At 72.0% G+C, this 55,853-nt stretch carries 50 protein-coding genes and 1 riboswitch (1 of these 51 running past the window's edge); of the genes, 28 read left to right on the forward strand and 22 right to left on the reverse strand.

What is annotated here, in order from left to right; all coding sequences use genetic code 11:
• On the reverse strand, nt 1-2,876 hold a 2,876-nt coding region (locus AB0N90_RS17570; protein ID WP_365197397.1), incomplete at its 3' end, for an amino acid adenylation domain-containing protein.
• Between the two features lie 435 nt (nt 2,877-3,311).
• Here AB0N90_RS17570 and coaD point away from each other — a divergent pair.
• The 8 genes from coaD to AB0N90_RS17610 all read left to right on the forward strand — a co-directional run bounded on the left by coaD (nt 3,312) and on the right by AB0N90_RS17610 (nt 10,923).
• A complete protein-coding gene (gene coaD, locus AB0N90_RS17575; protein ID WP_365197400.1) occupies nt 3,312-3,782 on the forward strand; it encodes a pantetheine-phosphate adenylyltransferase in 471 nt (156 codons plus the stop codon).
• Nucleotides 3,783-3,833: 51 nt separating this feature from the next.
• Nucleotides 3,834-4,760: an ornithine carbamoyltransferase gene (locus AB0N90_RS17580; RefSeq protein WP_361681522.1), complete on the forward strand. Its 927-nt coding sequence runs from the start codon at nt 3,834-3,836 to the stop codon at nt 4,758-4,760.
• Between the two features lie 94 nt (nt 4,761-4,854).
• Nucleotides 4,855-4,977: a hypothetical protein gene (locus tag AB0N90_RS17585; protein ID WP_365197403.1), complete on the forward strand. Its 123-nt coding sequence runs from the start codon at nt 4,855-4,857 to the stop codon at nt 4,975-4,977.
• Entirely contained in the window at nt 4,967-6,472 is a 1,506-nt protein-coding gene (locus tag AB0N90_RS17590; RefSeq protein WP_365197406.1) for a lyase family protein, read from the forward strand. Before AB0N90_RS17585 ends, AB0N90_RS17590 begins: the two co-directional genes overlap by 11 nt.
• Before the next feature lie 13 nt (nt 6,473-6,485).
• Nucleotides 6,486-7,403: a kinase gene (locus AB0N90_RS17595; protein WP_365197408.1), complete on the forward strand. Its 918-nt coding sequence runs from the start codon at nt 6,486-6,488 to the stop codon at nt 7,401-7,403.
• Nucleotides 7,404-7,405: 2 nt separating this feature from the next.
• Nucleotides 7,406-9,703: a pyridoxal-phosphate dependent enzyme gene (locus AB0N90_RS17600; protein ID WP_365197411.1), complete on the forward strand. Its 2,298-nt coding sequence runs from the start codon at nt 7,406-7,408 to the stop codon at nt 9,701-9,703.
• A gap of 100 nt (nt 9,704-9,803) precedes the next feature.
• Nucleotides 9,804-10,304 carry a metallophosphoesterase gene (locus AB0N90_RS17605; RefSeq protein ID WP_365197413.1) on the forward strand — a complete coding sequence of 167 codons (501 nt, stop codon included), beginning with the start codon at nt 9,804-9,806 and terminating at the stop codon, nt 10,302-10,304.
• A gap of 22 nt (nt 10,305-10,326) precedes the next feature.
• The gene (locus AB0N90_RS17610; RefSeq protein WP_365197416.1) at nt 10,327-10,923 is read left to right on the forward strand and encodes a GNAT family N-acetyltransferase; all 597 of its coding nucleotides are present in this window, start codon (nt 10,327-10,329) and stop codon (nt 10,921-10,923) included.
• A gap of 127 nt (nt 10,924-11,050) precedes the next feature.
• Here AB0N90_RS17610 and AB0N90_RS17615 read toward each other — a convergent pair whose 3' ends face one another.
• The 5 genes from AB0N90_RS17615 to AB0N90_RS17635 are packed head-to-tail and all read right to left on the reverse strand — an operon-like array spanning nt 11,051 to nt 16,891.
• Nucleotides 11,051-12,205: a VWA domain-containing protein gene (locus AB0N90_RS17615; protein ID WP_365198041.1), complete on the reverse strand. Its 1,155-nt coding sequence runs from the start codon at nt 12,203-12,205 to the stop codon at nt 11,051-11,053.
• Nucleotides 12,206-12,246: 41 nt separating this feature from the next.
• A complete protein-coding gene (locus tag AB0N90_RS17620) occupies nt 12,247-13,122 on the reverse strand; it encodes a MoxR family ATPase (protein WP_365197419.1) in 876 nt (291 codons plus the stop codon).
• A gap of 15 nt (nt 13,123-13,137) precedes the next feature.
• Complete coding sequence (locus tag AB0N90_RS17625) at nt 13,138-13,992, reverse strand: xanthine dehydrogenase family protein subunit M (RefSeq protein ID WP_365197421.1); 855 nt, start codon at nt 13,990-13,992, stop codon at nt 13,138-13,140.
• Nucleotides 13,989-16,370 carry a molybdopterin cofactor-binding domain-containing protein gene (locus AB0N90_RS17630; protein ID WP_365197424.1) on the reverse strand — a complete coding sequence of 794 codons (2,382 nt, stop codon included), beginning with the start codon at nt 16,368-16,370 and terminating at the stop codon, nt 13,989-13,991. Before AB0N90_RS17630 ends, AB0N90_RS17625 begins: the two co-directional genes overlap by 4 nt.
• Nucleotides 16,367-16,891 carry a (2Fe-2S)-binding protein gene (locus AB0N90_RS17635; RefSeq protein WP_365197427.1) on the reverse strand — a complete coding sequence of 175 codons (525 nt, stop codon included), beginning with the start codon at nt 16,889-16,891 and terminating at the stop codon, nt 16,367-16,369. The genes AB0N90_RS17630 and AB0N90_RS17635 overlap by 4 nt, the downstream gene beginning before the upstream one ends.
• A 316-nt stretch (nt 16,892-17,207) precedes the next feature.
• On the opposite strand from AB0N90_RS17635, the gene AB0N90_RS17640 reads away from it, so the two are divergent.
• Entirely contained in the window at nt 17,208-18,233 is a 1,026-nt protein-coding gene (locus AB0N90_RS17640) for an alcohol dehydrogenase catalytic domain-containing protein (RefSeq protein ID WP_365197430.1), read from the forward strand.
• 170 nt (nt 18,234-18,403) lie between these two features.
• Here AB0N90_RS17640 and AB0N90_RS17645 read toward each other — a convergent pair whose 3' ends face one another.
• Both AB0N90_RS17645 and AB0N90_RS17650 read right to left on the reverse strand, forming a co-directional pair.
• Nucleotides 18,404-19,264 carry a bifunctional 5,10-methylenetetrahydrofolate dehydrogenase/5,10-methenyltetrahydrofolate cyclohydrolase gene (locus AB0N90_RS17645; RefSeq protein ID WP_365197432.1) on the reverse strand — a complete coding sequence of 287 codons (861 nt, stop codon included), beginning with the start codon at nt 19,262-19,264 and terminating at the stop codon, nt 18,404-18,406.
• A gap of 26 nt (nt 19,265-19,290) precedes the next feature.
• Nucleotides 19,291-19,370, reverse strand: a riboswitch (ZMP/ZTP riboswitch).
• Nucleotides 19,371-19,740: 370 nt separating this feature from the next.
• On the reverse strand, nt 19,741-20,106 hold the full coding sequence (locus tag AB0N90_RS17650; RefSeq protein ID WP_365197434.1) for a nuclear transport factor 2 family protein: 366 nt from the start codon (nt 20,104-20,106) through the stop codon (nt 19,741-19,743).
• A gap of 172 nt (nt 20,107-20,278) precedes the next feature.
• Between AB0N90_RS17650 and AB0N90_RS17655 the strand changes: the two genes are divergently transcribed.
• Nucleotides 20,279-20,584: a hypothetical protein gene (locus AB0N90_RS17655; protein ID WP_361681559.1), complete on the forward strand. Its 306-nt coding sequence runs from the start codon at nt 20,279-20,281 to the stop codon at nt 20,582-20,584.
• A 9-nt stretch (nt 20,585-20,593) separates the two neighbouring features.
• On the opposite strand, the gene AB0N90_RS17660 is transcribed toward AB0N90_RS17655, so the two are convergent.
• Nucleotides 20,594-21,376 carry an acyltransferase domain-containing protein gene (locus AB0N90_RS17660; protein ID WP_365197437.1) on the reverse strand — a complete coding sequence of 261 codons (783 nt, stop codon included), beginning with the start codon at nt 21,374-21,376 and terminating at the stop codon, nt 20,594-20,596.
• A gap of 266 nt (nt 21,377-21,642) precedes the next feature.
• Here AB0N90_RS17660 and AB0N90_RS17665 point away from each other — a divergent pair, with 266 nt between their 5' ends.
• The 5 genes from AB0N90_RS17665 (at nt 21,643) to AB0N90_RS17685 (ending at nt 25,699) form a co-directional block, all read left to right on the forward strand.
• The gene (locus AB0N90_RS17665; protein WP_365197439.1) at nt 21,643-22,731 is read left to right on the forward strand and encodes an S-(hydroxymethyl)mycothiol dehydrogenase; all 1,089 of its coding nucleotides are present in this window, start codon (nt 21,643-21,645) and stop codon (nt 22,729-22,731) included.
• Nucleotides 22,731-23,360 carry an MBL fold metallo-hydrolase gene (locus tag AB0N90_RS17670; protein WP_365197442.1) on the forward strand — a complete coding sequence of 210 codons (630 nt, stop codon included), beginning with the start codon at nt 22,731-22,733 and terminating at the stop codon, nt 23,358-23,360. The genes AB0N90_RS17665 and AB0N90_RS17670 overlap by 1 nt, the downstream gene beginning before the upstream one ends.
• A gap of 28 nt (nt 23,361-23,388) precedes the next feature.
• Complete coding sequence (locus AB0N90_RS17675; protein WP_365197444.1) at nt 23,389-23,757, forward strand: DUF4180 domain-containing protein; 369 nt, start codon at nt 23,389-23,391, stop codon at nt 23,755-23,757.
• Nucleotides 23,758-23,847: 90 nt separating this feature from the next.
• Nucleotides 23,848-24,846 (forward strand): SDR family oxidoreductase, encoded by a 999-nt coding sequence (locus AB0N90_RS17680; protein ID WP_365197446.1) that lies wholly within the window; start codon nt 23,848-23,850, stop codon nt 24,844-24,846.
• 67 nt (nt 24,847-24,913) lie between these two features.
• Entirely contained in the window at nt 24,914-25,699 is a 786-nt protein-coding gene (locus tag AB0N90_RS17685) for an SDR family NAD(P)-dependent oxidoreductase (protein ID WP_361681576.1), read from the forward strand.
• Between the two features lie 29 nt (nt 25,700-25,728).
• Here AB0N90_RS17685 and AB0N90_RS17690 read toward each other — a convergent pair whose 3' ends face one another.
• Entirely contained in the window at nt 25,729-26,631 is a 903-nt protein-coding gene (locus AB0N90_RS17690) for a LysR substrate-binding domain-containing protein (RefSeq protein ID WP_365197449.1), read from the reverse strand.
• Nucleotides 26,632-26,703: 72 nt separating this feature from the next.
• On the opposite strand from AB0N90_RS17690, the gene AB0N90_RS17695 reads away from it, so the two are divergent.
• The 3 genes from AB0N90_RS17695 to AB0N90_RS17705 all read left to right on the forward strand — a co-directional run bounded on the left by AB0N90_RS17695 (nt 26,704) and on the right by AB0N90_RS17705 (nt 28,440).
• On the forward strand, nt 26,704-27,228 hold the full coding sequence (locus AB0N90_RS17695) for a maleylpyruvate isomerase family mycothiol-dependent enzyme (protein WP_365197451.1): 525 nt from the start codon (nt 26,704-26,706) through the stop codon (nt 27,226-27,228).
• 121 nt (nt 27,229-27,349) lie between these two features.
• Nucleotides 27,350-28,048 (forward strand): L,D-transpeptidase family protein, encoded by a 699-nt coding sequence (locus AB0N90_RS17700; protein WP_093680655.1) that lies wholly within the window; start codon nt 27,350-27,352, stop codon nt 28,046-28,048.
• 206 nt (nt 28,049-28,254) lie between these two features.
• A complete protein-coding gene (locus tag AB0N90_RS17705) occupies nt 28,255-28,440 on the forward strand; it encodes a hypothetical protein (RefSeq protein ID WP_085568129.1) in 186 nt (61 codons plus the stop codon).
• 55 nt (nt 28,441-28,495) lie between these two features.
• On the opposite strand, the gene AB0N90_RS17710 is transcribed toward AB0N90_RS17705, so the two are convergent.
• Nucleotides 28,496-29,326, reverse strand: a complete 831-nt coding sequence (locus tag AB0N90_RS17710; protein ID WP_361681586.1) for an SAM-dependent methyltransferase — start codon at nt 29,324-29,326, stop codon at nt 28,496-28,498.
• Nucleotides 29,327-29,655: 329 nt separating this feature from the next.
• Between AB0N90_RS17710 and AB0N90_RS17715 the strand changes: the two genes are divergently transcribed.
• Both AB0N90_RS17715 and AB0N90_RS17720 read left to right on the forward strand, forming a co-directional pair.
• The gene (locus AB0N90_RS17715) at nt 29,656-30,834 is read left to right on the forward strand and encodes a MalY/PatB family protein (protein WP_365197454.1); all 1,179 of its coding nucleotides are present in this window, start codon (nt 29,656-29,658) and stop codon (nt 30,832-30,834) included.
• Between the two features lie 103 nt (nt 30,835-30,937).
• A complete protein-coding gene (locus AB0N90_RS17720) occupies nt 30,938-31,327 on the forward strand; it encodes a PPOX class F420-dependent oxidoreductase (protein WP_365197457.1) in 390 nt (129 codons plus the stop codon).
• Nucleotides 31,328-31,358: 31 nt separating this feature from the next.
• Here AB0N90_RS17720 and AB0N90_RS17725 read toward each other — a convergent pair whose 3' ends face one another.
• From AB0N90_RS17725 to AB0N90_RS17735, 3 genes are all read right to left on the reverse strand, one after another.
• Nucleotides 31,359-34,187 carry a hypothetical protein gene (locus tag AB0N90_RS17725; protein ID WP_365197459.1) on the reverse strand — a complete coding sequence of 943 codons (2,829 nt, stop codon included), beginning with the start codon at nt 34,185-34,187 and terminating at the stop codon, nt 31,359-31,361.
• A gap of 172 nt (nt 34,188-34,359) precedes the next feature.
• On the reverse strand, nt 34,360-34,776 hold the full coding sequence (locus AB0N90_RS17730; RefSeq protein ID WP_365197462.1) for a hypothetical protein: 417 nt from the start codon (nt 34,774-34,776) through the stop codon (nt 34,360-34,362).
• 179 nt (nt 34,777-34,955) lie between these two features.
• Nucleotides 34,956-35,717: a TetR family transcriptional regulator gene (locus AB0N90_RS17735; protein WP_365197465.1), complete on the reverse strand. Its 762-nt coding sequence runs from the start codon at nt 35,715-35,717 to the stop codon at nt 34,956-34,958.
• 196 nt (nt 35,718-35,913) lie between these two features.
• Here AB0N90_RS17735 and AB0N90_RS17740 point away from each other — a divergent pair, with 196 nt between their 5' ends.
• Nucleotides 35,914-37,032 carry a substrate-binding domain-containing protein gene (locus AB0N90_RS17740; protein ID WP_365197467.1) on the forward strand — a complete coding sequence of 373 codons (1,119 nt, stop codon included), beginning with the start codon at nt 35,914-35,916 and terminating at the stop codon, nt 37,030-37,032.
• 55 nt (nt 37,033-37,087) lie between these two features.
• Here the strand turns inward: AB0N90_RS17740 and AB0N90_RS17745 are convergent, their stop codons facing one another.
• Nucleotides 37,088-38,245, reverse strand: coding sequence for a CoA transferase (locus AB0N90_RS17745; protein WP_365197470.1), 1,158 nt, complete (start codon nt 38,243-38,245; stop codon nt 37,088-37,090).
• Nucleotides 38,246-38,610: 365 nt separating this feature from the next.
• Between AB0N90_RS17745 and AB0N90_RS17750 the strand changes: the two genes are divergently transcribed.
• Nucleotides 38,611-39,453, forward strand: a complete 843-nt coding sequence (locus tag AB0N90_RS17750; RefSeq protein ID WP_365197472.1) for a hypothetical protein — start codon at nt 38,611-38,613, stop codon at nt 39,451-39,453.
• On the opposite strand, the gene AB0N90_RS17755 is transcribed toward AB0N90_RS17750, so the two are convergent.
• Nucleotides 39,440-41,863 carry a polysaccharide lyase 8 family protein gene (locus AB0N90_RS17755; RefSeq protein WP_365197475.1) on the reverse strand — a complete coding sequence of 808 codons (2,424 nt, stop codon included), beginning with the start codon at nt 41,861-41,863 and terminating at the stop codon, nt 39,440-39,442. The genes AB0N90_RS17750 and AB0N90_RS17755 overlap by 14 nt on opposite strands.
• 235 nt (nt 41,864-42,098) lie before the next feature.
• Here AB0N90_RS17755 and AB0N90_RS17760 point away from each other — a divergent pair, with 235 nt between their 5' ends.
• Nucleotides 42,099-42,584: a flavin reductase family protein gene (locus tag AB0N90_RS17760; protein ID WP_365197477.1), complete on the forward strand. Its 486-nt coding sequence runs from the start codon at nt 42,099-42,101 to the stop codon at nt 42,582-42,584.
• A gap of 91 nt (nt 42,585-42,675) precedes the next feature.
• Nucleotides 42,676-43,236, forward strand: coding sequence for an SMI1/KNR4 family protein (locus AB0N90_RS17765; RefSeq protein WP_365197480.1), 561 nt, complete (start codon nt 42,676-42,678; stop codon nt 43,234-43,236).
• A 37-nt stretch (nt 43,237-43,273) separates the two neighbouring features.
• Here AB0N90_RS17765 and AB0N90_RS17770 read toward each other — a convergent pair whose 3' ends face one another.
• The 4 genes from AB0N90_RS17770 to AB0N90_RS17785 all read right to left on the reverse strand — a co-directional run bounded on the left by AB0N90_RS17770 (nt 43,274) and on the right by AB0N90_RS17785 (nt 48,710).
• On the reverse strand, nt 43,274-45,739 hold the full coding sequence (locus tag AB0N90_RS17770) for a SpoIIE family protein phosphatase (RefSeq protein ID WP_365198043.1): 2,466 nt from the start codon (nt 45,737-45,739) through the stop codon (nt 43,274-43,276).
• A 204-nt stretch (nt 45,740-45,943) separates the two neighbouring features.
• A complete protein-coding gene (locus tag AB0N90_RS17775) occupies nt 45,944-46,312 on the reverse strand; it encodes a hypothetical protein (RefSeq protein WP_037652599.1) in 369 nt (122 codons plus the stop codon).
• 365 nt (nt 46,313-46,677) lie between these two features.
• Nucleotides 46,678-47,595, reverse strand: a complete 918-nt coding sequence (locus AB0N90_RS17780) for a MurR/RpiR family transcriptional regulator (protein ID WP_037652601.1) — start codon at nt 47,593-47,595, stop codon at nt 46,678-46,680.
• Nucleotides 47,596-48,059: 464 nt separating this feature from the next.
• Entirely contained in the window at nt 48,060-48,710 is a 651-nt protein-coding gene (locus tag AB0N90_RS17785) for a nucleoside/nucleotide kinase family protein (protein WP_365198046.1), read from the reverse strand.
• A gap of 106 nt (nt 48,711-48,816) precedes the next feature.
• Between AB0N90_RS17785 and AB0N90_RS17790 the strand changes: the two genes are divergently transcribed.
• Together AB0N90_RS17790 and AB0N90_RS17795 are read left to right on the forward strand one after the other, a co-directional pair.
• On the forward strand, nt 48,817-49,557 hold the full coding sequence (locus AB0N90_RS17790) for a beta-phosphoglucomutase family hydrolase (RefSeq protein WP_365197484.1): 741 nt from the start codon (nt 48,817-48,819) through the stop codon (nt 49,555-49,557).
• Nucleotides 49,554-51,911 carry a glycosyl hydrolase family 65 protein gene (locus AB0N90_RS17795; RefSeq protein ID WP_365197487.1) on the forward strand — a complete coding sequence of 786 codons (2,358 nt, stop codon included), beginning with the start codon at nt 49,554-49,556 and terminating at the stop codon, nt 51,909-51,911. Before AB0N90_RS17790 ends, AB0N90_RS17795 begins: the two co-directional genes overlap by 4 nt.
• Nucleotides 51,912-51,948: 37 nt before the next feature.
• On the opposite strand, the gene AB0N90_RS17800 is transcribed toward AB0N90_RS17795, so the two are convergent.
• Both AB0N90_RS17800 and AB0N90_RS17805 read right to left on the reverse strand, forming a co-directional pair.
• Nucleotides 51,949-52,839 carry a M56 family metallopeptidase gene (locus AB0N90_RS17800; RefSeq protein ID WP_365197490.1) on the reverse strand — a complete coding sequence of 297 codons (891 nt, stop codon included), beginning with the start codon at nt 52,837-52,839 and terminating at the stop codon, nt 51,949-51,951.
• An 86-nt stretch (nt 52,840-52,925) separates the two neighbouring features.
• Nucleotides 52,926-53,309, reverse strand: a complete 384-nt coding sequence (locus tag AB0N90_RS17805) for a BlaI/MecI/CopY family transcriptional regulator (protein WP_078967196.1) — start codon at nt 53,307-53,309, stop codon at nt 52,926-52,928.
• A gap of 154 nt (nt 53,310-53,463) precedes the next feature.
• On the opposite strand from AB0N90_RS17805, the gene AB0N90_RS17810 reads away from it, so the two are divergent.
• Together AB0N90_RS17810 and prcB are read left to right on the forward strand one after the other, a co-directional pair.
• A complete protein-coding gene (locus AB0N90_RS17810) occupies nt 53,464-54,984 on the forward strand; it encodes a hypothetical protein (protein WP_365197493.1) in 1,521 nt (506 codons plus the stop codon).
• 27 nt (nt 54,985-55,011) lie between these two features.
• A protein-coding gene (gene prcB, locus AB0N90_RS17815) for a proteasome subunit beta (RefSeq protein WP_365197496.1) crosses the window boundary here: on the forward strand, nt 55,012-55,853 show its 5' portion. Its footprint extends 13 nt past the window's final position; the window shows 842 of its 855 coding nt (coding positions 1-842); the start codon lies at nt 55,012-55,014; its stop codon lies off the right edge, out of view.

The raw sequence follows: 55,853 nt of genomic DNA on the forward strand, positions 1-55,853 counted from the left end.
GTCAGCGGCAGTGCGTCGAGCACCATGAGTGCCGATGGGACCATGTGTTCCGGCAGTCGCCGGGCCGTGAAGCCGCGCAGGTCGGCGGGGTCCGGTCGGCAGTCCTTCCGCGGTGTCACGTAGGCGACCAGACGTTTGTCACCCGGCCGGTCCTCGCGGACCAGTACGGTGGCCCGGCCCACTTCCGGATGCGCTGCCAGCGTGGCCTCGACCTCGCCCGGCTCGATACGGAATCCCCGCACCTTCACCTGATCGTCAGCACGACCCGCGAACACCAGCTGCCCGTCATGGTCCCACCGGACCAGATCACCGGTGCGGTACATGCGTTCCCCGTCGCCCCAGGGGTTGGCGACGAACCGTTCGGCGGTCAGTCCGGGCCGGTTGAGGTAGCCGCGGGCAAGACCCGAACCCGCCACGTACAGCTCTCCCACCACGCCGGGTGGCACCGGAAGCAGGTGTTCGTTCAGCACGAACACCTGCTTGTTCACCAATGGCCGTCCTACCGGAACGACCCCGCGCCCGACATCACGACTGGTGGCCAGGTGAGTCGTGGAAAGTCCCATGTTCTCGACAGGGCCGTAACCGTTGAGAACCTGAAGTCCTGCCGATTCCCGCAGTGCCGCGGCCACATGTGCCACTGACGCGGCCTCGCCGGCCGTCATGATGTAACGGAGCTTGTGAAGGACTTCTGGTTGATGTTCGACCAGAAGGTTGAAGAGACTGGCCGACACCTGCAGGGCGGTCACGCCATGCCTGTCGATCGCGTGGACGATGCCGGGGACGTCCAGCTTCGGTTCCGGGTAGAGCACGACCGTGGCTCCGGCGAGCAGTGGCGCGAGCAACTCCACGGCGAAACCGTCCCACGACACCGGCGAGGTCTGCAGCCACACCTGATCAGGCCCGTAGTCCACATAGTCCTGACCGATGAACGTCCCCACCAGAGCCCGGTGGGGAGTGAGCACTCCCTTGGGCCGGCCTGTCGAGCCCGACGTGAACATCACACACGCCGCGGACTCCGGATCCCCGGCCACCGCGGGGCCAAAGTCCGCCTGCTGCCTGATCCGCTCCGCTGCGGAGTCCACCCGGACAAAGCTCACACCGGGCCAGGAAGCCTGACCGGCCACCGCCGAATCGGCAATGACCACACGGGCGCCGGCATCCTCGACCACTGAAAGCAGCCGGTCGACGGGAAAGCCGGTGTCCAGCATCGTGTAGGCGCCACCGGCCTTGAGCACGGCCAGCACCGTGACCACCATCTCCACTCCGCGATTCAGGTGGACGCCGACCACGTCGTCCGTGCCTACTCCGTGGTCGATGAGGTGGTGTGCCAGGCGGTTGGCGCGGGTGTCGAGCTCTTCGTAGGAGATCTCGGTGTCTTCGAAGACCACGGCGGTGGCCGTGGGGGTGCGGCGCACCTGGGCTTCGAACAGTTCGTGGACGCGCTGCCGTGGTACCTCTACCGCGGCGCCGTTCCATTCGACGAGGGTCGTATGTCGTTCGTGGTCGGAAAGCAGGTCGATCCCGGTGATCCGGGACTGTGGTTCGGCCGCCACCCACCGCAGGACACGCATCAGGTGGTCCGCGAGCGAGTCCACAGTGGTCTGATCGAAGATGTCGGTCGCGTACTCGATCTGGCCGGTGATCCCTGCGGGCGCGCCGGTGGCGTCGAACACCTCGGTGAAGCTGACCACGAGGTCGAACTTCGCGACCTCTGTGCGGATCTGTTCCCGGGACACGGCCAGATCAGCGGACTGCGGCCAGTCGAGTGTGTCGGACTGCAGCACCAGCATCACCTGGAACAATGGCTGCCGGGCCGCCGACCGGTGCGGAGCCAGATCCTCCACCACCAGGTCGAACGGGACGTCCTGATTGCGGTACGCGCCCAGATCCGTCTCACGGACCCGACGCAGCAACTCCGCGAAGGACGGATCCCCCGACAGATCGGTCCGCAGCACCAGCGTGTTCACGAAGAACCCGACCAGGTCCTCCAGCGCCTCATCGGTCCGCCCCGCCACCGCGGTGCCGAGCACGATGTCGTCTCCCGCGCCGTGCCGCTGCAACCAGACCGCCAGCCCGGCCTGCAGCACCATGAACAGGCTGGCGCCCTGCGCTTGCCCCAGCCGCGTCAACGCCCGGTGCGACTCGGCGTCGAGGGTGAAAGAGGCCAGCCCGCCGTGGTGCGTCGGATCAGCCGGGTACGGCCTGTCGACCGGCAACGTCAACTCCGGTGGCGCCCCCGCCAGCGCCCGGCGCCAGTACTCCAGTTGTTCCGGCCCGACCTGCGCCACCAACTCCTCGTGCCACAGCGTGTAATCGCTGTACTGCACCGGCAACGGCACCCATTCCGGAGCCGTCCCCCTGCACCGCGCCTGGTACGCCTGACCCAAGTCCCGCGTCAGCGGCGCCAACGACCAGCCGTCACAGGCGATGTGATGCAGTAGCAGGACCAGCACATGCTCCTGGGGCGCCAGCCGGAACAGCCACGCCCGCGTCGGAATGTCGCACGCCAGATCAAAAGGACGCGCCGCCGCCTCGCTCATCACTCGCGGCAGCTCGTCAGCGGTCACATCACTCAGCCGCAGCTCGATGCGTGCCTGGTCCGGCCGCAGCACCTCCTGCCGCGGCACCCCGTCCCGCTCCGGGAAGATGCACCGCAGCGCTTCATGCCGCTCCACCACGTCGTTCAGCGCCGCCTGCAAGGCCGGCGGGTCCAGGTCCCCGACAAGGCGCAACCCGAACGGCACGTTGTACGTCGCCCCAGGCCCCTCCAACTGGCCAAGAAACCATAGCCGTCGCTGAGCGAAGGACAACGGGAACACAACAACCCCCCAGATAATCGGACCAGTCACGGCCACACCCGGCGTGCCCACGCACACCGTTGCGCCAGTGTCGGTTCCCAGTGAAGTCAGACGAATCGCAGTGCGTCGTGATCAGAGGTCGGCGCCTTGTCGAGGCAGAAAGAGATAGCGCCCGCAGAGAACGCCACAGAATGCCGCATACCGCCGAAGCGGTCCCCGGCCGTGCTTCGGTCAGGCCGTCGTCAGCGGGGCTCTTTGAATAACCCGGTGCCGCGGTGATCTGCCGCGCACGTGAAGAGCTGTGTGCCCACAGCAAAAATTTCGACCGCAAGCAGCAGTCGCCCCCATGACGCCCCCCGTGTGCCTCTCAGAACATAAGCAGAAGCAAGCGGGATCTTCCTATATCGAGATCGACAGTGAACGCAAGTAGGTTTCCTGTATGACGTGGGTCACTCTTGATCAAGGTAGGTTCCACGGTCCATGGGGCCGCCGCCTTTGATACGGTCCGACACCATGAAACGTGTGGTCTACCCGGGCTCATTCGACCCAGTCACAAATGGGCATATCGACATAATCGGGCGCGCCGCCGCTGTGTACGACCATGTGGTGGTGAGCGTGCTGGTCAACATCAACAAGAAATGTCGGTTTACCTCGGAAGAACGCATGGACATGCTCCGTGAAGTGACCGCGGGCCTGGGCAACGTGAGTGTGGAATCGTTTGACGGACTGCTCGTGGACTACTGCAAAAAGGAGAATTTTGCGCTGGTCGTCAGGGGGCTGCGCACGATCAGCGACTTCCAGAGCGAATTGCAGATGGCGCAGATGAATTACAGTCTTGCGAGGGTCGAAACCGCATTCTTCATGATGAACCAGAAATACAGCGTCTCATCCAGCCTGGTCAGGGAAATCCTCGAACTGGGTGGCGATGTGTCTCACCTGATCCCGCCGGCGTTGCTGGGCAGAATGAAGCACAACGTCACCTGAGAGAGGGTGAACGTGTGGCACGGCACTTCTCTAGGGGGACGAAACACCGTCATGCGCAATCTGATCTCTTTGTCCGACCTCACCCCGGACGACCTGGCGCGCATCGTTGGACGCGCTGTGCGATTCGGTCGCGAGGGTGTCCGGGAGCGGACGCTCGCCGGGCGCGCCGTCGGCATCTACTTCAGCAAGTCGTCGACCCGTACCCGAACGTCCTTCTGGTCGGGGGCGACCCGCCTTGGCGCGGACACCATCACCTACGGCCCGAGCGACCTCCAACTCGCCACCGGAGAGACCCTTGAGGACACGGCGAGGGTGCTCGGTCAGTACCTGGACGCCCTGGTCGTCCGTACCAACGGGCCGGTCGAGGAGATGCGCAGACTTGGCTCGAGCAACCGCCTCGCCGTCGTCAACGCGCTCAGCATCGAGGAGCACCCCACCCAGGCCATAGCCGACCTCGCCACGCTCACCGAGGAATTCGGCAGCCTGGACGCGCGACATGTGCTGTGCGTCGGCGAAGGGAACAGCTCCGGCTCCGCCCTCGCACTCGCCGCGGCTCTCACACCGGGGTTGCGGCTCACATTGCTGTGCCCTGCCGGGTACGAGGTGCCGGACGAGGTTCTCGCCACCGCTGACCGCCTTGCCGGCGGACGCGCCCAGGTCGAACAGATCACCAGCCCGGCGGAAGTAAAGGGACCTGTCGACGCCGTCTACACGAGCCGCTGGCAGACCATGGGGGTGGCCAAAGAGGACGCGAATTGGCTCACCGCATTCGAGGGGTTCCGCATTGACGGCGAGTTCTTGGACCGGGTCGGCGCACGGCACACCGTCTTCCTTCACGACCTGCCCGCCGTGCGCGGCCAGGAAGTCACCGACGACGTCCTCGACGGAGCGCAGAGCCGGGCATGGCGCCAGGCGCATCACAAGATGACCGCGGCCATGGCCGTACTGGAATGGTGCATGACGAGCGAAGTTCGCTGAATCCGCTCGAATGACCGTCAAGGAGTGAGCAGGGGGGCCGGTGCCGGCGGGGATGACCAGTGCGGCCCCGGGCGCTGTGCGGGCAAGGGGGGAAATGAACGCGGACGTACCCGAGACCGAGATCGTCGACATGGCGTCGAGGGACCCGGCCATCGGCCGGCTTATCGCGATCACGGCCATCGAGACCGAAAGAGGAATGGACCGCGATGCCTGTTGAAAAAGCGCGGCCGACTCGACTGAGCGGACGCGTGAGTGCCGGGCCGAGTCATTTGCTGCGCACCGAGGTGCTGAATCCGCAGTTCGACGCAGAAGTGCATAATCTGCTGCCGCACTACGTGGCGATCGAGAAAGCCCTGGTCACGGAGTACGTCCGCATGGGAATTCTCGCCGAGGGAAGTGCTCGCGAGATCGACACGCTCCTGGACTCGGTCGATCGCGACTCGATGACCGAGCGGAGCGCGGCCAGCATGAGCGACATGGCCTTCACGCTGGAACGGCAGGTCGAGGACGGCCTCAGTGAGCCGGTTCCGGCCTGGCACGTCGATCGCAGCCGCAACGACTACCAAGCGTGTGCGCAGTTGCTCTTCGGACGTTCCCGTCTGCTCGAAGCCGCCGCGACACTGCTGGAGTTCGGCCGTGCCGCGCACCGGCTCGCCGGGTGTCACACCGAACACCCGATGCCCGGCTACACGCATCTGCAGGCAGCACAGATCATCTCGCCCGGCTTCTACCTCGCCGCTTTGTCCGAACAAGCGCAACACGCGTCGCGCCGACTCCTGTTCACCTATGACAGCATCGACGCCTGCCCTCTGGGAGCGGGGGCGATGTCGGGCCAGACCTTGCCGTGGGACCGCCAACGCCTTGCGCGATCACTGGGTTTCCAGCGGGTGCAGCCGCTCGCGCTGACCTCTGTCGCGTATCGGGGCTGGACCGTCGAGATCACCGGCGAGTTCGAGATCCTCGGTGTGCAGCTGAGCCGGTTCGTCACCGACCTGATGGCCTGGGGCAGCAGTGCCTACGGGTTCCTGGATCTGCCGGACGAGCTGTCCGGAATCTCCTCCGCGATGCCGCAGAAGAAGAACTTCCCCATTCTGGAGCGCATTCGGGGACGCCTGGCACATCTGTCCTCGACACACCTCGACACGGTGCTCGGACAGCGCAACACCGCGTTCTCCAACTCCGTCGAGGTCTCCAAGGAGGCCGGCACGGAACTGCCGCGAGCCTTCGACGCGTTCGAAAGCGCGCTGCGTCTGTTCACGGTGGTGCTGGACAACGCGCGATTCGATGTCGACCGGATGGCCCGCGCATGTGAGAAGGAGTTTCTGGGCGGCTTCGCGCTGGCGAACCGCCTCACCCTCGACGAGGGTGTGCCGTGGCGCCTCGCGCAGGTGATCGCGGGACGGTACATCGTGATGGCCATGGACGCGGGCCTTGAGCCGGCACAGGCGGATCCTGGTCTTCTGACCACAGCCGCAGCCGAAAGCGGACGCCGTCTGACCGACCCGAACGCACTGCTGCGTGGCGTATTCGAGGTGGCGGGAGCTCTGGGGTCGATGAACTCAGCGGGATCGACCCATCCGCAGGCCGTCGGTGAGGTGCTCGCGGATCAAGAGCGGGAACTCGAACGACTTGCGCGTGAGTGGGGTCGTCGGAAGGCGCAAAGCCAAGGGGGAGGCAACGAAGTTGTCCAGTTCGGACACGAGGGCGAGTGAGCGGTCCACCGGTGTGGCCCAGGGCACCGGCCGGTCGTTCGGCACATTCGGAGAGCTGCTGCAAGGCACTGTCCACTCGGGACAGCACTTCATGGTGACCTGCCCCGTGGCGGCGTGGAACACCGCGTCCTTCCGGTACGCGCCCGGCTCCACGAGTGTCGACGTGCACCCCGTCCACAAGTGGAAGGCCGGCCGCCTCGCGATGTCGGCGCTGCGTTTCGCGGGCGTGGGCGGCGGCGGGCAGCTGATTCTCCACGGCGAGCTGCCGGAGGGGAAGGGGCTGGCCAGCTCATCGGCGGACCTGGTCGCCACCGCCCGCGCCGTCGCGGCCGCGGTCGGAACGCGTTTCCGCGCTGAGGACATCGAGTCGCTGATGCGGGAAATCGAACCGTCCGACGGCGTGATGTACGACGAGATCGTCGACTTCGACCATCGCAACGTGCGCGTGCGGGAAAGGCTGGGCACCCTGCCGTCCATGATCATCGTCGCGCACGACGAAGGTGGCCAGGTCGACACGGTGCAGTACAACGGGGCCGCGAGAGTCCACACCGACGAGGAACGCCGCGAGTACGCCCGCCTCCGGACGGCGCTCGGTACCGCGATACATGCCGGTGATCTGCCGGAGGTCGGGCGAGTCGCCACCCGCAGCGCCGAGCTCAACGCCCGCCTGAATCCACGCCGCTTCCTGGCCGAGCTGCGGCGACTGTCCGGGAAGATCGGCGCACTGGGCGTGGTGTGCGCACACAGCGGAACGGTGCTCGGCATTCTGATCGACCACGCCGACCCCGACGCGGCGGCCAAGACCGAAGCGGCCCTGGCCGGCTGCGCCGCACTGCCGGGTACGACCGCCGTCTACCGATCGCTCGGGCATGAGGACGACGACTGGAGTCGCCTGGGTGCTCTCCATCTGACCCATCACCAGAGGATGTGACGATGCTCTTTCAGTCCGCTCGCGACATGATCGGGCACACCCCGCTCGTGCGCCTCGCGCTCGACGTACCCGAGGGCACCGAGGTGTACGCGAAGCTGGAACTCGCCAACCCGTTCGCCATGAAGGACCGGGTGGCCAAGAGCGTGGTGGAGGAGGCACGCCGCATCGGAGCGCTCGAGCCAGGGGCGCCCATCGTGGAGAGCTCCTCCGGGACACTGGCCCTCGGTGTGGCCTTGGTGGGGCGGTCCCTGGGACATCCGGTCCACATCGTGACCGATCCCAGGATCGATCCCGTCACCCTGGCGAAACTGCGCTGCCTGGACGCGCATGTCCACATAGTGCGGTCGATGACCGGGCAAGGCTGGCAGTCCGCCAGGCTGGAGCGTCTCGCGGAGCTGATGCGGGACCTGCCAGGGGCGTTCTGGCCGCGTCAGTACACCAATCCGGACAACCCGCGCGCCTATCGGCCACTCGCGCAGGAATTGATCGACGACCTCGGGACCGTCGACGTCCTGGTGGGCGCGGTCGGCTCAGGCGGCTCCCTGTGTGGTTCGACCCGCGAGCTGCGCAAGACCTTCCCGAGCCTGCGATCCGTCGGTGTCGACTGCGTCGGGAGCGCGCTGTTCGATCAGCCGGACTCTCCCGGCCGACTGCAGAGCGGCCTGGGCAACAGTCTGTCACCGAACAATCTGGACCGCGACGTCATCGACGAGGTGCACTGGCTCAACGATCACGAGGCATTCGCCGCGACCAGGGCCCTGGTGCGGGAGCAGGGCATCTTCGCGGGCAACACGTCCGGCTCGGTGTATCGCGTGCTCACCGAGGTCGCCGCTCGCGCGACGCCGGGCAGCCGGATCGTCGGAATCTTCCCCGACCGGGGCGATCGCTACATCGACACCGTCTACAGCGACGAGTACTGGGACGAACACCGCGTGACCGACCTCCCCCTGGCCACCGAGCCCCGGCCGGTCGAATACGGCACCGCGGTGACCCAATGGTCGCGTGCCACTCTTCCGAGGGCCGGCAAGGCGGGCAAATTCCTGATCTTCATCGAGTCCAACACGACCGGCACGGGAATGGAGGCGCTGCGTACCGCGCGCGAACTGGGGCTGCGTCCGGTGCTGATCACCGGCAGACCCGAGCGGTACGCCGGACTTGAGGAGACCGGAAGCGAGATCGTCGTCTGCGACACGAACTCGCCCGCGGAACTGCGCACCGTGATCCAGGAGCGCTTTCCCCGCCAGGACATCGCCGGACTGACCACCACGAGCGACTTCTACGTGCCCACCACCGCGGAGTTGACCGAGTGGCTCGACCTGCCCGGCAATTCGGCCGACGCGGTCGCCGCCTGCCGGAACAAAGACGTGACCCGTGGGGTCCTCTGGGCGGCGGGAATCGGGCAGCCCAACTACGCCGTGGTCAAGGACGTCGACGAAGTGGCCAAGGCCGTCGCCGAGGTCGGCCTGCCCTGTGTGGTCAAGCCGTCCGACGACTCGGGCTCGAACAACGTCAGGCTCTGCATCGACGTGGACGAGGCCAGGGACATGGCTTCGCGCATCCTCGCGGTGCGCACGAACGTCCGCGGCCAACCGACCGCCCGAACCGTATTGGTGGAGGAGTTCGTCCAGGGCGACGAATACAGCGTGGAGACCTTCACCCACGACGGCGTCACCACCTGCGTCGGCGTGACCGCCAAATCCGTCACGGCCGGACCGTACTTCGTCGAGACCGGTCACGTCTTCCCCGCGCCGTTGCCTGCCGGTGCCGCGAGCGAGTTGGCCGAGACCGTGATCACCGCGCTCGGTGCGGTGGGCTGGCGTTCGGGTGCCGTCCACACCGAAGTCAAGCTCACCGCGTCCGGTCCACGCGTTCTGGAGATCAACCCCCGGCTGGCAGGCGGCATGATCCCGGAGCTGATACGGCAGGCGATCGGTTCCGATCTGCTGGAGCAGCAACTGCGCGCCGCGACGGGCCTGCCGGTGGACCTTACGGCCACGCGCCACGGTCACGCCGTGATCCGGTTCCTGCTGCCGGACCGCGCGGGCGTGCTGAGCGGTGTGGAGGGTGTCGAGGCGGCCTCGGCCACGCCTGGCGTCACCAAAGTCGCCGTGACAGTGCGCCCGGGTACCGCCGTGAAACGGGCCGAGAACGCCTACGGGCGCATCGGTTACATCATCGCCGCAGGCGATACCCCCGCGATGGTCACCCGGACGCTCGACGCCGCGCGGGACCGTATTCGCATTCGCGTCGACGACGAGTCGCCCGACGGCGAGAATCCCGGTGCGCGAACCGTGCGGTGACACCCTCACTCTGCTCGCGTACCGTGCGCCTGGTAGGCCGTAGACCGGGAGTAGGTGGACACTTCACCTGTTTTCGCGCACAACTCGTTAGGCTGAAGCCGTGCGACTCCTGCTCATGTCCGACACCCATCTGCCCCGGCGCGCCAAGCGGCTCCCGGAGGCCTTGCTGGCCGAACTCCCGCGCGCGGACGTCGTGTTCCACGCCGGGGACTGGGTGGACACCGCCACACTGGATCTGCTGGAGAGCCGCAGCCGCCGGCTGATCGGGGTGTACGGCAACAACGACGGGCCCGGACTGCGCGCCCGGCTGCCCGAGGTGGCGTACGCCGAACTCGACGGCCTGCGCTTCGCGGCGGTGCACGAGACCGGATCCGCGCAGGGCCGCGAGGCCCGTTGCGCCGCGCGCTTCCCCGACCTGGACGTGCTGGTGTTCGGGCACAGCCACATCCCCTGGGACAGCACGGCCCCCGGCGGACTCCGGCTGCTCAACCCCGGCTCGCCGACCGACCGCCGCCGCCAGCCGTACCGCACCTATATGACGGCCGAGATCGCGGGCGGGACGCTCGCCGGGGTGACCCTGCACCGGCTGCCCCAGGGGTAGTACGGCGTGCGATGATCACCGGATGATCTCCAGCGCTGGCATACCCGACGTCGTACCCGCGGGCCGCATGGCCGACGGCGGGCAGCCCGTTCTCGGCCTCGGGGAGGGCGTCGAGCTGCGGCCCTGGAGCCCGGACGACGCCGACGCGCTGCTGGCCGCCGCGCAGGATCCGGCGATCCGGCGGTGGAACCTGTTCACCGTGGCCGACCACGCCGACGCCCGGCGCCGGATCGAGCGGATGCACGAGCGGTGGCGGGCCGAGACCGGCGCCGTCTGGGCCGTCGCCAGGACCGGCGGCCCCGCGATCGGACTGATCGGGCTCAACGACATCGACCTCGCGGGCGGCGCCGCGGAACTCGTCTACTGGCTGCTGCCCGAGGCCCGCGGCGCCGGCCTCGCCCACGCCGCGACCCGGCGCCTCGCCCGCTGGTCCCTCGACGACCTGGGCCTGCACCGCCTCCGTCTGTGCCACTCCACCGCCAACCCCGCCTCCTGCCGAGTCGCCGAGAAGGCGGGCTTCACCTTCGAGGGCACGATGCGCGACGCCCTGCTGCACGCCGACGGCTGGCACGACCAGCATCTGCACGCACGGGTGGCGGGCGACCCGGAGCAGGTGTGACGGACGGCCGCTCCCCCCGGCAGACACGGCGCGGCCCGCTCGATGTCGAGCGGCGCGGGCCGGGGCCGCAGCGGCGAACTCGTGGTGCGGCTCCATGACAGGCTTCTCGGGAGCGCGGGATCGGGAATCAACGCCCGGCCCCCGCCGCCGCACCGGTGTCCGCCCCGCGCACCACCGCCGCGAGCCGTTCCAGCGCCGCCAGGCTGTGCCCCGCCACGAACACGTCCACGCTCGGCAGCGCAGCCGCCATCCCCGCCGCCGTCGGCGCGTAACCCGGCCGCGCCTTACGGGGGTTGGCCCAAACCACCCGGTGCGCCAGCGCGTGCAACCGGCGCATCTGGGCGCCGAGCAGCGCGGGATCGTCCCGCTCCCAGCCGTCGGAGAGCAGCACCACGACCGCGCCACGCGCCATGCCCCGCTGCCCCCAGCGGTTCAGGAACTCGCGCAGCAGCTCGCCCAGCCGGGTGCCGCCCCGCCAGTCGGGCACCGCCGCCGCGACCGCCGCCATCGCCAGGTCCGGGTCGCGATGGGACAGCTCGCGTGTCACGCGGGTCAGGCGCGTGCCGATCGTGAAGACCTCCGTACGGCCGCCCCGCGCCGCCGCGTGGGCGAAGCGCAGCAGCGCGTCCGCGTACGGCGCCATCGAACCGCTCACGTCCACCAGCAGCACCACCCGGCGCGGCCGGTCGACGCGCGCGTGCCGGCGCAGCCGGGCCGGTTCGCCGCCGCGCCGCAGCAGTTCGCGCACGGTACGACGGGGGTCCACCGCCCCGCGCCGCGCGGGCCGCCGCCGCGCGGACCGCCGGACCTCGCCGCGCAGCGCGAACGCGGCCAGCAGCCGGTGGAGTTGGGCGCGCTCGGCGGCGTCCAGCGCGGCGATGTCACGGTGCCGCAGCACCTCCGTTGCGCTGGCGAGCGCCGCCGTGGGCGGGCCCAGCGGATCGCGTTCGCCGGGGGTACGGCTGCCACCGGCCGCGTCCCGCGCGCGCAGCCGTGGCCGAGGCGGGGCAGGGCCGCGGACCGCCGGCAGGGGAGGGGAGCCCTCGGCGGCGCCGAAGTAGGCGGCGAACACCCGCTCATAGCGCTCCAGATCGTCCGGCCCGCCGCACAGCGTCGCCCGCCCCGCCGCGTACACGTCCGCCCGCATCCCGGGCCGCAGCACGGCCACCGCCCGCAGGAAGGCGTACATCCGCTCGGCGCTCGCATCGACACCGGCCGCCCGCAACGCCCGTACGAAGCCCAGCAGTACGGCATCCGGCCCGGCGAGCCCCGCAGCCGGCACCCCGGCCTCCCCGGTCTCCTCGCGTTCGCCGGGCACGGCGCTCACACTCCCCGCGCGGCCAGCACCGCGGCCAGGTCGAGACCCCTGGCCCGGTCCATGTCCTCCCGGTACTTCAGGACCGAACCCAGCGTGCAGACGGCGAGCTCCGCGTCCACCTCCGTGGCGCCCAGGGCATCCAGCGCCTCGGCCCAGTCGATGGTCTCCGCGACCCCCGGAGGCTTCACCAGATCCGCGCCGCGCAACGCCTGGACCAGAGCCGTGACCTGCTCGGCCAGGCGCGCCGACACCTTGGGCAACCGGCGGCGCACGATGGCCAGTTCACGGGCGAAGCCGGGATGGTCGAACCAGTGGTACAGGCACCGCCGCTTCAGCGCGTCGTGCACCTCCCGGGTCCGGTTGGAGGTGAGGACCACCACCGGCGGCACCTCGGCCCGCAGCGTGCCCAGTTCCGGGATCGTCACCGCGTACTCGGACAGCAGCTCCAGCAGGAACGCCTCGAACTCGTCGTCGGCGCGGTCGATCTCGTCCACCAGCAGCACCGACGGCTGCCTCTGGAGGGCCTGCAGCAGCGGCCGGGCGACGAGGAACCGCCGGTCGTACAGCTCGCTCTCCAGCCGGTCCGCGTCCTTGACCCCGGCCGCCTCCGCCGCGCGCAGATGCAGCAGCTGACGCGGGAAGTCCCAGTCGTACAGGGCCTGCGAGGCATCGATGCCCTCATGGCACTGCAACCGGATCAGCGGCGCGTCGAGCGCCTCGGCGAGGGCGGAGGCGAGCGCGGTCTTGCCGACGCCCGCGTCGCCCTCGCAGAACAGCGGCCGGTGCAGCCTCAGCGCCAGGTAGCAGGTGACGGCCAGCCCCTCGTCGACGAGATACCCCGTCTCCGCCAGGCGGGCCCGCACCTGTTCCGGGCCGTCCATCCGGGTGATCGGCGCTCACCCCATCCCGGCGGCGGCCAGCACCGCCCGCTTGGTCAGCACCTCGGCCAGATGCGCCCGGTAGTCGGGCGCGGCCGACGTGTCCCGCCCCGGCCGCGCGCCCTCGGCCGCCGACCGCGCGGCACGCGCCACCGCCTCCGGCCCGTCGGCACCGGCCAGCGCCGCCTCGGCCGCGGCCGCGCGCAGCGGGGTCGCGCCCATGTTGGTCAGGCCGACCCGCGCCTCGGCGATGTGCCCGTTCTCCCGGCGCACCAGCGCGGCGACCCCGACGATCGCCCAGGACTGCGCCACCCGGTGGAACTTCTCGTAGTGGAAGCCCCAGCCGGCCGCCTTCGGCAACCGCACCTCCACCAGCAACTCATCCGGGGCGAGGGCGGATTGGAGGTAGCCGACGAAGAACTCCCGTGCCGGGAGGGTGCGTCGGCCGCCGGGGCCCACGGCGACCAGTTCACCGTCCAGCGCCAATACGATCGCCGGCAGATCGCCGGCCGGGTCGGCGTGCGCCAACGCGCCGCCGAGCGTGCCCCGGTGCCGTACCGCCGGATCGGCGACGGTCGCCGTCGCCTGCGCCAGCAGACCGGCGTGCCGGCGCACCAGCGGGTCGTGGATCACCTCGTGATGCGTGGTGAGCGCGCCGATCGCCAGCATGTCGCCGTCCTCGCGGACCCCGCGCAGACCGGGGATCCGGCCCACGTCCACGACGAGTTCGGGAAAGGCGAGCCGCAACCGCAGCAGCGGCAGCAGGCTCTGCCCGCCGGCCAGCACCTTCGCCTCGTCACCCGCCTCGCCGAGCAGCCGTACGGCCTCCTCGACGCTCTCCGGTCGGGCGTACTCGAACGCCGGGGGAATCATGCCGTCGCCTCCCTCACCGCGCGCCACACCCGTTCCGGGGTGCAGGGCATCCGTACGTCGGTCACGCCCAGCGGCCGCAGCGCGTCCACGACGGCGTTGACCACGGCGGGCGTCGAGGCGATCGTCCCGGCCTCGCCGACCCCCTTGACGCCGAGCGCGTTGGACGACGCGGGGGTCTCGGTCCGGTCGGTCACGAACTCCGGCAGGTCGGCGGCGGAGGGCAGGAGGTAGTCGGCCATGCTGCCGGAGACCAGGTTGCCCTCGTCGTCGTAGACGGCCTCCTCGTACAGCGCCTGCGCGATGCCCTGCGCGAGCCCGCCGTGCACCTGCCCCTCGACGATCATCGGGTTGACCACATGGCCGACGTCGTCCACGCAGACGTACGACCTGATCCGCGTCCTCCCGGTCTCGGTGTCGACCTCGACCGCGCACAGATGGGTGCCGTGCGGGAAGGAGAAGTTCTCCGGGTCGACCACGTGCTCGGCGTTGATGGACGGCTCCACCCCGTCGGGCAGATCGTGATTGGTGAACGCCTCGAAGGCGATCTCCTGGATGGACCTGCGGGCCTCGGGGGAGCCCTTCACGGAGAAGACGCCCTCCCGGAACTCCAGGTCCTGCTCGCTCGCCTCCAGCAGATGTGCGGCCACCTTGCGGGCCTTGTCGACCACCGTGGTCGCCGCCCGGTGCACGGCCTCACCGCCCACGGCCAGCGAGCGCGAACCGTAGGTGTCCATGCCCTGCGGACAGGACCTGGTGTCGCCGTGCAGCACCTCGACGTCCTCGAACGGCACACCGAGGACGTCCGCCGCGATCTGGCTCCAGCAGGTCTCGTGGCCCTGCCCGTGCGGGCTGGTCCCGGTGACCACCTCGACCTTGCCGGTGGGCAGCATCCGGATGCTCGCCGCCTCCCAGCCGCCCGCGCCGTACCTCAGGTCGCGCAGCACCCGGCTCGGCGCCAGGCCGCACATCTCCGTGAACGTCGACACGCCGATGCCCAGGCGCACCGGGTCGCCGCGCCCGGCGCGCTCGCGCTGCTCGGCGCGGAGCCCGTCGTAGCCGAACAGGGCGAGCGCCTTCGCGGTCGCCGCCTCGTAGTCGCCGCTGTCGTAGGTCAGTCCGGCGATCGTGGTGTACGGGAACTCCTCGTGCCGGATCCAGTTGCGGCGCCGCAACTCCACCGGGTCCAGGCCCAGTTCGGCGGCCAGCTCGTCCATGATCCGCTCGATGGCGAACGTGGCCTCCGGGCGGCCGGCGCCCCGGTAGGCGTCGGTGGGGGTGCGGGTGGTGAAGACGCCGGTGCAGGTGAACTCGTAGGAGTCCATCTTGTAGATCGCCGGGTACATGAACGCGCCCAGGATCGGGATGCCCGGTGTCACCAGCATCAGATAGGCGCCCATGTCCGCGAGCAGGTCCACCTTCAGACCGAGCAGCCGGCCCTCCCGGGTGGCCGCGACCTCGATGTCCTGGATCATGCCGCGCCCGTGGTGGGTGGCCAGGTGGCCCTCGGAGCGGGACTCGGTCCACTTCACCGGCCGCCCCAGCCGCCGGGCGACCGCGAGGGCCAGCACCTCCTCGCCGTACACCTGCAGCTTGGAGCCGAAGCCGCCGCCGACGTCCGGGGCGATCACCCGCAGCTTGTGCTCGGGGATGCCGGTGACCGTCGCGAGCATGATCCGCAGGATGTGCGGGATCTGGGTGGCGGAGTACATGGTGTACTCGCCGGAGGCGGCCAGCGGGGTGACCACGACCGCGCGCGGCTCCATGGCGTCGGGGATGAGCCGCTGCTGGTGGTAGCGCCTCTTGACCGTCACCTCGGCGCGCTCGCGCACCGCCTCGAAGCTCTCGCCGGTGGCCAGCGGCCAGGTGTAGCAGCGGTTGGTGCCCTTGTCGGAGTGGACCAGCGGGGCGCCCTCGGCGAGCGCGTCCTCCAGATCGAGGACCGGGGGCAGCGGGTCGTAGTCGACCTCGATCGCCTCCAGCGCGTCGGCCGCCGCGTACCGGTCGCGGGCGACGACGACGGCCACCGGGTCGCCCGCGTAGCGGACCTCCTCCACCGCGATCGGCGGATGGTCGGGCAGCACGATGTCCTCGGTCACCGGCCACGCACAGGGCAGCGAGCCGAGGCCCTCGGCGAGATCCGCGCCGCTGAACGCCGCGAGGACACCGGGGCGTTCGAGCGCGGGGGCGACATCGACGCGGGTGATACGGGCGTGCGCCATCGGGCTGCGCAGCACGGCCAGATGCAGCATTCCGGCGACCTGGATGTTGTCGGTCCAGGTGGTCTGGCCGGTGATCAGCCGGGCGTCCTCCTTGCGCAGCCGGGACCGGCCGACCTCCCGTCCGGTGCCGGCCTCGCCCGCCACGGCCTGCTCGGTCATGCCGTGACCTCCTCGGTGACCTGCTGTCCGCAGGGGGCCTGAGCCCGCGTCCCGGAGCCGTCCTGCTGCCCGGCCGCGGCGAGCACCGCGCGGACGATGTTCTGGTAGCCCGTGCAGCGGCAGAGATTGCCCTCCAGGGCGCCGCGCACCTCCTCGGCGGTGGGGTGCGGGTTCTCCCGCAGGAGATCGCGCGCCGCCATGATCATGCCGGGCGTGCAGTAGCCGCACTGGAGTCCGTGCTGCTCGTGGAAGGCGCGCTGGAGCGGCGTCCACGCGCCGTTCTCCGCCAGGCCCTGCACGGTCGTCACCGCGCATCCGTCCGCCTGGACGGCCAGTACCGAGCAGCTCTTGGCGGTCGCGCCGTCCAGGTCGACCGTGCACGCCCCGCAGTTGGAGGTGTCGCAGCCGATCGGGGTGCCGGTCAGACCGAGGCGGTCACGCAGATAGTGGACGAGGAGCAGCCGCGGCTCCACGTCGTCCTCGTAGATCGTGCCGTCCACGTTCACCTTGATGTGCGTCATGCGCCCTCCAGACCGTGCGGGCAGGCGTCGATATCAGCCGGTCCGGCATGATATAGGTCACTCTATGACCGGGGTGTGGACCCGGCGAGCGCTGAGACGGAGTGATCCATCGGCTCGGAGTACCCGCTGAACGCGACCCCCGGGGCGGGGGCCGGGCGGCCGGGTCCGGCGAAGGGCGTTCGGCGCGCGCGATCGCACCGGAACTGGTCTGCTGAGAAGGAGTGGGCCGTCGTACCGGACCGCCCGGGAGAGCGGCGGCCGGCACCCCCGCTCGGCCGCCCCCTCACCGCTCGTACCCCCTTCTCCGGAGAGATCCATGAGCAGCTATCGAGTCGCCCAAGTGCCCGCCGCGAACGGCACGTTCGAGGTGGTCGAGCGCGAGGTGCCGCGGCCGGGGCCCGGCCATGCGCGGATCGCCGTCGAGGCGTGCGGCGTCTGCCACAGCGACGCGCTCTTCGTCAGCGCGGCGGTGCCGGGCATCACCTTCCCCGAGGTGCCCGGGCACGAGATCGCCGGGCGGATCGCGGAGCTGGGCGAGGGGGCGGGGGAGCGCGGCTGGCAGGTCGGCGACCGGGTGGCCGTGGGCTGGTTCGGCGGCAGCTGCGGCCACTGCCGGGCCTGCCGCGAGGGCGATTTCATCGTGTGCGAGAGCCTCAAGGTGCCGGGCTGGGCCTACGACGGCGGCTTCGGCGAGCAGGTGATCGCACCCGTCGACGCCCTGGCCCGGATCCCCGACGCGCTCGCCGCGAGCGACGCGGGACCGCTGGCCTGCGCGGGCGTGACCACGTTCAACGGGCTGCGGCGCAGCGCGGGACGCCCCGGCGACCTGGTCGCGGTGCTCGGCCTCGGCGGCCTCGGGCACCTCGGTGTGCAGTACGCGGTCGCGATGGGTTTCGAGACGGTCGCGATCGCCCGGGGCCCGCAGAAGGCGGAGTTCGCCGAGCAGCTCGGCGCCCACCACTACGTCGACAGCACCGCCGCCACCCCGGTCGCCGAGGCGCTGCGGTCCCTCGGCGGTGCCAAGGTCGTCCTCGGCACCGCCGGCAACTCCGAGGCCATCTCCGCGACCGTGGACGGCCTGACCCACCGCGGCGAACTGGTCGTCATCGGCGCGGACATCGCCCCCCTCGACATCAACCCCAACCAGCTCCTCATGGCCGCCCGCGTGGTCCGGGGCCACCCCTCGGGGACCTCGCAGGACGTCGAGGACACCATGGCGTTCAGCGTCCTGCACGGCATCCGCCCGATGACGGAGAAGGTTCCGCTCACGGAGGCGGACGCGGCGTACCGGAAGATGATGGCGGGCGGCGCGAGGTTCAGGATGGTGCTGACGGAGGGGTGATGCGGGGGAGCGGGAGAGCGGGGGTGTGAGTACGGCTCCGGGCGGCCGCGGCCAACTCACCTCGTGCGCGCCCGAGTTCGACCGGTACGGCCGTCCGCGCCCGCCGGTCCCGCCCCCTCTCTGTGGTCAGGCCGCCGCGAGCTTCCCCCGCGCCAGCCCCCGCTCCGCCGTCAGGCCGCCGCACGCCCCGCTGCGGCAGCCTCCGCCGCCGTCACCGTCTGCTCCAGCAGCGTGGCGATCGTCATCGGGCCGACGCCACCCGGGACCGGGGTGATCAGGGAGGCCCGCTCGACGGCCGAGTCGAAGTCGACGTCGCCCACGTTCCCGGCGTTGTAACCGGCGTCGATCACGACCGCGCCGGGCTTGATGTCCTGGCCCCGCAGCAGCCGCGGCCGGCCGACCGCGGCGACGACGATGTCCGCCTCGCGGACCGCCGCCGACAGATCCCGGGTGCGCGAGTGGCAGTACGTCACCGTCGCGTCCCTGGCCAGCAGCAGCATGCCCACCGGCTTGCCGAGGATCGCGCTGCGGCCCACCACCACGGCCCGCTTTCCGGCCGGCTCGACGCCGTACTCGTCCAGCAGCCGCAGGATGCCGCCCGGCGTGCAGGACACGAAGCCCGGCAGGCCGAAGCTCATCGTGGCGAAGGAGGCGAAGGTGACCCCGTCGACGTCCTTCTCGGGCGCGATCGCCTCGAACGCCGCCCGCTCGTCGACATGGTCGCCCACCGGGTGCTGGAGCAGGATCCCGTGCACCGTCGGATCGTCCGACAACTCGCGCAGCGTGCCCACCAGTTCGGCGGTGGACGTACTCGCGGGCAGGGCCACGTGCCGGGAGGTGATACCGGCCTTGCGGCAGCGGTTCTGCTTCATCCGGACGTACGTCACGGACGCCGGGTCCTCGCCGACCAGCACGGTCGCGAGACAGGGCACCACACCGGTACGCGCGGTGAGGCCGGCCGCCCTGCGCGCGGTGTCCTCGACGATGCGACGGGCGAGGGCGGTTCCGTCCATGAGACGGGCCTGGGTCATGCGGCACACTCCTGAGCTGGATCGATGTCTTACGCCCAGGCGCGCGGCAGCCATACGGACCGCTCCCCGGTGGTACTCCACCTCAGCGCCAGTCACGGCCCGCGCACAGCGTAACCGAGGCCCGCAGGGGGCCGGGGAGCGGGCGTGATCCAGCCCGTGCCGCAAGCGCACGGCCGGGAGACCTCATGGCCGCCCGCGAAAGCTCGCTGCCGGGAACGGGAACGCTCACCGCGTCCGTCCGCGCCGGACCCGCGGTACCACCCGCGGCACCCGTGGCAACCGCGACGCGCGCGGCACCGCCGCCGGGGGACGTCCACGCACCGCCCTCAGGACCGACCGCAGCACCGCGCCCGTCACCGGCACACCCGCCGCGGAGACCGCCCCGCGGCGCCGGGGCCGCGCCCGGCCCACCACCGCGCGGGCCGAGAAGGTCCAGGTCAGCCGGGAGCTGACCTGGATCCGCGCGAACCTCCTGCCTACTCGTCCCATGCCTGGATCAGAATCTGCTCGGCGACCTTCCCGTCCCGCAGGGTGATCATGGATTCGGCGAGGACGCGGGTGCCGTCCCCGTACTGGCAGGACTCGGTGAACGCGGCGTGGTCGCCCTGCACCACGCACCGGTCCAACTTGTGGATCATGTCGCGGCGGTAGACGTCGTCGAGCATCTCGGCGATCTCGCCGCGGCCGTGCAGGATCTTGGGGTGGCTGGGCTGGGTGTTGCGGTCGATGATGCGGATCTCCGCGTCGTCCGCGTACAGGGACAGCAGGGTGTTCCCGGTGTTCCCCTCGATGCCCCGGCGCAGTGTCTCGGTGTCGAAGGCGGAGCCTGTCGCGGTGCCCATGGTGACCTCCTTCAGGCGCTCGCGGTCCGGCGCGCGGCGGACCGTACGGGCCCCGTCTTCGAGCGTCCCCCGGCCCGGCGGCCTCGGCAAGCGCACGGGGCGGGCTCCGCCTCACGAGTGAGCGCGGGCCGCCGCCCGTGTCCGGCCGGGGGCCTTCGCCGTTGCTGAGGGCATGATCTCAACACGCCGTATCGTCGCCGTCCTCGGACTCGCCGCCGGGGTCACGGGCCTGGCCGCACCCCTCGCGAGCGCGGCCGACGCGAGCGCCTCGCACACCGGGCAGATCAACCCGATGACCGTGCTCGACTCGCTCACCGCCGGCGACATCCCCGCCGCGCAGCGGGCCCAGATGCCCACGGCCTCCCAGCAGCTCAAGGCCCTGAACCAGGTCAGCGAGCTGAACCGGCTCAGCGAACTCCACCAGGTCACCGACATCGTGGCGCCGGTGACGGGCCTGCTCCCGGCCGTGGGGGCCTGAGCCGACGCGTCACGCCGGGGCGCCGCGCAGCCGGGTGCCGCCGCCCGCGTCCAGCACCGCCCAGTCCCGGGCCACGGCGTACGCCGCGCCGGGGGCCGGGGCGGTGCCGGGCGGCAGGTCCTCGGCCAGTGCGCGGGTCAGGGTGTCCGCCGGGCCCAGCTCCAGCCAGGTCCGCACCCCGTCCCGGTGCAGCAGCGAGGCCACGTCCGCGAACCGCCGGGTCCCCGGGCCCGGCAGCCAGAACCCCGGCTCCGCGGTCTCGGCGCCGACCGGGCGTGCGGTGACGTCGGAGACGAGGGGGAGCCGCGGCGGGCAGGGGTGGAGCGTGGCGAGCGTACGGCCGTAGGCGGTGAGCAGCGCCTGCGGGGCCGTCTCGCCCAGGGCGCCGTCCAGAAGCCGGGCCAGGGTGCCGACCGCGTGGCAGCCGTCCGCGAGTGAGAAGACCCCGGCGGCGTACGCGGCGGCCATCCGCCCGGCCCCGTGCCCGAACAGCACATCAGGGCGGGCGCCCCAGCTCCGCAGCAGCCGGTACTGCGCCACCTGGAGCGCGAAGAGCGCCGGCCCGGCGTACGACGCCCGGCCCAGCAGCACCGCCGTCCGGGTGCCGGGCGCCGCGAACATCACGCTTTTCAACGGCAGTTCGAGATAGGGGTCCAGACGGGCGCACAGCTCGTCCAGCGTCTTCGCGAACAGCGGGAAAGCCGCCGCGAGTTCACGTTCCGTCCCAGGGCGCGGCGAGGCACCGGCCGAGAACAGGAATGCGGTACGTCCCTTACGGCCATCAGCGAGCATGCCTCCATGAAGGCACGGTCGGGTAAGCACCCGGACCGGTCGGGTTCCCGCACCTCGCAAAGGAATCGCCATCATCGAACGTCGTCATTCGATCCGATTCTTGTGCAATTCATAAGCGTTCCTCAGATCGGGTGTCCGCGGCTGCCCTCGGCTCCCCTCGGGTGCCCTCGGGGGAAAGATCCACGGCCACCGCCGTGGCCCGTCCCGCCGCCCATCGGACGCGCGTAGGGTCTGCACCGTAAGCACTCGATGGAAGGAACCAGAGCATGGCGCAGGAAGTACGCGGCGTGATCGCACCGGGCAAGAACGAGCCCGTACGAGTCGAGACGATCGTGGTGCCGGATCCCGGGCCGGGCGAGGCCGTCGTACGCGTCCAGGCCTGCGGCGTCTGCCACACCGATCTGCACTACAAGCAGGGCGGCATCTCCGACGACTTCCCCTTCCTCCTCGGCCATGAGGCCGCCGGCGTGGTGGAGTCGGTCGGCGACGGTGTCACCGAGGTGGCCCCCGGTGACTTCGTCGTCCTCAACTGGCGTGCCGTGTGCGGCAATTGCCGGGCCTGTCTGCGCGGCCGCCCCTGGTACTGCTTCAACACCCACAACGCGAAGCAGAAGATGACCCTCGCCGCCACCGGCCAGGAACTCTCCCCGGCCCTCGGCATCGGCGCGTTCGCCGAGAAGACCCTGGTCGCCGCCGGTCAGTGCACCAAGGTCGACCCGGCCGTCTCCCCGGCCGTCGCGGGCCTCCTCGGCTGCGGTGTGATGGCCGGCATCGGCGCCGCCATCAACACCGGCCAGGTCGGCCGGGGCGACTCGGTCGCCGTCATCGGCTGCGGCGGCGTCGGCGACGCCGCCGTCGCGGGGGCCGACCTGGCCGGCGCGGCGAAGATCATCGCCGTGGACATCGACGACCGCAAGCTGGAGAAGGCCCGCGCCCTCGGCGCCACCCACACCGTCAACTCCAAGCAGCACGACCCGGTCGAGGCCGTCCGCGAGCTGACCGGCGGCTTCGGCGCCGACGTCGTCATCGAGGCGGTCGGCCGCCCGGAGACGTACCGGCAGGCCTTCTACGCCCGCGACCTCGCCGGCACCGTCGTCCTCGTCGGCGTCCCCACCCCGGAGATGAAGCTCGAACTGCCCCTGCTGGACGTCTTCGGCCGCGGCGGCGCCCTCAAGTCCAGCTGGTACGGCGACTGCCTGCCCTCCCGTGACTTCCCGATGCTCATCGACCTGCATCTGCAAGGCAGGCTGCCGCTGGACGCGTTCGTCACCGAGACCGTCCAACTGGAAGAGGTGGAGAAGGCGTTCGAGCGGATGCACCAGGGCGACGTGCTGCGCTCGGTGGTGGTGCTCTGATGACCGCACGCATCGAACGGCTCGTCACCTCGGGGCAGTTCACCCTCGACGGCGGCACCTGGGACGTCGACAACAACGTCTGGATCGTCGGCGACGACCATGAGGCGATCGTCATCGACGCCGCCCATGACGCCGACGCCATCGCCCGCGCCGTCGGTGACCGCAGGCTCACCGCCATCGTGTGCACCCACGCCCACAACGACCACATCGACGCGGCGTCCGCGCTGGCCGACCGCACCGGCGCGGTCATCTGGCTGCATCCCGACGACCTGCCGCTGTGGCGGATGACCCACCCCGACCGCGACCCCGACCGGCTCCTCGTGGACGACCAGGTCATCGAGGCGGCTGGCGCCGACCTGACCGTGCTGCACACCCCCGGGCACGCGCCCGGCGCGGTCTGCCTCTACGACCCCGCACTGGGCGCCGTCTTCACCGGCGACACCCTCTTCCAGGGCGGCCCCGGCGCCACCGGCCGCTCCTTCTCGCACTTCCCGACGATCATCGACTCCATCCGCGACAAACTGCTCACCCTCCCGCCCGAGACCAAGGTCCTCACCGGCCACGGCGACTCCACCACCATCGGCGCCGAGGCCCCTCAGCTGGAGGAATGGATTAAACGCGGGCACTGAACCGCATCGTGCGCATAGGGTCGCGATCATGACCACGAACACACTCGTGACCCTGCACGACATCCGCGTCCTGCGCTGCGCCGCCGAGGGCCCGACCCTGGACGGCGAGCGCACGGCACTGGACCTCATAGGCGACGCCTTCGGGCAGGACGCCCAGCTGGTCGAGGTGCCCGTGGCACGGATCGCCCAGGAGTTCTTCCGGCTGCGGTCCGGTGTCGCGGGCGCCGTCGTCCAGAAGTTCGTGAACTACCGGGTGCGGCTCGCCGTCGTCGGCGACATCTCGGCCCACATCGAGGCGAGCGACGCCCTGCGCGACTTCGTGCACGAGTCCAACCAGGGCGACCAGCTGTGGTTCCTGCCGGACTCCGACGCCGTCGCCGAGCGGCTCGCCCGCTGACGGACCGCCCGGTAAAACCCGACAGGAGATGTCCGGCTTCTCCGTGACGCTGAGAGACGACAGCACACGCTCAGCGCACGGAGGCCGGACATGCCCGCACCGCTCGACGAAGACCACGGAGATCCGACGGACCTCAAGGACCTCAAGGACCTCAAGGACCTCAAGGACCTCAAGGACCTCAAGGACCTCGCGGGCAGGGTCGCCCTGGTCGCCGGGGCGACCCGGGGCGCCGGTCGGGGCATCGCCGTGGAGCTCGGCGCGGCCGGCGCCACCGTCTACGTCACCGGCCGCAGCACCCGCGCCCGCCGCTCCGAGTACGACCGCCCCGAGACCATCGAGGACACCGCCGACCTGGTCACCGCCGCCGGCGGCCACGGCATCGCCGTACCCGTCGACCATCTGCGACCGGCCGCCGTACGCGACCTGGTGGACCGCATCGCGAGCGAACAGGGCCGTCTGGACATCCTCGTCAACGACATCTGGGGCGGCGAGAAACTCTTCGAGTGGGACACCCCGGTGTGGGAGCACGACCTGGACAACGGGCTCAGACTCCTGCGCTTCGCCATCGACACACACGCCGTCACCAGCCATTTCGCGCTGCCCCTGCTGCTGCGCCGACCCGGTGGTCTGGTCGTGGAGATGACCGACGGCACCGCCGAGCACAACCGCGACACCTATCGCGTGAACCTCTTCTACGACCTCGCCAAGACCGCCGTCCTGCGCATGGCCTTCGCCCTCGGCCATGAACTCGGCCCGCGCGGCGCCACCGCCGTCGCCCTCACCCCCGGCTGGATGCGCTCCGAACTGATGCTGGACCTGTTCGGGGTCCGCGAGGACAACTGGCGCGACGCCCTTACGCGCGAACCGCACTTCGCCATCTCCGAGACCCCGCGTTTCACCGGCCGGGCCGTCGCCGCCCTGGCCACCGACCCCGCCGTGGCCCGCTTCAACGGGCGGTCCCTCTCCAGCGGCGGCCTCGCCCGGGAGTACGGCTTCACCGACCTCGACGGCAGCCGCCCCGACGCCTGGCGCTATCTGAGGGAGGTCCAGGACGCCGGGCGGCCCGCCGACACAACGGGGTACCGGTGAGGGGCAGTTGGGCGGAACACCGGCACGGGACGGTGAAAGACCGCGGGTACGGCCGTACCGTCACCCCATGAGCGATCACACCCGTTTCGCAGGACACGCGGTACTCGTCACCGGAGCGGCCCGCGGTATCGGTGCCGCCGTCGCCCGGCGGCTCGCCGAGGAGGGCGGCCGGGTCCTGGTGACCGACCGGGACCCGGCCGAGGCCGAGCGGACCGCAGCCGAGCTGCGCCGACAGGGCCTGACCGGTGAGGCGTTCGGCTGCGACGTGGCCGAACGCACCGCCGTCAAGGCGGCCGTGGCCCGCGCCGTCGACGCCTTCGGCTCCCTGGACGTCCTGGTCAACTGCGCCGCCCACTGCACCCCGGACACCCCGCGCTTCGAGGACGGCACGGACGAGACCTGGGCCCGCGACCTCGACATCACCCTGACCGGCGTCCAGCGCTGCTGCCGCGCCGCCCTGCCTCACCTGGCCGCCTCCGGACGCGGCGCGATCGTGAGCATCGGCTCCGTCAACGGCCTCCAGGACTTCGGCAACCACGCCTACAGCGCCGCCAAAGCCGGCCTCGGCTCCCTGACCCGCACCCTCGCCGGGCACGCGGCGGCCCGGGGCGTGCGGGTGAACCTCGTGGCGCCGGGCACGGTGCGCACCTCGGCGTGGGAGGGGCGCGAGGGCGAACTCGACGCCGTCCGCGCCCTGTACCCGCTCGGCCGGGTCGGCGAACCCGAGGACATCGCCGCCGCGGTCGCCTTCCTCGCCTCCCGCGACGCCGCCTGGATCACCGGCACCACGCTCGTGGTCGACGGCGGCCTCACCTCCGTGCACACCGGCTTCCACGCCGCCCTGCACGACTGACCCTCGTACCGGCCCGGTTGCGGCCGTCCTCAGGTCCCCGCGCGCAACGCCTCGCGCAGCCGGCCCAGCAGCTCCCGCGCCGCCGGGCCCAGCGGCCCCCGGTCCCGCCAGACGAGGGCCGCGCGGGCGCGGGCGCACGGGTCGGCGAGGGGAAGGACGCGCAGACCGGGGCGGGGGTCCGGTCCCGGCAGGACGGCGACACCGAGGCCGCGCGCCGCGAGACGGGCGAGCGCGTCCGGCGTCGCGGCCTCGAACACGACCCGCGGCCGGAACCCGGCCCCGGCGCACAGCCGTTCCAGCACCGTCCGCATCCCGGTCCCGCGCGGCAGACCGATCAGCCGGTGCCCCTCCAGCGCGGCCGGCGACACGGCGTCCCCGTCCGGGTGCGCGGCCATCAGCGGATGCTCCGCCACGGCCGCCACGACCAGCGGCACATCGACGAACACCGCCCAGCCGAGGCCCGGCGGCGGGGTCCGGTCCGCCACCCCGGCCACCGCGAGGTCCAGCGTGCCGTCGCGCAGCGCGGACAGCATCGCGTCCGAGAGGTCCTCGGTGAGGGTGACCTCCACCCCGGGATGCGCCCGGTGGAACCCGGCCAGCAGCCCGGCGAGGTCGAACGGATGGGTGAGCGCGCCGGGCACGAGACCGATCGCGACCCGGCCGCGCAGCAGACCCGTGTACTCCTGCACGGTCTGCCGGACCCCGTCGACCGCCGCCAGCGCGGCCCGCGCGTACGGCAGTACGGCCGCACCGACCTCCGTAGGCCGCACCGTACGCCCCGCCCGGTCCAGCAGCGGCTGCCCCAACTCCCTCTCCAGCAGCCGTATCTGGACACTGAGCCCCGGCTGCGCGAGGTGCAGCCGCTCGGCGGCCCGGGTGAAACCGGCCTCCTCCACCACCGTCACGAAATAGCGCAGCTGCCTCAACTCCATAACCGAGCATGCTAGTTGCGATACGAACCCGGTCTTGGACGCGCCGTCGAAGCCCTCACCATGCTGGGGCGTATGGAAAGAGCACCGGACATCGCCGTACTCATCGCCGCCGAACGCCGCGAATCGGCCAATGTTTTCGCGGAGTTGACCCCCGCGCAGTGGGACGCGCCCAGCCTCTGCGCCGGCTGGCGGGTACGGGAGGTCGTGGCGCACATGTCGATGGGGTTCCGGTACTCGACCGCGCGGGTGCTGCTGGAGCTGGCGAGGGCGCGCGGGAGCCTGAACCGGATGACCGACCGGCTCGCCCGCCGGGACGCGGCCGCCCACCGGGACCGCGACCTCGCCGGCTTTCTGCGCACCCACGCCCACCACCCCTGGAAACCCCCGGTCGGCGGTCTCACCGCGGCCCTCGGCCATGACGTCGTGCACGGCCTGGACGTCACCGTCGCCCTGGGCCTGGACCGGCGCGTCCCCGAGGACCGGCTGCGGATCCTCCTCTACGGCAGCGCCCAGGACCTGCTGCTCGTCGCCTACGGGCGGACGCTTCCCGGTGGTCGGCTCCGGGGTGAGGAAGCTCACCGTTTCGTCACAGCGTGACCAGAAAGGCAACCTCGACGCGCCCGATCAGGTCTACTTGTCCGAGATCGTGGGAATCGCGCACGAAGAAACCCCGGGGGAGGCCCTGGGCAAACCGGTCAGAAGAAGGAGAAAAGCCCTCATGGGGGACATACGCAGACGAGGTGTCGTGGCGCTCGGACTCACGGGTCTGGTGGCGCCGCTCACACTCGCCCTCGGCGCGGCGCCCGCCCAGGCCGCGAGCTCCTGCACCACATCGACGGGCCCGTACCAGAAGCAGGCGGAGAAGTTCCTCGGCCGGCCGGTCGACGGCCGTCAGTCCGCCGCCGACTGCAAGGCGATCCGCGCCTTCCAGGCGAAGAACGGCATCACCCCCACCATCGGCTACGCGGGGCCCGTCACCTGGGGTGTGATGGACCTCATCAACCAGCAGAAGGCCGTGGGGAAGAACCCGAACAAGAGCGGCAAGTGCCCGGTGAACAAGGGCCGGATCGCCTGTGTGGACCTCACGCACCAGCTCAGCTGGATCCAGGACGGCAAGAAGCTCGTCTACGGCCCGGTCCCCGTGCGCACCGGCCGCAAGGGCTTCGTCACCCGCACCGGCCTGACGAAGGTCTACTGGCGTGACCTCCACCACGTCTCCACGCTCTACGACGTGTCGATGCCCTACAGCCAGTTCTTCAACGGCGGCGAGGCGTTCCACTCGGTCGGCCTGAGCATGTGGAACCCGCCCGGCTCGCACGGCTGCGTCAACATGACCCCGAAGGACGCCAAGAAGTACTGGTCGCTGCTGCGGACGGGCGACGACGTCTTCGTGTACGGCCACAAGCCCGGTACCTGAGCGACCGGTCACCCGATCGTCCCGGTCACTTCGATCGGGTGCCTGTGCCGTTGCTCACCCTCGTCCGGCGGTCCCGGAGCGGCCGTCGGGTGAGGGTCGGGTGTGAACTCCCGTACGCCGCTTGACACATTGACGTGATGAGCAACACGGTCCGAAATGTCCGCATCGAAGGTACTTGCTCACAGCGCCTTCACCTCGATCGGCATATGCTTCACAGCATGTCCACCACTCTTGAAGCCGCCTCCGAGCGATCGGCCGCGGAGGTCAACGAGGAGATCCGGGCCCTGTGGCGCCGATCGGGCGGGACGCTGACCACCGAGCAGCGCAAGCAGTACCAGCGCCTCGTGATGGAGTGGGCCGCCGCGGCCCCACGGCCGTACCGGGCCGTCTGACCTCGCGACGCGAACCCGCGACCCCGATCGGGAGTCGCGGGTCCCCAGATCCTCCTCAGTCCTTGCGGGCCACCCCGCCGAACATGGCGACCTCCTCCGGCTCGGCCCCGTTGTCGTGCTCCGGGCGCCAGCGCGAGCAGGAGACCACCCCCGGCTCCAGCAGCTGGAAACCGTCGAAGAACCGCGCGACGTCCGCCGGCGTGCGCTGGGTCAGCTTCGGCGTGCCGTGCTCGTTCCAGAACTTCACCGCCTCGTCCACGTCCGGCATCGAGGGATGCGTGACCGTGTGCGACAACACCAGATGGCTGCCCGCCGGAAGCCGGTCCATCAGCGTCCGCACCAGCCCGTACGCCTCGTCGTCCGCGCCGATGAAGATGACCACACCGAGCAGTATCAGCGCCACCGGCTCACTGAAGTCCAGCGTCTTCGAAGCGTGTTCGAGGATCGCGTCCACATTGCGCAGATCCTCGTCCAGATAGTCGGTACGACCCTCCGGCGTGCTCGTCAGCAGGGCCCGCGCGTGCGCCAGTACCAGCGGGTCGTTGTCGACGTACACGATCCGCGACTCCGGCGCGATGCGCTGGGCGACCTCGTGCGTGTTGTCGGCGGTGGGCAGCCCCGTGCCGACGTCCAGGAACTGGCGGATGCCCGCCTCCTCGACCAGATGCCGCACCGCCCGGCCCAGGAACAGCCGGTCCGCGCGCGCGTACTCCCCGATGCCCGGGTGCAGTTGGCGGATCTGGTCGCCGGCCGCCCGGTCGACCTCGTAATTGTCCTTGCCGCCGAGCCAGTAGTTCCAGATCCGCGCCGTGTGCGGCTGGCTGGTGTTGATACGGGCGCGCAGCGACACCGCCACGTCATTGGTGGCTGCGGGGTTGTCGGTCACGTGCGTCAGCTCCTGGGATGCCTGGAGAAGTGGTTCAACCTTCAAGGCGCAATCTAATCCCCCGAGTTGCCCCGCGCCGCCGGTCCGCCCGATTCCGGTACCGGGACCCGCGCACACCCCATCGCCGACGTACGGACGCGAGGCCGCGAGCACCGGGAGCGGGGGAGGGCCGGCCCGGACGCTCCCGGTAGGCGGTCGCGCCGGCGCGTGCCTCGCCCACGGCAGCTGCCTCGCCCCGCACTCCTCCGGCCTCCCGGCGGCGCACCACCGCCACGCCCGCCTCGTCCGCCCCGTTCCGGCACACCGCACCGCGCCCTATCTTGTGCCTCATGACCAGCTTCCCGCACGACACCGCCGGCGAACCGGATCCGCTGCGCGCCCTCGACCTGGAGCGGCTGCGCCGTCGTACGAGCATGAAGTGGCGCACCTACCCCGAGGACGTCCTCCCGCTCTGGGTGGCCGAGATGGACGTACCCCTCGCCCCGCCCGTCGTCCGTGCCGTCACCGAGGCCCTCGCCCTGGGCGACACCGGATACCCGGCCGGCACCGCCTATGCCGAGGCCCTCGCCGCGTTCGCGGCCCGCCGCTGGCACTGGGACGGCATCGCGACGGACCGCACGGCGATCGTTCCGGACGTCATGCTCGGAGTGGTCGAAATGATCAAACTGGTGACCGATGCGGGCGATCCGGTGATCGTCAACCCGCCGGTGTACCCGCCGTTCTTCCTGTTCATCACCCATATGGACCGCCGCGTGGTGGAAGCCCCGCTCGGCGCGGATTTGCGCCTCGACCTGGCGGCCCTGGAAGACGCCTTCCGGGAGGCCACGGCGGGTGGCGGGCGCGCCGCCTATCTGCTGTGCAGCCCGCACAACCCCACCGGTACGGTGCACACCGCGGCCGAGCTGACGGCCGTCGCGGAACTGGCCGAACGCCATGGTGTGCGGGTCGTCGCGGACGAGATCCACGCCCCGCTCACCGCCCCCGGCACCCCGTTCGTGCCGTACCTCAGCCTGCCCGCCGCCGCCCGGGGCCTCTCGCTCATGTCGGCCTCCAAGGGCTGGAACCTGCCGGGCCTCAAGGCCGCCCTCGCCCTGGCCGGTCCCGAGGCCGCCGCCGATCTCGCCCGGATGCCCGAGGAGGTGGGCCACGGCGCCAGCCACATCGCGATCATCGCGCACACCGCCGCACTGCGTGCGGCCACCGGCTGGCTCGACGCCCTGCGCGCCGGGATCCGGGACAACCGGCTGCTGCTGGCCGACCTGCTCGCCGAGCGGCTGCCCGCGGTCCGCGTCCACCCCGGGGAGGCGACCTACCTCGCCTGGCTCGACTGCCGTGCCCTCGGCCTCGGCGACGACCCCGCGCAGGTCTTCCTGGACCGCGGCCGGGTCGCGCTGTCCGCCGGTCTCCCGTTCGGCACCGGCGGCGCGGGCCACGCCCGCCTCAACCTCGCGACGTCACCGGAGATCCTCACCGAGGCCGTGCACCGCATGGCCGCCGCCCTGAAGTGAGCGAACGCCCAGGGTCTTTCGTCGGGATCAGGCCGGATCAGGGCGCGGTGCCAGGGCCCGCGAGCCCGGCATGATCCGAACGAGAGGCCCTAGACTCGGCGCCATGGACCACGACTCGCGCCAGGCCCGGCTCGCCGCCGGAAAATACCTGCTGGTCACCAGCTTCCGCAGGAACGGCACCCCCGTGGCCACCCCGGTCTGGGTGGTCCGGGACGGCGCGAGCCTCGGCGTCTGGACCACCGCCGACAGCTTCAAGGTCAAACGCATCCGTAACCGCGCCGACATCCTCGCCGGCCCCTGCGACCTGCGCGGCAACCCCACCGGCGACCAGCTCCCCGCCACCGCCGAGATCACCGACGCGGCCACCACCGCCCGCTACCGCGCCCTGATCGCCCGCAAGTACGGCATCCTCGGCCGCCTCACCCTCCTGGGCAGCCGGCTGCGGCGCGGCACGGACGGCACGGTCGGCATCCGGGTGACCCTCGACGACTGACCGCCGCGAGCCACCCGGAACCTCCGCCGGATCAGGACGCGTTGAGCACCGAACCCTCCAACACCAGCCCGTCCTTGCGGGGTTCGCCCGTCATGTCGTCGAGCTGCCGGAACCGTACGGACTCCACCGGCTCGGCGACCTTGTCCTTGACCGTGGGCAGCGTGATGTCCGCGCTCGTCCGGTGCGCGGGGATGTCGACCCAGAGGTAGAGACCGCTGACCTTGGACAACGGGCGCTCCGGGTCCGGGGATTCACCGGAGGCATCGCGCAGCCACGCGGCGGGGACGTCCTTGGTGGACAGCTCCGCACCCGCGGTCGGCGCGGTGGCGGCGAACATGGCGCTCATGTCCACGTCGACCGGCCCCGACAGCGAGACCCGCCAGGTGAGGGACTGGCCCTCCGTGACCCGGTCCGCGACCGGGGTGACGGTCATGGTGGGCGCGGGATCGTCGTCGCGTACCGTGACACCGCCCCCGTAGGACCCGACGACGGCGCCGTGCACCGCCTTGACCAGCACGTCGTACGTCACGTCCGAACCGTAGCGGGTGTTGCCCACGACCTTGATCGGCACATCGATGTCCCGGCCGCCCGGGTGCACCGTGACCAGCCGGTCCGTGGCATGGCCGGTGACCGGGTCGAGGACGTAGACGCGGACCTGGCCGCTGCCGTGCCCCGACACCCGGGCCGGGACACGGTAGGTGCGGGTGCCCGAGTCGCCCTCGGCCACCGTCAGCCGGCCGAGGTCCACCCGCGGCAGCGCCGCCGCACGCACCGCGGGCGTCCCCGGACACCAGCCCCACGCGTCGACGAGCCAGGCCCGCCCGGACGCCGAACGCGCCGTCAGCTCCATGGACTTGACCGAGCGCAGATCGACCTGCGCACGGCCGGCGGCCGCCAGCGGGACCCGGAACTCGCGGGCCCAATAGGAGGCGGTCCGCTCACTGCCGGGCAGCCCGTCCGCATGGATCCGGCCCAGCGTCGCACGGTGCCCGCCGGTGTCGGTGAGCGTCACATCGAACTGCGCGCCACGGGAGTTGGGCGGCACGAACAGCCGGAGCGCCAGATCCTTGGCACCGGCCAGGGACAGCGGCCGCTGCGACGTCACCCGGCTCCGGGCGCCGGTGTGCGTCCAGCGCAGCGCGATCGCGTGCCGCCCGGCCTCCTGATCGGTCCCCCACTGCGCGAAGTGCGGCGAGGAGCCGCTCGCGTCGTCGCCGAGACAGCGCTTGGCCGGGCTGGTGTCCACGACGGAGCACAGCCTGGCGCCGCTCACCGAGACCCCGCCGTCCGGCAGGAACCCGCCGCTCCGGCGCGCCCCCACCGCATGGCTGAGGACCCGCGCCGGATCCGCCGACGGCGCCCGCTTCCCGGAGCCGTCCAGCAGCGGACGCACCCGGTCGTCGCCGGCCACGAACAGCCGCGCGGCCGCCGCGATGTACACCGAACCGGCGCGGTGCTGCCGGTCGGCGGAGAGCCGGGTCGCGGCGTGCTTGCCGCACACCGGGTCCGGCCGCTCCGGATCGTCGTAGAAGTCGTCCTCGGCAGGAGCCGCCGAAGTACCGGGCGTCCACTCGGAGTTGAAGAAGTTGTGGTCGGCGCCGACGACGTACACGGCACTGTGCAGCGCGCTGCCCGCGGTGACCGCGCGCGTCCCGTCGACGTACAACTCGCCTTCCAGGTCGGAGACATCGCCGTCGCAGCCCGGCAGGACCGACACCGACGGCACATCGGGCACCGGGTTCTGGCCGAAGGCGGTGGGGCCGATCAGCACCATGCCGCGCACGGTCCAGCGCACCGCGCCGTGATAGCCGTCCCTGTCGGCAGGCGGCGGGTAGAGGCTGTCCAGGGCCGCCCGGTTGACGCCCTCGCCGCCCCGGGAGTGCCCGACGAGCAGCACCCGGCCGAGATCGGCGCGGGGCGCGGAACGGACGACCGACGGCGCGGACCCGGGGTTCTTCGCCCAGTCGGCCCAGTGGCCGAGGTGCAGCCGGATCAGGGAGGAGCGGGCCTGCGCGCCGCCGTCCTCCGTGTCATTGTCCTGCCCGTTGATGCCGTTCGCCGCGATCGACACCGTCAAGTAACCCTGTGACGCCAGGAGTTGCTGGTCGCGCAGATAGCCGCGATAGCTCGGCACCGACCGGTAGCCGGACTTGCAGGGCCAGTCGATGCTGATCTCGTCGCCCCGGTAGCAGGTGTAGTGGCGGCCGTGCAGGAACAGCGCGAGCGGCCGCTTGCCGGGGGCGCCGACGGGGGCGACCACCACCGCGCGCATCTCCACCGGCTTCGCGAAGCCCGGCAGCCGCACCGACTCCAGGGTGTACTCACCGGTCTTGGTGCGATAGGCGCCCGGCTTGCCCGGGTCGACGCCGTTCGCCGGGAGCTGCGGCGGGGGAGTCGGCCCGGCGGGTGAGACGGGGGCCGCGGGCGAGGCGGGTGACACGGGTGCCCCGCCGCTCGCCCGGCCGTCCAGCCTCCGGCCACCGGACCAGACCTGGAGCCCGTCGGGGCGGCCGAGCCCGGTGAGCCCGCTCGGAGCGCCCGACCGCTTCCCGTCGAGCGGAAGGCGGAACGTACGGCCGTCCGCGTCCGGCTTCGGCACGCCCAACAGGCGCCCTCCGGAACGGAATTCGACCCGCGCGTCCCCCATCGGCACCGGCCGGTCGGAGCGCCACTCCAGCCGGGGCGCCGAAGCCCCGCCGGTCAGCCGCCAGCCCGGCGGCAGCGCCCCACGACCCTCCGACGACGCCAACGCGGCTGCCGCTGACGGTGGTTGACCCTGGGCGACCGCCACCCCTGGAGACACCCCCGCCACCGCGCATAACGCGGCGGCGGTGACCCATATGCGCCGGGCACGGACCACTGTTCCTCCTCGACCCCCGACCCCGGGCGCCCCGGCCGTCCCGGAGCCCCTCGCTCCCGGAGGACGGAACAAGGACCCTGTGGGTTGCCTGTGGAGGAGAAGTGGCGGATCACATGTACGGGGATCAGGCGTACGAGAGTGAGGTGTGCGCGGGATCCGGCGTGCGGGCGGGTCAGGTCCAGGCCCGGTACGGCTCGTCCATCAGCTGGAAGACCGGCTCACCGCGCACCGGGTCCTTGGTGGTCGACAGCCGTACCCGGTCACCGCTGTGAATGCCGACCGGCGGTCCCATCACCCGGCCGCGTACGACGAAGCCCTCGGCCATCTCGATCAGCGAGACATTGCGCGCCGCCGGGGTGTTGCGGTGCACCACCGTGGAGTGGCGGACCGTACCGATCCCCTCGCTGCGCTCGGTGCACAGCTCGCTGCCCTGGCACACCGGACACAGCAGCCGGTGGTACATCGCGGTGCCGCACCAGGTGCAGCGCTGGAAGTGGAGGGCGTCCCTGGAGTCCGCGGGGGCGGGATCGAGCACACCCGTCGCGGAGCCGGCCACCGCATACGGGGCGCTCACTTCGTGGTGGTACATCCTGGTCAACTCCCTGCACTCGGCCGGAATCCCGCGTGCGTGTCCCGTGCACGCGTGCGCCCGGCGGCCTGGCCACCGCGCATGACCGACAGGGTATGGCACTCAGTGTCACTCGTAAAGGCACTCGGTACCCTAAAAATTGTCCCCGAGGCCCCTCGCGCGTCCATCGCGCCGACCACTCAGCCGCGGTGCGCCGCCGTCTCCAGCTCCTGCACCACCCGCCACAGCGGGGCATCCCGGCGGGTGACGAGGACCATGACGTCGTCGGGGCGCGGCGCGTCCTCGCCCTCCGGCGCCGGCCCGAGCCACACGGGGGAGCGGCCGCCCGCCGCGGCCCCGGTCTCCTGCGGGCGCCCGAACTCCCTCTGCACATAACCCAGCGCGTGATCCAGCGCCGCGACCGCGTCGCCCCGGCCGTCCGAACGCAGCCAGGAGCGCAGCGCGTTGTTGTGCGCGGCGACCACCGCGGCCGCGATCACATCGGCCCGCAGCGTCCCGTCGGGGCGCCCGGTGAACCGGCCGCGCAGATATCCGGCCATCGCGCGCTCGTACCGCCACACCACCGACAGCTCGGACGCCCGCAGGCCCGGCACCTTCCGGGTGAGGCGATAGCGCTGCACGGAGAACGCCGGGTTCTCCGCGTACATGTGCAGCACCATCCGGGCCGAGTCGCACACCCGCCGCACCGGCTCGCACTCCTCGCCGCCCGCCGCGAGGAAGGCCGTCATGTCGGCGAGACAGCGCTCGTGGTCCGGGAAGACCACGTCCTCCTTGGCGGGGAAGTAACGGAAGAAGGAACGCCGGCCGACTCCGGCGAGTGCCACGATGTCGTCCACCGTGGTCTGCTCGTAGCCGTGTTCCGAGAAGAGCCGGAAGGCCGCCGCGACCAGGGCGTCCCGCATCGGCGGTTTCGCGGCCGGCGCCGCACTGCTGGAGCTCATGGACGGGAACGTAGCACCCGGATCGGCAATGTGACACTCAGTGCAGCAACAGTGGAGATATGGGGGAACTGAGTGCTACGCGAGGTGTGCGTTCGAACACCGGAGCGATCGTATTGATTGGAAACGGTCGATACGGCTGTGGGCGTAGAGTGAGCGGCCCGAAATCCGGCTCGGGATCACTGTCCAGGGGGAGCCCATGCGACTGCACGTCGACCAGCGCCATGAGCGCGTGCTCGAACTCGTCCGTGAGCGGGGCAGCCTCCGCGTCGCCGAACTGGCGGCCGAACTCGGCGTCTCCGCCGTCACCTTGCGCCGCGACGTCGAGACCCTCGCCACCCGCGGCATGCTGCGCCGGATGCACGGAGCGGTGGTCTGGCCGGGCGACCACACCGACGCCATCGTCCGGCAGACCCGCACCGACCGGTCGTACGACACCCCCGAAGGCGCGGTGATCGGCATGATCGTGCCGACCACCGTGTCCATCTTCACCGACATCGTGAACGGCGCGCGCGAAACGGTCGGCGCCCGCGGCGGCCGGCTCGTCCTGGGCGTCTCCGGCTACGTCGACACCGAGGACTCCGTCCAGGCGGACCACCTGATCGCGGGCGGCGCCCAGGGCCTGCTGGTGGCGCCCAGCTGGTTCGGCGGCGTCCCCACCGACGGACAGGAGGAGTGGCTCACCCGCTGCGGAGTGCCCGTCGTCCTGGTCGAACGCTCCGCACCGCCCGGCAACCCCGCAGCCGGCCTCGACCGGGTGCGCACCGACCGCGCCCACGGCGCCGCCGTCGCCGTCGGCCACTTCGCCGCCCTCGGCCACCGCCGGGTCACCGCCGTCCTCCAGGAAGGCCCCCACGCGGCACCGATCAGCGACGGCTTCCAGGCCGCCGCCCGCGCCCGCGGCCTGGAGATCCACCGAGGCGCCCCGAACGTACGCGAGTACGGCGACTACGAGGCGTCCGTCGACTACCTGACCGACGCGGTCCGCGCCCACGGGGTCACCGCCGCCCTGGTGCACAGCGACGAGGACGCCATCGTGCTCGTCCCCCGCCTCCAGGCACGCGGCGTACGGGTCCCCGAGGATCTCGCGCTCATCGCCTACGACGACCAGGTCGCCCCGCTCGCCGACGTGCCCCTCACCGCCGTCGCCCCGCCCAAGCGCTCGGTCGGCGAACTCGCCACCGGCATCCTGCTGCGCCGCATCGCCGAACGCGCGGGCCGGCTCACCCCAGGACCCCGCCAACACCTCGACCTGCTCCCGGAGTTGCACGTCCGCTCCTCCTGCGGCGCCCAGTCCCCGGCCACCGCCGCACACTGACCCACCGGACACCACCGCCCCCGGACATCGGCCCAACGACACGTCCGCCCCCCGGTCAGGAGTCCAGCCAGTCCGCGATCTCCCCGGTGTGCTCGCCGAGCCGGGGCGGGCGGCGGTCGTAGCGGGGCGGGGTGCGGGACAGCGAGATCGGGTTGGCGACGAGGTCCAGGGCCGCCCCGCCGTCCCCGTCCAGCGTGGCCCGGGGCGCCAGGCCCAGCCGGTCGGCGAGGTCGAAGGCCTGGCCGAGGTCGTTGACCGGACCGCACGGGACACCGAGGGGCGTGAGGTGCTCGAACCACTCGGCTGCGGTACGAGCCGCCAGCAACTCACCGAGTTGTCCCGCCAGTTCGTCGACATGGGCCACCCGGTCCGCGTTGCCGGCGAAGCGCGGGTCGGCGGCCAGTTCCGGGGCGCCGAGGCCCCGGCAGAGCGCCGCGAACTGACGGTCGTTGCCGACGGCGATCACCAGCGGCCCGTCCTTGGCCCGGTACACTTCGTACGGCGCGATCGACGGATGCCGGTTGCCCATGATGCCCGGCACCCGGCCGGCCAGGGTGTATCCGGCGGACTGGTTGACCAGGCTCGACAGCAGAGTCGTCAGCAGATCGACCTCGATGAGCTGCCCCTCGCCGGTCGCGTCCCGGTGCCGCAGCGCCGCCAGCACCCCGACCGCCGCATGCAGCCCGGTGAGCACGTCCACCAGCGCCGCCCCGGTCTTCACCGGCTCCCCGGGCGCGGCCCCGGTGACACTCATCAGCCCGCCCACGGCCTGGATCAGCAGGTCGTACCCGGGCAGCGCGGCCCCCGGACCGGACCCGAAGCCGGTGATCGAGCAGTACACGACGCCCGGGTTCGCGGCGCGCACCTCGTCGTAGCCGAGCCCGTACTTGCGCAGCGTGCCCGGCCGGAAGTTCTCGAACAACACGTCGGCACGGCGCGCCAGTTCGACGGCACGGCGCCGGTCGGCCTCCGCGCGCAGATCGAGAGCGACCGAGCGCTTGTTGCGGTTCACGGACAGGAAATAGGTGGCCTCGCCATGTGCGTGCGGCGGCCCCCACGCGCGGGTGTCGTCACCGCCCGCCGGATGCTCGACCTTGATCACATCGGCACCCAGATCGGCGAGGAGCATCGTCGCGTACGGCGCCGCGAGCACCCGCCCGAAGTCGGCGACCAGAACACCGCTCAGCGGCAGCGGCGGAACGGCCCCGCTCATGACGCCGCACCCCCGAAGCCGTACGAACACCCGGTGACCCGGCGCCCCCGGACCGCGCCGGTCCGCCCCTGCCCGCCGCCTGCGATGGACCGCACAACGCCACTCCCTTCGGCACGCCGCCGCACCCCGGGGTGCCCCGAGCCGCGGTGGCCTGGCTGAGGCGGCCATTGTGGGCGCGGCCGGCCCCGCGACGCACTGGACGAAATGGCCTGCTGCCGGGGGTCGGGGTACGCCGATCTGTCGATGGCGCCCGGTGCGGCGAGACGGAACCCCGGGCGACCGAAAGCGCGTGAACCATCAGGCGTAACCTTTCTGCGCCCGGCCCGCCCCACCCGCCGACCCCAGCGCCGCCCAAGGAGACCCGCATGCCCGCCGCCCGCCCCCGCGTCCTCTACGTCACCGACCTGGCGTACCAGGCCCGCGGGCGCCGCTACTGCGACGAGGACATCCTCCTCACCTCCCGGCTGCGCGCCCACTTCGACCTCGCCCTGTGCCATCCGCTGGACGCGGCGGCCCTGATGGACGGCCACGACGCCGTCGTCGTCCGTAACAGCGGCCCCGTCCTCGGCTACCAGCAGGCCTACGACGCCTTCCGCGCACGGGCCCTGGAACGCGGCAGCCGCGTGTACAACCCGCTCACCGGCAAGGCGGACATGGCCGGCAAGCAGTACCTCCTCGACCTGACCGCCGCCGGGTACCCGGTGATACCGACCGTCGACAGCCTGGCCGACCTGCACCGGCTGCCGCCCGCGCACCGCTATGTCGTCAAGCCCCGGCTCGGCGCGGACTCCCTCGGCCTGCGCATCGTCCCCGCCACCCGCCTCGGCACGCACGCCGGGGACGACGTCCTGATCCAGCCGCACATCGACTTCGCCTACGAGGTCTCCTTCTACTTCGTGGACGACGACTTCCAGTACGCCCTCTACGCCCCCGACCCGCGCCGCCGCTGGGAGCTGAAGCCGTACGCCGCGACCGCCGCCGACCTGGAGTTCGCCCGGCGCTTCATCGACTGGAACGACCTCGGCCACGGCATCCAGCGCGTCGACGCCTGCCGCGCCCCCGACGACGGCCTCCTGCTGGTCGAGTTGGAGGACCTGAACCCCTATCTGTCGCTGGAGGCTCTGCCGGAGGAGGACAGGGACGCCTTCGTCGGAGCGTTCACGGCGTCCCTGAGCCGGTTCGTGCGGGGGGCGGTCAGCGCAGTCTGACCGTGATCAGCTGGGTCACTCCGGCCGTGCCGGTGAGATCGCCGAAGGTCAGCCTGAGTGATGTGCCCGTATCGGCCGAAGCGAGCGTGGTCGGGGCCGAGGTGACCGAGGCGACCGGACGCCTCCAGGTCAGGGTCAGGCCCGTGCGCATCAGCATCGGATCGCTCACGGCGATCACCGCGCTACCGTCCTCCTTCTCGCTGATCATCACCGAGCACGGATCGCTCGCCGTGAGCGATCCGACCGTTCCGCCGAACCAGAAGTTCACCCCGGTGAAGCCGAGCGAACGAACCGAGACGCCCTGCTGATCGTTCGTGTTGGCCAGGACGGTCAGCCAGTGCCGGTCCGCCGATCGTGCACGCGTCCGCGGGGCGCTCGCGCCCGGCATGAGCAGATACGCGTACGAGGCGTTCACCGGATCGGTGCCGTGATCGACGTACATCGTCAGGTACCTCCGGCTCAACACGGCCGTAGACCCGCCCGTGTTGATCGAACTCCAGCTGCCCTCCCGCGCCTCGCGCACCGCCCGCACCGTCGCGCCCCCGGGAAAGACATAACCGCCGTGCCCCCCGATGTGCGCCCAGCCGGCGTCGGCGAGCGTCTGCGACCAGGGGTACCCGGCCGGTTCCGCCCTGCCGTCCACCGTGAACGACGCGCCCCCGGCCGCGCCGAGGTTGCGGTTCTCGACGGTCGTCTCCACGGCCGTGCCGTCGGTGCAGGAGATGCCCGCGCCGAGGCAGACCACCGTGTCGTCCAGGAAGAACCACGACTTCTTCGCGACCAGGGTCGACTGGAGGCCCTTGAGGTACTGCCCGACCGCGGCCCGGTGGCCGTCGGTCGCGCCGCCCACCCAGTTCACATCCGGTCTGGCCGCGCCCCAGTCGCCGCCCGCGCCGTCGGCCAGGACCTTGCGCGAGACGGTCGTACCGGGGAGCCGGTAGGGGTCGACGGTGGGCCAGAAGGCGTCGCTGTACTGGTCGTTGGCGAACGTGTCGCCCCACCAGTACAGCATTCCGGAACCGGTGTGCCAGCCGCGCGGGTTCTCGCCGTTGCCGGACTCGTAGTACGCGATCCGCTTGTTCGCCATGCTCAGCGAGGCCGCCCAGCCGGGCCGGCGGTGCGTGGCCCGCGCCATGGCCGGGAACAGCCGGTGCCCGGTCGGCTCCGGGAGGGCCCGCACCGTCATATCGTCCTCGACTCCCTTCAGCCGGGCCAGGTTCGGCAGGCTGAGCACCGGATCCTGGAGCGGCGGACGGTACCGGTCGCGCCGCATCCAGCCCTTCACCAGCGCACGCCAGCGGGCGTTCTCCGCGGCGCTCGCGCCCTGCCCGAGCAGCACGATGGAGGCCAGGACGGGGTGACCGCGCAGATGATCGTCCTGCTGGACGCCCGACGGGTCGCCGGCGGACCGGCCCCGGCTGACCGCCCGGCCCGCGACGCCGTCCATGACCAGGCCGTTGTACAGGAACGGCGCCCAGGCCTTCTCGACCGCGTCGAACACGATGGTCCGGTGCTCGTCCGTCACCTCCCAGCTCGACCCGGCCAGCAGCGCGAACAGCATGCCGAGACCGCCGAGGAACACCGAGCCGTACGAGCCCGTGTAGGGCACCCAGGTGTGCTGGATGAACGAACCGTCGGTGTGCAGGCCGTCCCCCGAGGACACGTAGGGGAAGACGGGGGACAGGGCGTCCCGGGCCAGCGCCACCTTCGCCGCGTCCGCGCCCACCACCCCGCGCAGCGCCAGCACCCGGCACAGGTCCACCCGGTTGGCGCCGGTGCTCGTACCGCTGTAGCTCGACACCGCCGAGTCGGGCACGAACCGGTCCACGGCGGCGAGATGGCCGGCGAGCTGATCGGCCGACAGCGCGTCGTACATCAGCACGCACACGTCCAGCAGCGCCTGCGGGGCGCCGATCTGCCAGCTCCACCAGTTGCCGTACCGGGTCTGGCCGGCGTTGTACACATCGTCGTGGAGGTGATCGAGGCCGGTGAGGACGGCGTCGCGCAGCTCGGCGTCACCGGTGAGGCCGGTGCCCGGCTGGCCGTACGCCTGCGCGAGGGTGCTCAGGCGAGTGAAACTGGTGCTCATGTTGCCCGAGTAGACGTACGACTCCGGGTCCGTGTCCGGATCCGGGTCGGCGTACGGGAGGTCCGGCCACAGCGCCCCGGTCGTCGGGGACATCGAGGCGAGGTACTGCCGCGCCGTGCCGCCCAGGTCGGCCAGGCGGGAGGCGAAGGGCTCGGCGGCGGGGTCGAAGCCCTCGCCGAGGATCAGGGTGCGCCACTTCGCTCGCAGGGCGGCGAACTCGTCCGATGCGGCGGAGGCGGGGGAGGAGGTGCCCAGCCCCAGGGCGGCGGCGGTGCCGGAACAGACGGCCAGGAAACCACGGCGTGACCAAGGAGTCGTCATGACGGCGCTTTCTAGCACGCGCTTACTCAAACGCTCAATAGGCGCGTTCTAGGTGATCGTTTGATCGTTTGGTCGCACAGGGTGGGCGGGTTGGGCGAGTTGGGCCGGTGGGGCGATTCGAGGGCGGCGCGCGGGGAACGCCGGACCACGGGACGATGAGTGCGCGAAACGATCGGTACGCAGACGCGGCACTCAAAAGCGACGGCGGCGAAAGCGGCGGACAGAGCGGAGCGGCATGGCGCGGGCGGAGGACCAATTCCTGGGGCGGCTCGACCCCGACATGTGCGTGGTCACGGCCACCGCCGGCGGTGAGCGGGCGGGCTGTCTGGTCGGCTTCGCCTCGCAGTGCTCCATCCGGCCGCCCCGGTTCGCCGTATGGCTGTCCAGGGCCAACCACACCTATCGCGTCGCCCGCGCCGCGCACTGCCTCGCCGTACACCTGCTCACCCGCGACCAACACGCCCTCGCGGAACGCTTCGGCGGCGAGACCGGGGACGACACCGACAAGTTCACCGGCCTCGACTGGACACCGGGACCCGGCGGCGCGGTCGTCCTCGGCGACGCCGCGGCCTGGTTCGTCGGGGGCGTCCTGCACCGCGTCGACGGCGGCGACCACGTCGGCTTCGTCCTCGACCCCCTGGAGTGGGGCGAAGGCCGTGCGGGCCCCCTGCTTCGGCTGTCAGACGCGGCCGGCATCGAGGCCGGGCACCCCGTGGACTGACCCAGACCCTTCCCGGCCGCCCAGCCGCCCGACCAGCCTCCCGCCCGCCCGCGGGGGCGACTTGTCGGTGGGCTCTGGCAGCATCGCGGTCATGACCGACATCGATGACCTTGTGCAACGCGTCGCCGTCCGGGCCGCATCGGACGACGAGAACCTTCCCGCGCCGGTCGGGGACGCACAGCTCGCGCAGGCCGAGGCGCGACTGGGCTTCGCGCTGCATCCCCTGCTCACGCGTCTGTACCGCGAGGTCGCCGATGGCGGTTTCGGCCCCGACTACCGTCTGTTGCCGCTGCTCGGCCCGGGCTCCAGCGTCGTCGGCGAATACCTCGCCCGGCGCGCGGCATCCGTCTCGGTGGCGCACCCGGAATGGCCCGAAGGCGTCGTACCCATCCTGACCTGGGGCTGTGGCATGTACGCGGGGATCGACTGCCGCAGCGCGGACGGTCAGGTCCTGCTCTTCGAGCCGAACCCGTACAGCGGTGGGTCATGGGCCGAGTGCTGGTTTCTCGACTCCGACGGCATCGCGGCGTGGCTGGAGACATGGCTCGCGGGAACAGGCTGGTTCGAGGAGGACGCCTGCGACAGGGACGACGTGGTCGAACCACGGCCGTGGGACCAGGCCGTGAACCGCTTGTCGTCCGGCGCCGGGTGAAACGCCGACGCCCAAAGGAGTCCCAGGTGAACGCCCGTCAGCCGCCCTCGTTCTCCCCGGCACCCGCCGCGCCGACGGCCCCGGCCTCCTCCCCGTCCACGGCCCCCGCCACCCGCCCCGGCACCCGGATGTCCACCACACACACGTCGTCCCGCCATTCGTCCACCAGCATGGCCGCGAGCACCGCCTCCAGGGAGCCGCAGTCGCCGTCTCCATGGGCGCGCACCGCTCGGGCGAGGCGGTCGAGGCCCGCGTCCAGGCCCTCGCCGGGGCGTTCGATCAAGCCGTCGGTGTAGAGCAGGAGCCGGTCGCCGGGTCGCAGGCGCAACTCGGCGGACTCGTAGTACGGGTCGGAGCTGGCACCGAGCAACAGGCCGCCGGGGCGGTCGAGATAGCGCACCTCGCCGCCGCGCACCAGCAGCGGCGGCGGATGCCCGGCCTGGGCCCAGGCGAGAAGACGGCGGCCGGGGTCGTAGCGGGCCATGATCATGGTGGCCGTCATCCGGCTGTCCCGGGAGTGCAGCAGCAGATGGTTCAGCCGGGCCAGGGCGACGGTGAGCGAGGTACCGGTGCTGACCATTCCCTTCGCGGTGAAGCGGAGTTGGGCCATGGTGGCGACCGCGTCGATACCGTGCCCGGCCACGTCGCCGACGACGAACAGCGCGTCGTAGTCGGGCAGTTCGACGGCGCTGAACCAGTCGCCGCCGACATGGATCCCGGCCTGCGCGGGCAGATAGGCGACCTCGACACGCAGCCCGGCCAGCTGCACCGGCTTGCTGGGCAGCGGCAGCAGGGCGTGCTGGAGCCGCGCGGCGAGGGCGCGTTCGGCCTGGAGGACACCGCGCTGCACCGACATGGTGCGCTCGCTCTTGACCAGGGCGAGTTCCGCGCTGCGCTGCGCGGTGAGGTCCTGCACGAAGCCGTGCACCTCGGCCGGGGTGCCGTCCGGCTCGCTGACGGCCTCGGCGACCAACCGCAGATGCCGTACGCCCTCGGGTGTCTCGACCCGGAACGGCAGGTCGAACGGCCGCCCCCGCTGGACCAGTCCGGCGATCGAGGCGGTCAGCGGATCCGCGTCCTGCGGCAGCGCGAGACGCGGCAGCTTCTCCAGTTCCAGCGGCCCCTGTTCGGGGTCGCGCCCCAGGACAGCGTACGCCTGCGCGGACCAGGAGATCTCCTGGGTGCGCAGATTCCAGTTCGCCCAGCCGAGGTTGCCGAGCCGCTGCACATCGGCCAGCCGCTGCTCCTGCCGGTCCAGGGGGTCGTGCCGCAGCCAGGACACCAGCAGGCCCCCGCCCAGGGGAGCGGCCCGCACCGAGAAGGTGCCGGTCAGGGCCATGTCGTCGACGGTCTCCTGATAGGCGAACGGCTCGCTCTCGAACGGCACCCCGGACTCCAGGGTCTCCAGATAGCCCCGCCACAGCGGCTCGCCCGCCACGGACGGGTAGCTCTCCAGGATCAGCCGGCCGACCATGTCCCGGCCCGTCCGGCCGGACACATCGACCGCCTGCGGGGTGGCGGCGTCGATCCGGTAGTCCGTCACCTCACCGGCGGCGGTGCGCAACGGCGTCAGCAGGACCGCGGCACCCGGCAGCGCGTCGAACACCGCCTGCACGATCTCCGTGACGCCAGGATCCCCGGGCGCCTGCCGCACGGTGTCGAAGACGCGCAGCCGCCCCGCGCACAACCGGGCCGCGGCGACGAGCAGTTGGCGCTCATGCGGCTCGAACGGCCCCCCGCACCGGCGCAGTACCCCCAGGGCGAACCGGGCGGCTCCCCCGGCGGGTACCGGCAGCCACACCCGGCTCGGCCACTGCTCCGGCGGGTCCCCGACCAGCACATGGCGGACCCGGTCGGCGGCCAGGTCCTCCAGCCACAGCGGCTCGCCCGCCGCCAGCACCTCGAACGCGGGCACCCCGGCCAGCGGGGGCACCTGCCGCCACTGGGCGGCGAACCGCGCGTCGATCCCGGCATGCCCGGCCAGTTCCAGACCGCCCTCGGCCCGCCGCTCGTAGAGGAGTACGGCAGCGGCCCGCGCCCGCGGCGCCAGGTGGTCCAGCAGGCGCCCGGCCAGCTCGTGCGCGGTACGGACGTGGACCAGGTCCCGCCCGATCCCCCCGAGCACCTCCGCCATCTCCGAGGCGTCGGCGGGCGGGGCCGCGGGCGTCGCGGGCGTCGTGCGGGGCGCGGGGGCCGGCGGCTCCTGGGGGGATGGTTCCTGGAGGGATGGTTTCTGGGGTGATGGTTCCTGGGGCGGCGGAAGGGAGCCCAGCGTGAGCCGGCACTGTTCGAGAAGGGTGTGCCCGCTGTCCGCGGCGCGCCTGCGCAGTTCCCGGTCGGCGGCGTCCGGGGCGCACCCGGTGAGCGCCATCAGGGCACCCTTGGCCCGTTCGAGGACCGCCGACGTCGCGGCGAGATCGCGCAGCCGCTCCAGCTCGGCCCGCTGCCGGGCCATGACCTGGGCCGGCGTGGCACTGTCGGCGCCGGTTCCGGGGTCGTCCATCGGGGGCACGGACTCGCTGGTCACGCGACGAGCATCGCACATCCGGGGACGTTCGATCACTTGTCCGTAGGGGGTGAAGTGCTACGGCCTTCCGCCCGCCCCGCTCCGGCGTCCGAACCGGTCCGACGTGGGACGGGGCGGTCCGGGCTCGGTGCGGATGGGGTGCAGGCGGGGTACGGATGGGATGCGCGGCGGGGCGGGGCTTCAGCGGCGGGCCAGGGCCGTGCTGACCGCGCGGACGCTGCGGGCGATGTGCTGGAGTTGCAGCACCTCGGCGGCGTACATCTTGATCGTGTGCTCGATGACCGCCTCGGGCAGTCCGAGCGTCGGCAGCTCGGCCCGCGCGGTCTGGAGCGCGGTGCGGGCCACCCGGATCTCCTGCTCCACCTGGATCTGCGCGTGCCGGGCGAGCAGTACGGGGTGCCGGATCAGGGCCGGATAGCTGGCATAGCGCGCCGGGATCAGCTCACGCAGCCACTTGGCGGCCGAGCGTTCCCAGTCGTACGAGCCCGGGGTCTTGACCTGGCAGGGCCAGTCGGGGCTGATGCGCGTGCTGGTCAGGGGCATGGTCACGGGCATGGTCACTTCCGGTCTGCGGCGTCGTGAGGGTGGTCCGACGAGATGCGGGCGGCCCCGGCCTAGGGGATGACCGGGGCCGCCCCCGGTGCGGCACAGGGGCGCCGCACCACCGGAGGCCCCCGGCGCCGCCTGGGTAGGTGACGGCGGTCGGGGACGTCCGCGCGGGCGATCCGCCAGCAGAGTATTTATATATACCGAGCAGTTTGCAAGACGTATGAAAACATTCATGTTCGATATGAGGCGAAAGATCCGCCTACGGGTGATCGGCGACCGCAAGATCTTCACGGGTGTGGGGGCGGCGCCGCAGGACCGACGGCGCGCCGCCACACGGAGTGGACGCCCGGTCCCGCACGAAGAATTCAGTCCCGTACGAAGAACTGGTGCTGGTCGGACACCTGCTCGTACTTCTCCAGCCGCGCCTGCGTCCGCTCCGGGTCGGCGTCGGTCATCGCCTGGAGCAGCGCCGCCGCCATCACATTGGGCGCGGCGTAGGAGTCGAAGACCAGCCGGGAGCCGGTGCCGGTGGCGAAGGTGACGTCGGCCTCGTCGGCCAGCGGCCCGAGCGCGAGGTCGGTGATCAGGGCGACCTTCAGACCGACGCGGTGCGCGACCCGGACCGCCTGGAGGGTCTCGTGCGAGTGCCGGGGCATGGCGAACGCCAGCACCCAGCTGCCGCCGGCCTCGCGGGACTGGAGCAGCGCGTCGTAGGCCACGCTGCCGCCCCGGGTGACCAGCCGTACATCGGGGTGGATACGACGGGCCGCGTAGCCGAAGTACTCCGCCAGCGACTCCGCGATGCGCAGGCCCAGCACGGTCAGCGGGGTGGAGCGGGACAGCTCGCGGCCGATGTGGATCACCCGGTCCGGGTCGGCGAAGTCGCGGCGCAGGTTCTCCAGGTTCGCGAGCTCGGCGTCCACGGCCGCCTGCAGCTCGTTGGCGCGGTCCGGTTCGCCCGGGCCGCCGGCCAGGGCTTTGAGCGCGATCGACTGGAGCCGTTCGCGCAGAGCGGGGTAGCCGCTGAAGCCGACGGCACCGGCGAAGCGGGTCACGGACGGCTGGCTGACCCCGACCCGGTCCGCCAGTTCGGTGATGGACAGGAACGCGGCCTCGGTGATGTGTTCGATCAGATACTGGGCGATCCGCCGCTGCCCCGGCGACAGGCGGGGGCCGTCGAACAACTCCCTGAGCTGGGAGGTCGGGGCGGCCTCGACCTCCGGTGCGGTCTTGCCCGACGTGATCGCTGATGCCTGTGCGCGGGCCTGCTGCGGCGAGGGCACCGGTCCGTCTCCTTTGTCTCCCACGAGCACTCAACATAGCTCACCCAGGGTCGTGACCAGCGGGTTGACCAGCAATCGAGGGAACCGGCCCACCACCCGGCGCAGCCAGGGGAATCGGCTCCACCGCCCCGGGGCCGATAGGCCCCCACCACGGCCGAGAGGCGATGGACTCCGCCGACCGGGGCCGCTCGGCCCGGCTGACCAGGGGTCAACCGGCCCGGCCTGCCACCGGCCCGAAGGAGAAGGCAGTGCCCCCGGGGGTCACGAAGGCGACGGCAACGCACCCGTAGGGGCCACGAAAAGCGACGGCGGCACGCACACCCGTAGGGGCCACGAAGCCGACGGCAACGCACCCGTAGGGGGCCCGAGGGCGACGGCATCGCACCCGTAGGGGGGGGCGGGCCCGAGGGCGACGGCATCGCCCCCACGGGGGTTCACCCAGGCGAAGGCGGCGCCCCGCCGCGTCACTCAGCCGACGGCATCGCCCCCGTCCGCACCACCAGATCCGCCCGCCCCCGCGTCGTCGCCACCAACTCGGCATTGCGCTGATCCGTGCCCAGCACCCACGCGCGCGCCGCCGCGGGCTCCTTGCCGAACTCCTCGTGCCGGGCCACCAGTCGGCGGATCCGTTCGTCCTCGGGGATCTCGCAGTACCAGACCTCGTCCAGAGCCGGCCGCACCCGCGCCCACGAACCCTCCTGGAGGAGAAGGTAGTTGCCCTCGGTCACCACGAGGCGGGCGGCCGGCGGCACCGGGATCGCACCGGCGAGCGGCTGCTCCAGGACCCGCTCGAACCCGGGCGCGTACACGACCTCCTCCGGCTCCTCCCGCAGCCGCCGCAGCAGCGCCGCGTACCCGGCCGCGTCGAAGGTGTCCGGCGCGCCCTTGCGGTCCCGGCGCCCCAGCCGGTCGAGTTCGGCGTCGGCCAGATGGAAGCCGTCCATCGGGACATGGGCGGCCCACGGCGGCCCCTCGGCGTTCAGCGCGCGCACCAGAGCCGCGGCCAGCGTGGACTTGCCCGCGCCGGGGCCGCCCGCGATGCCGAGCAGGGCACGCCGGCCGCCTCGGGGGAGTGCGCGGGCGCGCGCGAGGAGGTCGTCGAAGGTCGGGGGCACCCGGTCGGAGGTCAACGGCACACCCCCGAGTGTGTCACCCCGGAACCGGGAAAATTGTGGCGCGGGACACTCGCTGGAGCGCCGCCGATGGGGAACAGTCCTCGGTATGACTCAGCTCGGACTCCCCGACGACATCCAGGCCTGCCTCTTCGACCTCGACGGGGTCGTCACCAAGACGGCCGTGGTGCACGCGGCCGCCTGGAAGGAGACGTTCGACGCCTTCCTGCGCTCCCACGAGGGCGCGGGGGCACGGCCGTTCGACGCGGTCGCCGACTACGACGAGTACGTCGACGGCCGCCCCCGCGCCGACGGGGTGCGCGCCTTCCTGGAGTCACGCGGCATCCGTCTCCCGGAGGGCACGGCGGACGACCCGCCGGACGCGCTGACCGTGAACGGCCTCGGCAACCGGAAGAACGAACTGCTCCTGGAGCGGATCCGCACCGGCGGTGTCGAGGCGTACGAGGGCACCCTGCGCTATCTGGAGGCGGTCCGCGCCGAGGGGCTGCGCACCGCGATCGTCTCCTCCAGCGCCAACTGCCGTGACGTGCTGCGGGCCGTGGACGCCGAGCACTTCTTCGACGTGCGCATCGACGGCGTGGTGGCCGCCGAGCGCGAGCTGCCCGGCAAGCCGCATCCCGACACCTTCCTCGCCGCCGCCCACGATCTCGGCGTCGAACCCTCCCGGGCGGCCGTCTTCGAGGACGCGCAGGCCGGGATGGACGCGGGCCGCGCGGGCGGCTTCGGGTACGTCGTGGGCCTCGACCGGGTCGGCCAGCGCGACGCCCTGTACGCGCACGGCGCGAGCGTCGTCGTGGCGGACCTCGCCGAGCTGGGAGGCAAGCGGTGATCACCCAGGGGTCGTACGCCGTCGAGCCGTGGGCGGTCCGCGAGACCAGCCTCGACCTCGACGTACTCGCCCAGAGCGAGTCCGTGTTCGCGCTGTCCAACGGCCATGTCGGCTGGCGCGGCAACCTCGACGAGGGCGAACCGCACGGACTGCCCGGCAGCTATCTCAACGGTGTGCACGAGGTGCATCCGCTGCCGTACGCGGAGGCCGGGTACGGCTATCCGGAGTCGGGCCAGACCGTCATCAACGTCACCAACGGCAAGGTCCTGCGGCTGCTCGTGGACGACGAGCCGTTCGATCTGCGCTACGGCCGCCTCACCGCCCATGAGCGGGTGCTCGACCTGCGCCGCGGGGTGCTGGAGCGGACCTGCGAGTGGACCTCCCCGGCCGGTTCCACGGTCCGGGTGCGCTCGACGCGGCTGGTCTCGCTCACCCAGCGCGCGGTGGCCGCCGTGGCGTACGAGGTGGAGGCCGTCGACGCCCGCAGCCGGGTGGTGATCCAGTCCGAGCTGGTCGCCAACGAGAGCCTGCCCGGCTCCGACGGCGACCCGCGCGCCGCGATGGCGCTCCAGTCGCCCCTGGAACAGGAGGACCATCTCGCCACGGGCGACCGGCTGCGCCTGGTGCACCGGACCCGGCGCAGCGGCCTGCGGGTCGCGGTCGCCGCCGACCATGTCGTCAGCGGACCCGGACGCACCACCACCCGCAGCGAGAGCGGTACCGACCTGGCCCGGCTGACCGTCACCTCCGTCCTGGAGCCCGGCCAGAGCCTGCGGGTGGAGAAGCTGGTCGCCCACGGCTGGTCCGCGACCCGCTCGCTGCCCGCGATGGCCGACCAGGTCGACGCCGCGCTCGCGGCCGCCGCCCACGACGGCTGGGCCGGACTGCTCGCCGACCAGCGGGCCTGCCTGGACGACTTCTGGGCGCGCGCCGATGTCGAGGTCAGCGGCGACGAGGAGATCCAGCAGGCCGTACGGTTCGCCCTGTTCCACGTCCTCCAGGCGGGGGCCCGCGCGGAGCGGCGCGCGATACCCGCGAAGGGCCTGACCGGCTCCGGCTACGACGGGCACGCCTTCTGGGACACCGAGATGTTCGTGCTGCCGCTGCTCACCCACACCGCGCCCACGGCCGTCGCCGAGGCGCTGCGCTGGCGGTACAGCACGCTTGACGAGGCCCGTGAGCGCGCGGCCCAACTGGGGCTCGCCGGGGCCGCGTTCCCCTGGCGGACCATCGCGGGTCCGGAGGGCTCGGCGTACTGGCCGGCCGGCACCGCCGCCTTCCATGTGAACGCCGGCATCGCCGACGCCGTCGTCCGCTATGTCGAGGCCACCGACGACACCGCCTTCGAACGCGAGGCCGGGGTCGAACTCCTGGTGGAGACGGCCCGGTTGTGGCGCTCGCTCGGCCATCACGACGCCCATGGCGTCTTCCATCTCGACGGCGTCACCGGACCCGACGAGTACAGCGCGGTCGCCGACGACAACGCCTACACGAACCTGATGGCACGTCAGAACCTGCTGGCAGCCGCCGATGCCGTCGAACGCCATCCGCGCGAGGCGGCCCGGCTCGGGGCGGACGAGGAGGAGAGCGCGGCCTGGCGGGACGCGGCCGGGGCGATGCATGTGCCGTACAACGCCGAACTCGGCGTCCATGAACAGCACTCCGGGTTCACCCGCTACCAGCGCTGGGACTTCGACGGCACCCGCTCCGACCAGTACCCGCTGCTGCTGCACTTCCCCTACTTCGACCTCTACCGCAAACAGGTCGTCAAACAGGCCGATTTGGTGCTGGCGCTGTACACCTGCGACAGCTGGTTCGCCGAGCGGTACGACGAGGAGCAGATCGCCCGGAACTTCGCCTACTACGAGCCGCTGACCGTCCGCGACTCCTCCCTGTCCGCCTGCTGCCAGGCCGTCGTCGCCGCCCGGACCGGCCATCTCGACCTCGCCTACGACTACACGGCCGAGGCGGCCCTGATGGACCTGCACGACCTGGAGCACAACACCCGCGACGGACTGCACATCGCCTCGCTCGCGGGCACCTGGATGGCGCTGGTCGCGGGCTTCGGCGGGATGCGCCGCGACGGCGAACGGCTGCGCTTCGCCCCCCGGTTGCCCGAGCGGCTCTCCCGGCTCGCCTTCCATGTGCAGTTCCGGGGCCGCAGGCTGCGGGTGGAGATCGACGCGGACAAGACGACGTACGAGCTTCTCGACGGGCCGCCGCTGGACCTGCGGCACCACGGGGACGCCGTCACCGTGACCATGAGCGAGCCGGCCGTCCGCGCCGTACCACCGTCCGTCCGCCGGACGCTGCCGGAGCAGCCGCGCCACCGGGTACCGAACCGGACCTCCTGAGGCCGGGGCGGGCCCGGCCCGGGCGGGCCCGGTCCGCTCAGAGCGGCGCGCCCGTCAGCAGCCGGAAGAGGTCGCCCGTGGCGTCCGCCGCCAGCAGCGGCGGCAGGGTGCTCAGGGCGAGCACGGCCAGCGCGGCGGACCCCAGACTCGGCTGCGGGGCGGCCTGGAGGGCGGCGATACGGCGGGTGACGGCGCGGTCGGCGAAGTGCAGCGCGCACACCGCGCCGCCCCGCTGCGCCGTGAGCGCGGCCCGCGCCAGCGCGTGCGCGGTGGTACGACGGTCGCCCACCGCGGCCGCCGCCCGCTCGTCGGCCCACCGCTCCACCAGGTGGACGACGGCCGAACGCACCGGACACAGCAGCGGATCGGCCGCCGCCGCGAGGGTGGCCGCCGTCACCAGGACGTCGTGCCGATGGGCGAGATGGGCCCGCTCGTGCGCGAGGAGCGCCCGCCGCTCGGCGGGCCCGAGCGCGCCCAGCATCGCCGAGGTGACCAGGATCCGGCCCGGCCGCCCGGGCACCGCGCACGCCCGCGGCACCGCCGAGGCGGCCACGATCAGCTCGGTGTCCGCAGGATGCCCCGCGCACAGCCGCCGCAGCGCCCGGCGGGTGCGCAGCTCGGCCCGTACGGCACGGTGCAGCCGCACGCCGACGACCACCAGCGCCAGACAGGCGGCAAGACCGATCACCACCGGCACCGGATCGGCCGCCGCCCCGCCCTGCCCGGCGCCGCGCACCACCGGCGGCACATCCCCGAGCAGCGCCGCGCCGAGCAGCACCAGCGACCAGGTGGTGGCCGCGGCGGTCAGCACGGCGGCCGCGACCAGCACCCGCGCGGCCGCCGCGGGGGCGACGTACCGGCCGGTCAGCGGGCCCCCGGCCGCGAGCAGCAGCGACAGCGCCAGCGGGCTGTACACATCGAATCTCATGCGCGAGACCTCATGTCGTGGACGTCGTGCGCGGAACCTCGTGTGCCGAACCTTGTGTGCCGAACCGTGTGCGGGGAACGGTCCGGCTACGCGTCGCCCTCGGCGAGCAGCGCGCGCAGCGCCCGCTCCTCCTCACGGCTCAGACCGGTCACGAACTGCTGGAGCGCGGCGATCGGGTCCGGGCCCCGGTCCAGAGCCTGGTGCATGGCCTCGGCGGTCAGCTCGGCCGCGTTCTTCGCCGGACGGTACGCGCCGCGCCGCCCGTCCGCGTCCCGCAGCACCAGCCCCTTGTCGTACAGGCGTTTGAGAATGGTGTGCACCGTGTTGTACGCGAGGCCGCCGCCGATCTCGGCCTGGATCTCCGCCGGGGTGAGCGGCCGGTCGGTGGCCCAGAGGGCGGCCAGCACCTCGCTCTCCAGCTCCCCGGCGCTGCGCCGTTCCGCCCTGCCCCGGGACCCTGTGCCAGCCATGTTCCAACCTTACAGCGCGTAGTGGCGGCGCCCGAGGGCCGTACCGCCTTCCCGGACACGGCAGCGAGCGGCGGGTTCGCCCGCGATCTCCGGCCGCTCTGTGATGGGGTGGTCTTTTTCCGGTTCCGCCCCGTTCGGGGCGCAGGGGAGGATGATGACCGGCAACGCCGACGCCGTACTCACCGGGACGCGCTCCGCCCGCTCCCGGCCCCCGTCGAACGGCGCCCGAAACCCCCGGGCCGCCCTCCCGCTCGCGGCCGTCGCCGCCGCCTTCACCCTCGCCCAACTGCTCCTGGTCCGCCCCGGCATGGGCCTCGGCTGGGACGAGGCGGTGTACGTCAGCCAGGTCGGCGCCCGCGCTCCGGCCGCCTACTTCAGCGCGCCCCGGGCCCGCGGCATCTCCCTGCTCGTCGCGCCGGTCGCCGCCTGGTCGTCCTCCACGGTCCTGCTGCGCTGCTATCTCGCCGCCCTCTCCGGCCTCGCCCTGTACCTGGCGCTGCGGACCTGGCGCGGCCTGTTCCCGCCCCGCGTCCTCACCCTCGCCGCCGCCCTCCTCGCCTCCCTGTGGGTGACCCTCTTCTACGGCCTCCAGGCCATGCCCAACTACTGGGTCGCGATGGGCGCACTGGTGACGGTCGGCTCATATCTGCGCGCGGGCGCACCCGCTTCCCGCCGGGGCGCGCTCAAGGGCCTCGCCGCGGGCGCCGCGCTGATGGGCTGGATGCGGCCCATGGACGCGGTGTGGGTCGTACTGCCACTGCTCGCCCTCGGTCTGCGGCACCGGGACCTGCGGCGGCCGGCCGCACTGCTCGCCGGGCTCGGGGCCGGGGTCGCCGAGTGGGTGATCGAGGCGTACGTACGCTACGGCGGCCCGCTGCACCGGCTGTCCGTAGGCTCGGCGATCCAGGGCGGCCTGGGCTGGCACCTCGCCGTCGTCGACCAGCTGCGCAGTCTCGGCGGGCGCACCCTGTGCCGGCCCTGCGCCGGGGCGCTCCCCGGCCCGCTCGTCACCTTCTGGTGGTGCGCGCTGCCCGTGCCGGCCGCGCTCGCCCTGCTGTTCGCGGTCCGCGCCGGACGTACGGCGGCCACGGCGCTGCCGCTGGCGTGCGCGGCGTCGGCCGCCTTCCCTTACCTGTTCCTGATCGGCTACGCGGCACCCCGCTTCCTGCTGCCCGCCTACGCCCTGCTCGCCCTCCCTGTCGCCGCCGCACTGCTCCGCCTGGCGAGCACCCCGCCCCGGCCCTGGCGCCCGGTGGCCGCGGGCGCGCTCTGCCTGGCGTTCGCCGTCCACCTCGGGGCCCAACTCACCGTCCTGGTGCGCACGGCGGACATCGCCGCGGGCGGCCACCGTTCCTGGTCGCGCACCGCCAGCGCCCTGCACCGCCTCGGTGTGCGCGCCCCCTGCCTGGTCACCGGCGAGGACGCCCTGCCCGTCGCCTTCTACGCCGGCTGCTCCTCGGCCGCGACGTCCGGCCCCAACGCCGACACGACGGCGGACGCCATCGCGCGCACGGCCCGGCGCGTGCCGACGGCCACCCTGGTACCGGCCGGGGCCAAACCGCCCCCGTACGCCCGCGATTGGCCGTGGGTCGCGGCCGAAAGCCGGCGGTTGTACTACACGCCGGGGCACGGGGAAGGGTTTCCGGTTCGGCCGCGTCAGGTAGGAGACGGGTGATACCGCGTGTCTATGGAGGGGAAGCAGATGACGGGGAACGACACCGCCGGGCTGATGGACGAGGCGTTCTTCACGCCGGGCAGCTCCTCCTTCGCCGAGTTCCTGGCCGCCCACCGCCCCCGGCTGCTGCCCACCGCGTCCCCGCTGCCGCCCGGCACCAGCGCGGCCCCGGGCAGCTTCCCGCACGGCACCACGGTGCTCGCGCTCACCTACGGCGACGGTGTGCTGCTCGCCGGGGACCGCCGGGCCACCATGGGCAACCTGATCGCCCAGCGGGACCTGGAGAAGGTCCACCCGGCCGACGACCACACGGCCGTCGCCTTCGCCGGCACCGTCGGACTCGCCCTCGACATGGTGCGGCTCTACCAGGTCGAGCTGGCCCACTTCGAGAAGATCGAGGGCATCCCGATGACGCTGGGCGCGAAGGCGACCCGCCTCGCGACCATGATCCGGCAGAACCTCGCCCAGGCCATGCAGGGCCTCGCCGTCGTTCCCCTGCTCGCCGGGTACGACCTCGGCGCGCCCACGGGCGAGGGCGGCCGCATCTTCGCCTACGACGCGGCGGGCGGCCTGTACGAGAAGCGGGAGTTCCATGCCGAGGGCTCCGGCTCGCCGTACGCCCGGGGCGCGCTGAAGAAGCTCTACCGGCCCGGTCTGACCCGCCGCGAGGCCGCCCTCGCCGCGCTGCACGCGCTGTACGACGCCGCCGACGACGACTCGGCCACCGGCGGGCCCGACCTCAACCGCCGTATCTTCCCGATCCTCTCGTTCATCACCGAGGACGGCTACGAACGGCTGCCGGAGGCCGAGACCAAGGAGCTGAGCCGCGAGATGGTGTCCCAGCGCGACGGCCGCCCGGACGGCCCGCA

Origin of the sequence: Streptomyces sp. NPDC093018, from assembly GCF_040684035.1 — a bacterium.
Classification (GTDB): Bacteria; Actinomycetota; Actinomycetes; order Streptomycetales; family Streptomycetaceae; genus Streptomyces; species Streptomyces murinus.

Excerpts from the sequence above, each read along its gene's own strand:
- coaD (WP_365197400.1), top strand. The coding sequence starts at position 3,312 with ATGAAACGTGTGGTCTACCCGGGCTCATTCGACCCAGTCACAAATGGG.
- AB0N90_RS17580 (WP_361681522.1), top strand. The coding sequence starts at position 3,834 with ATGCGCAATCTGATCTCTTTGTCCGACCTCACCCCGGACGACCTGGCG.
- AB0N90_RS17585 (WP_365197403.1), top strand. The coding sequence starts at position 4,855 with ATGAACGCGGACGTACCCGAGACCGAGATCGTCGACATGGCGTCGAGG.
- AB0N90_RS17590 (WP_365197406.1), top strand. The coding sequence starts at position 4,967 with ATGCCTGTTGAAAAAGCGCGGCCGACTCGACTGAGCGGACGCGTGAGT.
- AB0N90_RS17600 (WP_365197411.1), top strand. The coding sequence starts at position 7,406 with ATGCTCTTTCAGTCCGCTCGCGACATGATCGGGCACACCCCGCTCGTG.
- AB0N90_RS17610 (WP_365197416.1), top strand. The coding sequence starts at position 10,327 with ATGATCTCCAGCGCTGGCATACCCGACGTCGTACCCGCGGGCCGCATG.
- AB0N90_RS17620 (WP_365197419.1), bottom strand. The coding sequence starts at position 13,122 with ATGGACGGCCCGGAACAGGTGCGGGCCCGCCTGGCGGAGACGGGGTAT.
- AB0N90_RS17625 (WP_365197421.1), bottom strand. The coding sequence starts at position 13,992 with ATGATTCCCCCGGCGTTCGAGTACGCCCGACCGGAGAGCGTCGAGGAG.
- AB0N90_RS17630 (WP_365197424.1), bottom strand. The coding sequence starts at position 16,370 with ATGACCGAGCAGGCCGTGGCGGGCGAGGCCGGCACCGGACGGGAGGTC.
- AB0N90_RS17635 (WP_365197427.1), bottom strand. The coding sequence starts at position 16,891 with ATGACGCACATCAAGGTGAACGTGGACGGCACGATCTACGAGGACGAC.
- AB0N90_RS17640 (WP_365197430.1), top strand. The coding sequence starts at position 17,208 with ATGAGCAGCTATCGAGTCGCCCAAGTGCCCGCCGCGAACGGCACGTTC.
- AB0N90_RS17645 (WP_365197432.1), bottom strand. The coding sequence starts at position 19,264 with ATGACCCAGGCCCGTCTCATGGACGGAACCGCCCTCGCCCGTCGCATC.
- AB0N90_RS17650 (WP_365197434.1), bottom strand. The coding sequence starts at position 20,106 with ATGGGCACCGCGACAGGCTCCGCCTTCGACACCGAGACACTGCGCCGG.
- AB0N90_RS17655 (WP_361681559.1), top strand. The coding sequence starts at position 20,279 with ATGATCTCAACACGCCGTATCGTCGCCGTCCTCGGACTCGCCGCCGGG.
- AB0N90_RS17660 (WP_365197437.1), bottom strand. The coding sequence starts at position 21,376 with ATGCTCGCTGATGGCCGTAAGGGACGTACCGCATTCCTGTTCTCGGCC.
- AB0N90_RS17665 (WP_365197439.1), top strand. The coding sequence starts at position 21,643 with ATGGCGCAGGAAGTACGCGGCGTGATCGCACCGGGCAAGAACGAGCCC.
- AB0N90_RS17670 (WP_365197442.1), top strand. The coding sequence starts at position 22,731 with ATGACCGCACGCATCGAACGGCTCGTCACCTCGGGGCAGTTCACCCTC.
- AB0N90_RS17675 (WP_365197444.1), top strand. The coding sequence starts at position 23,389 with ATGACCACGAACACACTCGTGACCCTGCACGACATCCGCGTCCTGCGC.
- AB0N90_RS17680 (WP_365197446.1), top strand. The coding sequence starts at position 23,848 with ATGCCCGCACCGCTCGACGAAGACCACGGAGATCCGACGGACCTCAAG.
- AB0N90_RS17685 (WP_361681576.1), top strand. The coding sequence starts at position 24,914 with ATGAGCGATCACACCCGTTTCGCAGGACACGCGGTACTCGTCACCGGA.
- AB0N90_RS17690 (WP_365197449.1), bottom strand. The coding sequence starts at position 26,631 with ATGGAGTTGAGGCAGCTGCGCTATTTCGTGACGGTGGTGGAGGAGGCC.
- AB0N90_RS17695 (WP_365197451.1), top strand. The coding sequence starts at position 26,704 with ATGGAAAGAGCACCGGACATCGCCGTACTCATCGCCGCCGAACGCCGC.
- AB0N90_RS17700 (WP_093680655.1), top strand. The coding sequence starts at position 27,350 with ATGGGGGACATACGCAGACGAGGTGTCGTGGCGCTCGGACTCACGGGT.
- AB0N90_RS17705 (WP_085568129.1), top strand. The coding sequence starts at position 28,255 with ATGCTTCACAGCATGTCCACCACTCTTGAAGCCGCCTCCGAGCGATCG.
- AB0N90_RS17715 (WP_365197454.1), top strand. The coding sequence starts at position 29,656 with ATGACCAGCTTCCCGCACGACACCGCCGGCGAACCGGATCCGCTGCGC.
- AB0N90_RS17720 (WP_365197457.1), top strand. The coding sequence starts at position 30,938 with ATGGACCACGACTCGCGCCAGGCCCGGCTCGCCGCCGGAAAATACCTG.
- AB0N90_RS17730 (WP_365197462.1), bottom strand. The coding sequence starts at position 34,776 with ATGTACCACCACGAAGTGAGCGCCCCGTATGCGGTGGCCGGCTCCGCG.
- AB0N90_RS17735 (WP_365197465.1), bottom strand. The coding sequence starts at position 35,717 with ATGAGCTCCAGCAGTGCGGCGCCGGCCGCGAAACCGCCGATGCGGGAC.
- AB0N90_RS17740 (WP_365197467.1), top strand. The coding sequence starts at position 35,914 with ATGCGACTGCACGTCGACCAGCGCCATGAGCGCGTGCTCGAACTCGTC.
- AB0N90_RS17745 (WP_365197470.1), bottom strand. The coding sequence starts at position 38,245 with ATGAGCGGGGCCGTTCCGCCGCTGCCGCTGAGCGGTGTTCTGGTCGCC.
- AB0N90_RS17750 (WP_365197472.1), top strand. The coding sequence starts at position 38,611 with ATGCCCGCCGCCCGCCCCCGCGTCCTCTACGTCACCGACCTGGCGTAC.
- AB0N90_RS17755 (WP_365197475.1), bottom strand. The coding sequence starts at position 41,863 with ATGACGACTCCTTGGTCACGCCGTGGTTTCCTGGCCGTCTGTTCCGGC.
- AB0N90_RS17760 (WP_365197477.1), top strand. The coding sequence starts at position 42,099 with ATGGCGCGGGCGGAGGACCAATTCCTGGGGCGGCTCGACCCCGACATG.
- AB0N90_RS17765 (WP_365197480.1), top strand. The coding sequence starts at position 42,676 with ATGACCGACATCGATGACCTTGTGCAACGCGTCGCCGTCCGGGCCGCA.
- AB0N90_RS17770 (WP_365198043.1), bottom strand. The coding sequence starts at position 45,739 with ATGGACGACCCCGGAACCGGCGCCGACAGTGCCACGCCGGCCCAGGTC.
- AB0N90_RS17790 (WP_365197484.1), top strand. The coding sequence starts at position 48,817 with ATGACTCAGCTCGGACTCCCCGACGACATCCAGGCCTGCCTCTTCGAC.
- AB0N90_RS17800 (WP_365197490.1), bottom strand. The coding sequence starts at position 52,839 with ATGAGATTCGATGTGTACAGCCCGCTGGCGCTGTCGCTGCTGCTCGCG.
- AB0N90_RS17805 (WP_078967196.1), bottom strand. The coding sequence starts at position 53,309 with ATGGCTGGCACAGGGTCCCGGGGCAGGGCGGAACGGCGCAGCGCCGGG.
- AB0N90_RS17810 (WP_365197493.1), top strand. The coding sequence starts at position 53,464 with ATGACCGGCAACGCCGACGCCGTACTCACCGGGACGCGCTCCGCCCGC.